Source organism: Limnohabitans sp. Rim8 (assembly GCF_945869175.1).
Classification (GTDB): domain Bacteria; phylum Pseudomonadota; class Gammaproteobacteria; order Burkholderiales; family Burkholderiaceae_C; genus Limnohabitans_A.
The window spans coordinates 1-56,521 of the sequence record NZ_CAMBNZ010000002.1; the positions used below are offsets into that span (position 1 = coordinate 1).

General features: G+C 59.3%; 54 protein-coding genes and 1 pseudogene (1 of these 55 cut by a window edge). 25 read left to right on the top strand and 30 right to left on the bottom strand.

Annotated features, from left to right (window positions below; genetic code table 11):
* From Q0O19_RS00400 to Q0O19_RS00450, 11 genes are all read left to right on the top strand, one after another.
* The coding region (locus tag Q0O19_RS00400) for a CoA transferase (RefSeq protein ID WP_295518801.1) at positions 1-583 on the top strand (583 nt) is incomplete at its 5' end.
* Between the two features lies 1 nt (position 584).
* Positions 585-1,466 carry a 3-hydroxyacyl-CoA dehydrogenase NAD-binding domain-containing protein gene (locus Q0O19_RS00405; RefSeq protein WP_295518804.1) on the top strand — a complete coding sequence of 294 codons (882 nt, stop codon included), beginning with the start codon at positions 585-587 and terminating at the stop codon, positions 1,464-1,466.
* A 27-nt stretch (positions 1,467-1,493) separates the two neighbouring features.
* The gene (locus tag Q0O19_RS00410) at positions 1,494-2,252 is read left to right on the top strand and encodes an SDR family oxidoreductase (RefSeq protein ID WP_295518807.1); all 759 of its coding nucleotides are present in this window, start codon (positions 1,494-1,496) and stop codon (positions 2,250-2,252) included.
* Between the two features lie 28 nt (positions 2,253-2,280).
* Positions 2,281-2,970 carry a GntR family transcriptional regulator gene (locus Q0O19_RS00415; protein ID WP_295518810.1) on the top strand — a complete coding sequence of 230 codons (690 nt, stop codon included), beginning with the start codon at positions 2,281-2,283 and terminating at the stop codon, positions 2,968-2,970.
* A gap of 28 nt (positions 2,971-2,998) precedes the next feature.
* Entirely contained in the window at positions 2,999-3,928 is a 930-nt protein-coding gene (locus tag Q0O19_RS00420) for an SMP-30/gluconolactonase/LRE family protein (RefSeq protein ID WP_295518813.1), read from the top strand.
* A gap of 5 nt (positions 3,929-3,933) precedes the next feature.
* Complete coding sequence (locus Q0O19_RS00425) at positions 3,934-5,076, top strand: thiolase family protein (RefSeq protein WP_295518816.1); 1,143 nt, start codon at positions 3,934-3,936, stop codon at positions 5,074-5,076.
* Entirely contained in the window at positions 5,073-5,483 is a 411-nt protein-coding gene (locus tag Q0O19_RS00430) for an OB-fold domain-containing protein (protein WP_295518819.1), read from the top strand. The genes Q0O19_RS00425 and Q0O19_RS00430 overlap by 4 nt, the downstream gene beginning before the upstream one ends.
* Positions 5,480-6,265 (top strand): enoyl-CoA hydratase/isomerase family protein, encoded by a 786-nt coding sequence (locus tag Q0O19_RS00435; protein WP_295518823.1) that lies wholly within the window; start codon positions 5,480-5,482, stop codon positions 6,263-6,265. The genes Q0O19_RS00430 and Q0O19_RS00435 overlap by 4 nt, the downstream gene beginning before the upstream one ends.
* The gene (locus Q0O19_RS00440; protein WP_295518827.1) at positions 6,262-7,116 is read left to right on the top strand and encodes an amidohydrolase family protein; all 855 of its coding nucleotides are present in this window, start codon (positions 6,262-6,264) and stop codon (positions 7,114-7,116) included. The genes Q0O19_RS00435 and Q0O19_RS00440 overlap by 4 nt, the downstream gene beginning before the upstream one ends.
* A 12-nt stretch (positions 7,117-7,128) precedes the next feature.
* A complete protein-coding gene (locus Q0O19_RS00445; RefSeq protein ID WP_295518830.1) occupies positions 7,129-8,001 on the top strand; it encodes an SMP-30/gluconolactonase/LRE family protein in 873 nt (290 codons plus the stop codon).
* A 116-nt stretch (positions 8,002-8,117) separates the two neighbouring features.
* The gene (locus tag Q0O19_RS00450) at positions 8,118-8,387 is read left to right on the top strand and encodes a BrnA antitoxin family protein (RefSeq protein WP_295518832.1); all 270 of its coding nucleotides are present in this window, start codon (positions 8,118-8,120) and stop codon (positions 8,385-8,387) included.
* A 114-nt stretch (positions 8,388-8,501) separates the two neighbouring features.
* Here Q0O19_RS00450 and Q0O19_RS00455 read toward each other — a convergent pair whose 3' ends face one another.
* The 16 genes and pseudogenes from Q0O19_RS00455 to Q0O19_RS00530 form a co-directional block, all read right to left on the bottom strand.
* Entirely contained in the window at positions 8,502-9,077 is a 576-nt protein-coding gene (locus Q0O19_RS00455) for a CoxG family protein (RefSeq protein ID WP_295518835.1), read from the bottom strand.
* A gap of 15 nt (positions 9,078-9,092) precedes the next feature.
* Positions 9,093-10,286 carry a VWA domain-containing protein gene (locus tag Q0O19_RS00460; protein ID WP_295518838.1) on the bottom strand — a complete coding sequence of 398 codons (1,194 nt, stop codon included), beginning with the start codon at positions 10,284-10,286 and terminating at the stop codon, positions 9,093-9,095.
* Positions 10,287-10,290: 4 nt separating this feature from the next.
* A complete protein-coding gene (locus Q0O19_RS00465) occupies positions 10,291-11,202 on the bottom strand; it encodes a MoxR family ATPase (RefSeq protein WP_295518840.1) in 912 nt (303 codons plus the stop codon).
* Positions 11,195-11,986, bottom strand: a complete 792-nt coding sequence (locus Q0O19_RS00470; protein ID WP_295518842.1) for a xanthine dehydrogenase family protein subunit M — start codon at positions 11,984-11,986, stop codon at positions 11,195-11,197. The genes Q0O19_RS00465 and Q0O19_RS00470 overlap by 8 nt, the downstream gene beginning before the upstream one ends.
* 11 nt (positions 11,987-11,997) lie before the next feature.
* Positions 11,998-14,379: a xanthine dehydrogenase family protein molybdopterin-binding subunit gene (locus Q0O19_RS00475; RefSeq protein WP_295518845.1), complete on the bottom strand. Its 2,382-nt coding sequence runs from the start codon at positions 14,377-14,379 to the stop codon at positions 11,998-12,000.
* 11 nt (positions 14,380-14,390) lie between these two features.
* A complete protein-coding gene (locus Q0O19_RS00480) occupies positions 14,391-14,858 on the bottom strand; it encodes a (2Fe-2S)-binding protein (RefSeq protein WP_295518850.1) in 468 nt (155 codons plus the stop codon).
* A gap of 112 nt (positions 14,859-14,970) precedes the next feature.
* Positions 14,971-15,768, bottom strand: coding sequence for an extracellular solute-binding protein (locus Q0O19_RS00485; protein ID WP_295518992.1), 798 nt, complete (start codon positions 15,766-15,768; stop codon positions 14,971-14,973).
* A gap of 14 nt (positions 15,769-15,782) precedes the next feature.
* Positions 15,783-16,505, bottom strand: coding sequence for an ATP-binding cassette domain-containing protein (locus Q0O19_RS00490; protein WP_295518852.1), 723 nt, complete (start codon positions 16,503-16,505; stop codon positions 15,783-15,785).
* Positions 16,502-17,245: pseudogene (locus tag Q0O19_RS00495) on the bottom strand (ABC transporter permease). The gene Q0O19_RS00490 and the pseudogene Q0O19_RS00495 overlap by 4 nt, the downstream one beginning before the upstream one ends.
* Positions 17,246-17,375: 130 nt before the next feature.
* The gene (locus Q0O19_RS00500; RefSeq protein WP_295518855.1) at positions 17,376-19,175 is read right to left on the bottom strand and encodes a TRAP transporter large permease subunit; all 1,800 of its coding nucleotides are present in this window, start codon (positions 19,173-19,175) and stop codon (positions 17,376-17,378) included.
* Entirely contained in the window at positions 19,175-19,774 is a 600-nt protein-coding gene (locus tag Q0O19_RS00505; RefSeq protein ID WP_295518858.1) for a TRAP transporter small permease subunit, read from the bottom strand. The genes Q0O19_RS00500 and Q0O19_RS00505 overlap by 1 nt, the downstream gene beginning before the upstream one ends.
* A 128-nt stretch (positions 19,775-19,902) precedes the next feature.
* Positions 19,903-21,027, bottom strand: coding sequence for a substrate-binding domain-containing protein (locus Q0O19_RS00510; RefSeq protein ID WP_295518861.1), 1,125 nt, complete (start codon positions 21,025-21,027; stop codon positions 19,903-19,905).
* 90 nt (positions 21,028-21,117) lie between these two features.
* Positions 21,118-22,197: a TRAP transporter substrate-binding protein gene (gene dctP / locus Q0O19_RS00515; protein ID WP_295518863.1), complete on the bottom strand. Its 1,080-nt coding sequence runs from the start codon at positions 22,195-22,197 to the stop codon at positions 21,118-21,120.
* Between the two features lie 153 nt (positions 22,198-22,350).
* Complete coding sequence (gene dxs, locus Q0O19_RS00520; protein WP_295518866.1) at positions 22,351-24,228, bottom strand: 1-deoxy-D-xylulose-5-phosphate synthase; 1,878 nt, start codon at positions 24,226-24,228, stop codon at positions 22,351-22,353.
* Positions 24,229-24,231: 3 nt separating this feature from the next.
* Positions 24,232-25,110, bottom strand: coding sequence for a polyprenyl synthetase family protein (locus Q0O19_RS00525; protein ID WP_295518995.1), 879 nt, complete (start codon positions 25,108-25,110; stop codon positions 24,232-24,234).
* Positions 25,111-25,133: 23 nt separating this feature from the next.
* Entirely contained in the window at positions 25,134-25,388 is a 255-nt protein-coding gene (locus Q0O19_RS00530) for an exodeoxyribonuclease VII small subunit (protein ID WP_295518868.1), read from the bottom strand.
* 256 nt (positions 25,389-25,644) lie between these two features.
* Between Q0O19_RS00530 and Q0O19_RS00535 the strand changes: the two genes are divergently transcribed.
* From Q0O19_RS00535 to Q0O19_RS00545, 3 genes are read left to right on the top strand one after another with little or no spacing between them, the layout of a single operon-like run.
* Positions 25,645-26,772, top strand: a complete 1,128-nt coding sequence (locus Q0O19_RS00535) for an aromatic ring-hydroxylating dioxygenase subunit alpha (protein ID WP_295518871.1) — start codon at positions 25,645-25,647, stop codon at positions 26,770-26,772.
* Between the two features lie 13 nt (positions 26,773-26,785).
* Positions 26,786-27,673 carry a DMT family transporter gene (locus tag Q0O19_RS00540; protein WP_295518873.1) on the top strand — a complete coding sequence of 296 codons (888 nt, stop codon included), beginning with the start codon at positions 26,786-26,788 and terminating at the stop codon, positions 27,671-27,673.
* 16 nt (positions 27,674-27,689) lie between these two features.
* Positions 27,690-28,547 (top strand): sulfurtransferase, encoded by an 858-nt coding sequence (locus Q0O19_RS00545; protein WP_295518875.1) that lies wholly within the window; start codon positions 27,690-27,692, stop codon positions 28,545-28,547.
* Positions 28,548-28,558: 11 nt separating this feature from the next.
* Here Q0O19_RS00545 and Q0O19_RS00550 read toward each other — a convergent pair whose 3' ends face one another.
* Together Q0O19_RS00550 and Q0O19_RS00555 are read right to left on the bottom strand one after the other, a co-directional pair.
* Positions 28,559-29,371 carry a ZIP family metal transporter gene (locus Q0O19_RS00550; protein ID WP_295518878.1) on the bottom strand — a complete coding sequence of 271 codons (813 nt, stop codon included), beginning with the start codon at positions 29,369-29,371 and terminating at the stop codon, positions 28,559-28,561.
* A gap of 96 nt (positions 29,372-29,467) precedes the next feature.
* Complete coding sequence (locus Q0O19_RS00555; RefSeq protein ID WP_295518881.1) at positions 29,468-30,364, bottom strand: dienelactone hydrolase family protein; 897 nt, start codon at positions 30,362-30,364, stop codon at positions 29,468-29,470.
* Between the two features lie 92 nt (positions 30,365-30,456).
* Between Q0O19_RS00555 and Q0O19_RS00560 the strand changes: the two genes are divergently transcribed.
* Genes Q0O19_RS00560 through Q0O19_RS00570 form a run of 3 tightly spaced genes read left to right on the top strand, consistent with a single transcriptional unit; the run spans position 30,457 to position 32,072 of the window.
* Positions 30,457-31,134: a glutathione S-transferase gene (locus tag Q0O19_RS00560; protein WP_295518884.1), complete on the top strand. Its 678-nt coding sequence runs from the start codon at positions 30,457-30,459 to the stop codon at positions 31,132-31,134.
* Positions 31,135-31,136: 2 nt separating this feature from the next.
* On the top strand, positions 31,137-31,580 hold the full coding sequence (locus Q0O19_RS00565) for a hypothetical protein (protein WP_295518887.1): 444 nt from the start codon (positions 31,137-31,139) through the stop codon (positions 31,578-31,580).
* Positions 31,581-31,622: 42 nt separating this feature from the next.
* Positions 31,623-32,072 (top strand): hypothetical protein, encoded by a 450-nt coding sequence (locus tag Q0O19_RS00570; RefSeq protein ID WP_295518890.1) that lies wholly within the window; start codon positions 31,623-31,625, stop codon positions 32,070-32,072.
* A 3-nt stretch (positions 32,073-32,075) separates the two neighbouring features.
* Here Q0O19_RS00570 and polA read toward each other — a convergent pair whose 3' ends face one another.
* A complete protein-coding gene (gene polA / locus Q0O19_RS00575; RefSeq protein ID WP_295518893.1) occupies positions 32,076-34,922 on the bottom strand; it encodes a DNA polymerase I in 2,847 nt (948 codons plus the stop codon).
* 379 nt (positions 34,923-35,301) lie between these two features.
* Between polA and Q0O19_RS00580 the strand changes: the two genes are divergently transcribed.
* On the top strand, positions 35,302-36,264 hold the full coding sequence (locus Q0O19_RS00580) for a homoserine kinase (RefSeq protein WP_295518997.1): 963 nt from the start codon (positions 35,302-35,304) through the stop codon (positions 36,262-36,264).
* Between the two features lie 4 nt (positions 36,265-36,268).
* Positions 36,269-37,069, top strand: coding sequence for a BPSS1780 family membrane protein (locus Q0O19_RS00585; protein ID WP_295518896.1), 801 nt, complete (start codon positions 36,269-36,271; stop codon positions 37,067-37,069).
* 5 nt (positions 37,070-37,074) lie between these two features.
* Here Q0O19_RS00585 and Q0O19_RS00590 read toward each other — a convergent pair whose 3' ends face one another.
* Positions 37,075-37,551, bottom strand: a complete 477-nt coding sequence (locus tag Q0O19_RS00590) for a peptidylprolyl isomerase (protein WP_295518898.1) — start codon at positions 37,549-37,551, stop codon at positions 37,075-37,077.
* Between the two features lie 26 nt (positions 37,552-37,577).
* Positions 37,578-39,989 carry a UvrD-helicase domain-containing protein gene (locus Q0O19_RS00595; RefSeq protein WP_295518900.1) on the bottom strand — a complete coding sequence of 804 codons (2,412 nt, stop codon included), beginning with the start codon at positions 39,987-39,989 and terminating at the stop codon, positions 37,578-37,580.
* 241 nt (positions 39,990-40,230) lie between these two features.
* Between Q0O19_RS00595 and Q0O19_RS00600 the strand changes: the two genes are divergently transcribed.
* Positions 40,231-41,487 carry an MFS transporter gene (locus Q0O19_RS00600; protein WP_295518903.1) on the top strand — a complete coding sequence of 419 codons (1,257 nt, stop codon included), beginning with the start codon at positions 40,231-40,233 and terminating at the stop codon, positions 41,485-41,487.
* Between the two features lie 192 nt (positions 41,488-41,679).
* Positions 41,680-42,657 carry a GMP reductase gene (locus Q0O19_RS00605; RefSeq protein WP_295518906.1) on the top strand — a complete coding sequence of 326 codons (978 nt, stop codon included), beginning with the start codon at positions 41,680-41,682 and terminating at the stop codon, positions 42,655-42,657.
* Positions 42,658-42,720: 63 nt separating this feature from the next.
* On the opposite strand, the gene Q0O19_RS00610 is transcribed toward Q0O19_RS00605, so the two are convergent.
* Entirely contained in the window at positions 42,721-43,455 is a 735-nt protein-coding gene (locus Q0O19_RS00610) for a sulfite exporter TauE/SafE family protein (protein WP_295518909.1), read from the bottom strand.
* 19 nt (positions 43,456-43,474) lie between these two features.
* The gene (locus Q0O19_RS00615) at positions 43,475-44,380 is read right to left on the bottom strand and encodes a LysR family transcriptional regulator (RefSeq protein WP_295518912.1); all 906 of its coding nucleotides are present in this window, start codon (positions 44,378-44,380) and stop codon (positions 43,475-43,477) included.
* Between the two features lie 119 nt (positions 44,381-44,499).
* Between Q0O19_RS00615 and Q0O19_RS00620 the strand changes: the two genes are divergently transcribed.
* Both Q0O19_RS00620 and Q0O19_RS00625 read left to right on the top strand, forming a co-directional pair.
* Entirely contained in the window at positions 44,500-45,474 is a 975-nt protein-coding gene (locus Q0O19_RS00620) for a tripartite tricarboxylate transporter substrate binding protein (RefSeq protein ID WP_295518915.1), read from the top strand.
* Positions 45,475-45,501: 27 nt separating this feature from the next.
* A complete protein-coding gene (locus tag Q0O19_RS00625; protein WP_295518918.1) occupies positions 45,502-46,707 on the top strand; it encodes a M20 aminoacylase family protein in 1,206 nt (401 codons plus the stop codon).
* Positions 46,708-46,784: 77 nt separating this feature from the next.
* Here Q0O19_RS00625 and Q0O19_RS00630 read toward each other — a convergent pair whose 3' ends face one another.
* The 6 genes from Q0O19_RS00630 to Q0O19_RS00655 form a co-directional block, all read right to left on the bottom strand.
* Positions 46,785-47,660: an alpha/beta hydrolase gene (locus tag Q0O19_RS00630; protein WP_295518920.1), complete on the bottom strand. Its 876-nt coding sequence runs from the start codon at positions 47,658-47,660 to the stop codon at positions 46,785-46,787.
* A gap of 13 nt (positions 47,661-47,673) precedes the next feature.
* Positions 47,674-49,845, bottom strand: a complete 2,172-nt coding sequence (locus Q0O19_RS00635) for a TonB-dependent receptor (protein ID WP_295518923.1) — start codon at positions 49,843-49,845, stop codon at positions 47,674-47,676.
* A gap of 166 nt (positions 49,846-50,011) precedes the next feature.
* The gene (locus Q0O19_RS00640; protein WP_295518926.1) at positions 50,012-51,463 is read right to left on the bottom strand and encodes a DEAD/DEAH box helicase; all 1,452 of its coding nucleotides are present in this window, start codon (positions 51,461-51,463) and stop codon (positions 50,012-50,014) included.
* Between the two features lie 54 nt (positions 51,464-51,517).
* Positions 51,518-52,087, bottom strand: a complete 570-nt coding sequence (gene dcd, locus Q0O19_RS00645; protein ID WP_090043381.1) for a dCTP deaminase — start codon at positions 52,085-52,087, stop codon at positions 51,518-51,520.
* A 67-nt stretch (positions 52,088-52,154) separates the two neighbouring features.
* Entirely contained in the window at positions 52,155-53,264 is a 1,110-nt protein-coding gene (locus tag Q0O19_RS00650; RefSeq protein ID WP_295518932.1) for a BMP family ABC transporter substrate-binding protein, read from the bottom strand.
* Between the two features lie 94 nt (positions 53,265-53,358).
* Positions 53,359-54,408: an adenosine deaminase gene (locus Q0O19_RS00655; protein WP_295518935.1), complete on the bottom strand. Its 1,050-nt coding sequence runs from the start codon at positions 54,406-54,408 to the stop codon at positions 53,359-53,361.
* Positions 54,409-54,593: 185 nt separating this feature from the next.
* Between Q0O19_RS00655 and Q0O19_RS00660 the strand changes: the two genes are divergently transcribed.
* Together Q0O19_RS00660 and Q0O19_RS00665 are read left to right on the top strand one after the other, a co-directional pair.
* The gene (locus Q0O19_RS00660) at positions 54,594-55,571 is read left to right on the top strand and encodes a tripartite tricarboxylate transporter substrate binding protein (protein ID WP_295518938.1); all 978 of its coding nucleotides are present in this window, start codon (positions 54,594-54,596) and stop codon (positions 55,569-55,571) included.
* A gap of 13 nt (positions 55,572-55,584) precedes the next feature.
* On the top strand, positions 55,585-56,115 hold the full coding sequence (locus Q0O19_RS00665; protein ID WP_366939013.1) for a carboxymuconolactone decarboxylase family protein: 531 nt from the start codon (positions 55,585-55,587) through the stop codon (positions 56,113-56,115).
* On the opposite strand, the gene Q0O19_RS00670 is transcribed toward Q0O19_RS00665, so the two are convergent.
* Positions 56,105-56,521: the final stretch of an NAD(P)-dependent oxidoreductase gene (locus Q0O19_RS00670; RefSeq protein WP_295518941.1), read on the bottom strand. The gene runs 537 nt beyond the window's last position; only the last 417 of its 954 coding nucleotides appear in the window; its start codon lies off the right edge, out of view; it ends in the stop codon at positions 56,105-56,107. The two genes, Q0O19_RS00665 and Q0O19_RS00670, sit on opposite strands and share 11 nt — an antisense overlap.

A 56,521-nucleotide genomic window follows, 5' to 3' on the forward strand; every position in this document is an offset into this window, starting at 1 on the left:
CATGTTGATGGTCGAGCCCATCGAGGCACAGGTTGAGTGGGGCTTTCCCATGCGGTGTGGCAGCCGAATCCCGCGCCTGGCACCCTGCAATGTCTACCGCTGCAAGGACGGCTACGTGGCCTTGAACGCGGCCCCACCGCGTATCTGGAAGCGATTGGCCGCGGTCATGGAAAACGCCGAACTGCGCGATCCCCAGCTATTCTCACTGGCCGCACGCCTGGAGAGGCAGGACTGGATCGACAGTGAGGTGGCTCAATGGGTATCGGGCAAGGAAGTCGACGAGTTGATCGAGCTGACCCGGCGCCATGGCGTTCCCTGCGCCAAGGTCATCGAGACGCTGGAAGAACTGATCGCCGATGAGTCGCTGGCCGCACGCCACATGCTGCACCCTGTCGAGCATCCCCGACTGGGCTTCGTGCCAGGCCTGAGTGCACCTGCCGTGCCGATCCTGACGGCGGGAATTGACGCACCAGCCTTAGCTCGCGCGCCCTATCTGGGCGAGCACACCCACGAAGTCCTGAGGCTCTTTGCCGACCTCAGCGACGAAGACCTGAACAATCTGGAAGCGGATGGGATCATCTGACATGGCACAACCCTCCATCCGCACGGTTCTGGTGGCAGGTGCTGGCTCTATCGGCATCGGAGTAGCGCGCTCCATGCGCAGTGAAGGCTACCGCACGCTCATCCTCAGCCGCAATCCCGCTCGCCTGCAAGGCCAGGTCGAGGGGGTGGAGCTGATCTCGCAACTGCCCGTGGAGGCCCCGGACCTAGTGGTGGAGTGCCTGCCCGAACTCATTGAGCTGAAGCACCGTTTTTACGCTGAGGTCGAGTCCGCATGGAGCGGCGCGCCCATCCTAGCAACCAACACTTCGAGCCTGTCGTTCGAGGAGCTTGCGCGGCCCCTTGTCCACCCTGCACGCTTCGTCGGAATGCATTACATGTACCCGGCCCACCAGCGCGAACTGTTCGTGGAAGTCATCCGCATCGCAGGCACGAGTGACGAGGTGGTCGAGTCGGTGCTCCAGTGCTTGGAGCGTTGCGGAAAAAAGGCGGTTGTTCTGAACCGGCCGGTGATCGGGGCCCTATTCAATCGCCTACAACACGCCTTGCTGCGCGAGGCCTACTACCTGATCGACCAGGGCGTCGCGACACCCGAACAGATTGACGACATGGCCCGTCAATTCATTGCCCCCCGCATGTGTATCACCGGGCTGTTGCAGCAAAAGGACATCAACGGCCTGGACACCCATACCTACGCGCAACGCAGCCTGCGTCCGATGCTTTGCAACGACCCGCAGCCCAGCCAAGTTTTAGAGCAGCACTTTGCGCGAGGCGAGTTCGGGCTGAAAACTGGCCGCGGGTTCTACGACTGGACCGGTGCCGACTCTGCGGCAATCAGGTTGGCGACCGAAAAGAATGTCGCACGCATCACCGCGTTGATCCGTCAAATCAAGGCCGGCGACTAAAGCCACCCACAAAGGAACGCATTCAATATGAAATTAGGAATCACCGGTAAAGTAGCGATCGTGACCGCTGCCAGTGGTGGTCTGGGCAGCGCGATCGCGCATGGCCTGGCCGCAGAGGGCGTGCGGGTTGTGGTTTTCTCGCGGTCGCAAGCGGCCCTTGAAGCACTTGCGTCTGACATCGAGAAGGAGCATGGTGTGCGCTCGCTCGCCGTGGTCGGCGATATGTGCGTGGCTGCGGACTTAAAGCGGCTGGTGGAGCTCACCCAAGCAGAGTTCGGCGGTGTCGACATCCTGGTTCTTAATACCGGGCGCCCTCCCTTGCCATCGCGCGATGCGATGGACGAAAATGACGACGCCCGCTGGGATCAGGCCTACCAGACCCAGCTCTGGGGCGCAGTGCAGGTGACTCGGGCCGTTGTTCCGCTCTTGGTAGCCAGGCGCTGGGGGCGAGTGGTGAACATCGGCTCTGCATCCGTCAAGCAGCCTATGCCCAAGCATGTGCTGTCCACGGTGTTTCGCGCCGGGGTCAGTGGTCTGATGAAACACCTCGCCAACGAGGTCGCGCAGCATGGTGTGACTGTCAACACGGTGTGTCCTGCATCCATCCAGACCAGCAGTTTGGCAAGCAGCTACAATTTAAACGAACGACTCAAATCTATTCCCGTGGGCCGCCTCGGACGGCCGGAAGAGCTTGCCGCACTCGTGGCCTTTCTCGCTTCCGACCTCGCCGGCTTCATCAACGGAACCAACTTGCAGATAGACGGCGGTATGGTCGGCGCGCTGTAACAAAAACAACCAACCATCTCTAAGACCCATGAACACCAAAACCAGGCCCGACGTCGATCAGATCATGCAAGCCATTGAGGACGATGTCGTCGCGGGGCGTCTTCTTCCCGGCATCCGCCTCGACGAGCGCGTGCTGTCGGAGCGTTTCGACGTGTCACGCACTCCGGTGCGCGAGGCGCTGCTGCGGCTGTCCCTGGTCGGCATCGTCGAGATGCGCAGGAACAAGGGTACGTTCGTCACTGAACCCACCTCGCAGCGACTGCTGGGCATGCTGGAGGTACTTGCGGAACTCAAGGTCTACGCAGCCTCACTAGCTGCGAGGCGCATGAGCGTGCCCGAGCGTCATGCCTTGGTGGCGTTGTCGGACCGCATGAAGGTTCTGGCCGATGCTAACGATTTGAAGAACTATTTTGCCCTGTCCAACGAGGTCCATGCGGCGATCTTCCAGGGCACGCAAAACACCTACCTGATTGAAACGGCGCGCAGCATCCAGAGCTGCATGTGCGCATACCGGCGGCAGCTGTCGGAGGCGATGCACCGGCCGCTGCTGACGTCCCTGGAGGAGAACCGCAACATCGTCGGTGCCATCTTCCGCGGCGACGCCGCCCAGGCTGCCCACTGGATGCGCGAGCAGACGGAATTGCGGCGCGAAGAGCTTTCCGACTTGATGCTCATGTTGACTCACAACGCGGCGCCACTCGAGCTCGAGCCTGCCTGAACGCAGGCGACCCCCAAGGATTCACGATATGTACAAGCTTGAAATACTCGCTACCGGACTGCGTTTTCCCGAGGGACCGATCGCCATGGCGGACGGCTCAGTTCTCTTGGTCGAGGTAGAGCCCGCCACGCTGACCCGCATCGACCGACGCGGCGAAAAATCCGTCATCGCCTACTTGGGCGGCGCCCCTAACGGCGCTGCAATCGGTCCGGATGGCGCCTGCTATATCTGCAATAGCGGCGGCTTCAAATGGCACGACGAGCCCGGCATGCTGCGGCCCATCGGTCAATCCGACCACTACACTGGCGGCAGCATCCAGCGCGTCGACCTGTCTACGGGCAGGGTCACCAACCTGTACGGTCGCGAGAACGGACCCGTGCTAAAGGGCCCCAACGACCTGGTGTTCGATGCGGCCGGCGGATTCTGGTTCTCCGACATGGGCAAGACGCGCGAGCGAAGCCTAGACCGGGCCAGTGTGTACTACGGCTTGCCGGATGGCTCGTCCCTGCAGGAAGTGATCTTTCCAATGATCGGCGCTAACGGCATAGGCCTTTCGCCCGATGGCAGCAAGCTTTACGTGGCCGAGACCATCACGGCGCGTGTCTGGGAGTTCGCGCTTGCCGGTCCCGGCCGAATCGACCCCAAGCCTTGGCCCTCTCCAAACGGCGGCAGGCTGCTCACCGGTTCTGCCAACTATCAGTTGTTCGATTCGCTGGCGGTCGAGGAAAGCGGCAACATCTGCGTGGCGACCATAATCCATGGCGGCATTACGGTGGTCGCCCCGATGGGCGGCATCATCGAGCACGTGCCGATGCCCGATCTGTACACAACAAACCTGTGCTTTGGGGGCCCGGATCTAAAGAAGGCCTTCGTCACGCTGTCGACCACCGGACAGTTGGTTGCCGTCGAGTGGCCTAGAGCAGGTCTACGCCTGAACTGGCAAGACCTGCCTGAGTAAGCGCGATGGCATCCGCAGTCTTGACTGTAGCTGTCGCCGGTGTCGGTACCACCGACTTCGGCGCACTGCACGCGCGCCGCGGTGAGTCGCGTTCTGCCTATGACCTAGGGATCACCGCGCTCGGGCAGGCCATCACAGATTCACGGCTGGAAAAGCAAGACATCGACGGCCTGATCTGCGTTCGCCTGCCGTCCTACCAGCAGTTCGCCGTACAGGCCGGGCTGGTTGACCTGCGCATGGCATTCAGCCTAGAGGGTACGGGACGCATGGCCGCGGTCGCGCTGCAGCACGCGGTTGATGCAATCCGCTGCGGTCGGGCGCGCACTGTGGCCATCGTCTACGGCAACAATGGGCAGTCAGCGGGGGATCGCTACGGTGGCGGCTTCGACGCAGCATCGCCGGCCGCCTACGACGCCGTCCACGGCCTGACCTCCGTGGGCGCGCAGGCGGCGCTCATGTACCGGCGCTATGTGCATGAACACAACGTACCACCTGATGCGCTGGCGGCCATTGCCATCAACGCGAGGCACAACGGCGCACTGAACCCGCAGGCCGTGCTGCGCACGCCGATCGACCGTGATGCCTACCTAGCTTCGCCCCTGATTGCCGAACCGTTGCGGCGCGCCGATTACTGCCTCATCGATGACGGTGGCGTTTGCATCATCGTGACCGAACTCGCTTTTGCACAAGCGCGCTCGCGGGCGCCTGTTCGCGTACTCGCCAGTGCAACGGCCACCGAGTTGACGCCACATTACGCCTCGCGGGATTTCTTTTACCGATCCTCGAGCCAGGTGGCGGCTCAGTTGCATGCCCAGAGTGGACTGGAACCAGCGGCGATAGACTGCGCCCAGGTCTATGACAACTTCACACCGATGGTGCTGTTCGCACTCGAGGGTTTCGGATTTGCCGATCAAGGCAGGGCAGCGCACTGGGTGCAGGGCGGGCGGATCGAAATCGGCGGCGAGCTTCCTCTCAATACCTGCGGCGGGCACCTCGCCGAAGGCTACATGCAGGGTTTCGCCCTGCAAGTCGAAGCCGTGCGCCAGGTGCGCGGCGAATGCGGCGAGCGCCAAGTAAGCGGCTGCCGCACTGCCCAGTATATGTGCGTCGCGCCAGTGCTTGGCGCCCAATTATTCTCACTCGCTTGACACGCCGCGCCCCACCTTCCACTCTGCCGGCGGTGACTTCCGCCGCCAAACAGCATTGGGATGACGCCCGCCGAGGCGTGCTCTCGATCCTGCGCTGCGAAGCTTGCGGCTACCGCTGGTTCCCGCCGACGGCAAACTGCCCTACCTGCCTTTCGCACAGGTTGGCGACGCAGCCGGTATCCGGCCGCGCCCGCTTGTGGTCCTGGACGGTGATTTGCAGGCAATACTTCAAGGATTTCCCACCCCCTTATGTGGTGGCCCTGGTCGAACTGGAGGAAGGACAGATGATCACAACCACCATCGTGCAGGCCCATCCCGAGACGCTTCGATGCGACCAGCCGCTCGTCGTCGTATTTGAAACCTTTGCGGACGGCACCGCCTTACCGCAGTTCCGGCCTGCGCAATGACTGTCACCACCGACACACGCGACGCAGTAGCCTGGATCACCATCCACCGGCCCGAGACGGGCAATGCCCTGCGCGGAGCAGACGTTCAGGCCCTATCGGCAGGCGTTAGCCAAGCCCTAGGCGATGCAGCGGTGCGTGTTCTGGTCATCACCGGCGAAGGCAACAAGTTCTTTTGCACGGGCGGTGACCTGTCTGAGCTGGTGCAAGGGCTCGCGGACATTGGCCTGCACATCCGGAAATGGCACGACCTGGTCGACATGATCGAGGCTGCCGAAAAGCCGGTGATCGCAGCCATGAACGGCCATGCGGTGGGGGGCGGCCTCGAGCTCGCGCTGGCCTGCCACCAACGCATCGCTAGCGCCCGCGGCCGGTTCGGCGTTCCAGAGTTGAATGCGGGCCTTTTCCCGTCCGCGGGCGGCGTTCGCCGGCTCACGCGCCTGCTTGGCGCCTCGACAGCGCTGGAGCTGATTTTGTCCACCGAGCTGTGGACCGCCCAGACGGCTCTGGCCAGAGGCCTGGTCACTCACATCTGCGAGCCCAGTGGACTTCTAGTGCAGGCAGGTGAGCTGGCGCGGCACCTCGCGACGTTCGAACCCAATGCGCTGCGTGCGGTGCTGGTGTGCGCCCGGGCAGCCGCCCTCAATATCGACAGCGTGGAGCTCGAAATCTCCTTGCTACGCGAGTGCTACCAGACCGACACTAACCGCGCTCGATTGCGCGATTTCCATCAGCAGCTGGGCCGGCCGGCCCAATCTTCCACAGACAAGGAATCGACCTCATGAACGACTACCCCGTCATCGACACTTGGTGCAACCTCTTCACACCGGCGTCCATGGAGAAGAACTACGCCGACAACCCAGAAATGGCCCATGTCGTAAAGCTTTGGTCCATGGGTGAGCGCACCCGCGGCTGGACGACCCAAGAGTTCTCCAGGATCCTCGATGCGTCCAACGTTTCGACCGTCATCATCCCGGTTTGGCAATCCTGGTCCCACAAGACGCAGCGCATGTTCTGGGACATGAAGGTCGAAGAGGTCGCGGAAGTCACGCGCGCCGATCCCAAGCGATTTAAGGGCATGTTCGGCATCAACCCCTACGCTCGCATGGACGGTGTTCGGGCGCTCGAATCTGCGGTACGAGACCATGGCTTTATTGCGGCCCAGTTGCATCACTACGGCTACAACCTGAACCCTGCCGACAAGGCCTTCTTTCCTTTCTACGCCAAGTGCGTCGAACTGGACATCCCGGTGATGATCCAAATGGGTCATTCTGCCGAGCTAATGCCCAGCGAGGTCGGACGGCCGATTCATCTCGACGAGGTCGCGCTGTACTTTCCCGAATTGAGGATCATCGGAGCCCACACCGGATGGCCCTGGGTCGAGGAGTTAATCGCGATGGCCTGGAAGCACGCCAACGTGTACATCGCCACTACCGCGCATCTGCCCAAATACTGGGACAAGAGTCTTGTCCATTTCCTTAATAGCCGCGGGAGGGGCAAGGTGATGTACGGAACGGACTTTCCGGTCGTGAATCATGAGCAAAGCCTCGCGCAGATCGAACAGCTCGGCCTGAAACCGGAAGCGCGCAAGGCCCTGCTTTATGACACAGCGAGAAAGGTCTTCAAACTCGATTGAGGGTGGCGCAGTATGCAAGTGCTTGAAGCCCGGTGCATCCTAAATGTGCGCAATGCGCTCGGTGAGGGTCCGTTGTGGCATCCCGTTGAACAGGCGCTCTACTGGCTGGACTGCATGTCGCGTGAACTTCTGCGCCACGTGCCCGGCCAAGAAGTCGTGCAGCGTTGGACGCTACGCGGCACCCCCGGCTCCTTTGCATTTTGTTCGGATGGAACGCTTCTGATCGTCTATCGCAATGGGCTCGCCTTCCTAGACCTCGCGACCGGCAGCGAAACGCCGATTGCGGCACGGGGACCGGACTTCGGCCTGGAACGCTTCAACGACGGCAAATGCGACTCACGCGGCCGGTTCTGGGTAGGCACCATGGACCGGGAACTGAAGGCGACAGTCGGATCCCTCTATCGAATCGGCTCGGACTTGCTGCCCTACTGCGCTGACCGGGGCGCCTTCACCCTGTCCAATGGCATCGCCTGGAGCCCTGACGAGTGCGTGCTCTATGCCTGTGATTCGCGGCCAGGCCGCATCTTCGCGTATGCATTCGAACCCGAGACCGGCACACTGGGAGAGCGTCGGGTGTTCATCGACTATGCGGGACGCAGCGGCCGTCCTGATGGCTGCACCATAGATGCGGAAGGCGGCTTGTGGGTGGCAGAGTACGATGGCGCTAGGGTCAGCCGATATGACTCCGATGGCCGTTGCCGGCAAGTGATCCCACTGCCCATTCCGCGACCCACTAGCGTAACGTTTGGCGGACCGGGCTTGGCAACTCTGTTCATCACCTCGATGAGGCACGGCGTCGATACTCAGGCCCATCCGGATGCGGGTGGCGTGTTTGCGGTAAAGCCCGGCGTCTGCGGGCTCCCGGCGTCGACATTTGTGCTCTGAGGACAGGCGGCCTTCTTGCCAATTCACCAAACCCATTTAATGGGTGTACAATAAATCACATGGATCTTGAGTTTGACGTGGCAAACTGCGCCGCATCATCAGCATGAGGAAAGCCAATGACCGAGAAAAAGCGCTCTACGTCCGCGCCCTGGATTGATCCTGATGACACGCCGCCTTTGACGGCCGAATTTTTCAAATCGGCTGAACTTTACGAAGGCAAGCAACTCACATCCCGAGGACGCCCCAAGGCCGCGATGACCAAAGAGCCCGTCAAGCTTCGTTTGGATGCAGATGTCCTGGCCGCCTTGCGTGCCAGTGGCGACGGCTGGCAGACGCGTATCAACGAGGCATTGCGCGCTTCCTTGAGATTGGCCGGGCAACTCTGAAGCGCCACAAGCCAAGCCGCCAAGACTTGCTTTCTTAAGGACAGCAAATTCGACCGTTGACCTTTACCCGTTGCAAATGGCTGGCCCCATCGATGTGCCCAGAGGAGAGCGCGCTCAACGAACCGCCATCGCGACCGCTGCCACCACAACCACCAAGCCCAAAGCCCAGGCCCACGACGGCAAACCCGCAGAGGCCTGCTGAGACGATGCGGTGGATTCGATGCGCACGGGCTCTTCCAATGGGGGGTAACGCTTTTCAAGCTCTGCTTCAAACCGCTTGAAGAAGTCTTCGGCCATGTTCTTGGCCACACCATCGACCAAGCGTTGTCCCAATTGCGCAATTTTTCCGCCCACAGAAGAGTGAACGGTGTAATGCAACTCACAACCCTTTTCCAATGGCTTGATTTCTACCGCAGCCTCGCCTTTGCCAAATCCAGCCACGCCGCCTTGGGCATCGAAATGGAGTTTGTAGCTTTGAGGGGCGACGATGTCTGTCAACTGAACACTGCCATTGAACAAGGCCGAGACGGGCCCCATCTTGATGCCGGCGGCCACCGTAAATTTCTGATCACCTGAAAGCTCAAATTTTTGACAGCCAGGGATGCAGGCCTTCAGGATTTCGGGGTCATTCAGAGCCACCCAAGCCTGTTGCTGGGTGACTTGAAGTGTGCGTTGGCCAGTCATGTCCATGGTGGGTGTCTCCTGTCAATATGAAATAGGTGCATGGCTTGAACGTTTCATGAGCTTGCTGATGGCTTGTGCAAGGTCTTCCAGCTTGCTGAGATTATGGACCGCGAGCATGCCATCGGCGTGCTGGTGCAAAACCTGCGCACCACTGGCCAACGGTGCGTAACCCTCAAAACGCAAGAGCGGATTGAGCCAAAACAGCTGCCTGCAATGCCTTTTGAGCCACTGCACTTCGGATTGCAAGTTGATCGGCACTCCGGTGTCCAGACCGTCGCTGATGAGCAGCACCACCGTTCTGCGCCCAACCAAGCAACGCTCATGGTTCTCGCGCAAAGTGGTTAAAGAAGCGCCCAAGCGGGTCCCACCAGCGAAGTCAGCAATCCGCTCGTTGGCCTCCTGGAGCATGCGGTCGGTGTCTTGGTGCTTGAAAGCTGGGCGCAGATCTGTGAGGTCGGTGCCAAAAGCAAAGACAGCGCGTGGGTGAGCCTTTGTTGCTTGGTGCAAAAAGGCCAAGAGCAATCGGGCGTAGCGCTCCATGGACCCGGAAATGTCCACCAATACCAGCAGGGGCAAGGCCTGTGGTTGCCGCGCACGTTGGGGCAACCAGAGCAACTCGCCTTCTGAGCGGCCCGCGAGCCGCATGGCTGCGGGCCAATGCGGGCGCTGACCGCGCAGACCCGCACGGGTGCGCCGGCCTGGCACCGGGGCCAAAGACAATGGAATGTCGCGAACCAAGCGTTCAATCAGTCGAAACTCACTGGCGTTCAGTGTCGCAAAGTCTGCATGCTGCAGCCGCTGGCGGTCACTGGCGGTCATGGCCGCATCGAGTTGAATTTCACTTTCTTGGCGTGGGCCGCCTTCGGTTTTCTTGGGGGCAGCCAAGGCCTCTTGTACCCTGGCTTTGCGAGAAGGTGGCTGGCCTTGGCGCACTTTGGGCAACATTTGAGCCAGCAGTTGTTGCGCCAGTTCAGGGTTTCTGAACAAGGCGGAAAACAACTGGTCAAAAACCTCGATGTCTTGTTGGCGGTTGATCAACACAGAACCCAAAGCCGCATGCAGGTCGTCTTTTCGCTCAAGACCCACAAGGCGAGCCGCTTCAATGGCCAGGGCCATGCGCTGGCTGTCGATGGGAACACCCGCCCTGCGCAAGGCACGGCCAAAACCAATGATGTTTTCGGGCAGCTTTCCGCTGCGCGCATCACCCAGTTTCATGCGCTCAAACCTGCTGAGGCGCAGGTCGCAGAAGTTCGTCGATCATCGGCATCAGCGCAGCCACATCTTCTCGTTGCTTGAACAAGATTCCGGCCGTGTCTTGGATCACTTCCGGATCCAGCGCGAGGGTGTCGAGCGCCACCAGCGCCTTGGCCCACTCTACGCTCTCTGCAATGCCTGGTGAACGTTGGAAGGCATTTGCAAATGGCAAAGAACGCAGGCGCGAGACAAATTCCGTAACCGCCTCGCTCAACAAGGGTCCGGCGTTGGGCGCCTGACTTTGCACAATCGCAAGCTCGCGTTCACGCTCGGGGTAATCCATCCACTGGTAAAGGCAGCGGCGTTTGACCGCATCGTTCAGGTCTCGCGTTCGGTTGCTGGTGAGGATGGTGATGGGTGCCACTTGGGCCTTGATCGTGCCCAACTCGGGAATGCTCACCTGGTATTCGCCCAGGTACTCCAGCAAGAAGGCTTCAAAAGGTTCATCCGCCCGATCAACTTCGTCGATCAAGAGCACGGCACCCGGAGCCGGTGCTTCCAAGGCTTGCAGCAAAGGCCGACGAATCAAATAGCGCGATTGGTAGACTTCCTGCTCGATCTCGGCCGCAGTCTGAGTGGCTTGCGCAGCACGCATGTGCAGCAGCTGCGCCGTGTGGTTCCACTCGTACAAGGCCTCGCGCTGCTCCATGCCGTCGTAACACTGCAAGCGCAGCATGGGCCGATGGAGCACCTTGGCCAAGGCTTTGGCCAATTCTGTCTTGCCGACGCCGGGTTCGCCCTCCAGCAACAGCGGCCTACCCAGCTTCATCGCCAGGAAAACCGATGTCACCAGTCGCCGCGGCGCATGGTAACCCACCCTCTCCAAGGCGTGGGTCAGTTCATCGATGCTGCGCAATTCGTGAATGGGTTCACCCATTGGCCTGTTGCACCGCCCGCTGAGTTTGCACCTTGATCAACTGGGCACGGAAAGCCGCTGAGGCATGCAAGTCACCATTGAGCTCATTGGCATCGATCGTCACGCCTTCCACAGCCTCGGCAGTGAAACTCTTGGACAAGGCCGCTTCCAGCCCTGCATGGCGAAAAACACCATTGCCAGCGCCGGTGATGGCCACGCGTACGCCTTGGTCTGTTTGCGCCACAAACACACCCACCAGTGCAAAGCGCGAAGCAGGTTGGCGGAACTTGGCATAAGCCGACTTTTGCGCCAAGGGGAAATGGATGGCCGTGATCAACTCACCTTCTTCCAAGGCTGTGGTGTACATGCCCTGGAAAAAATCATCGGCTGCGATTTTGCGTTTGTTGGTTTGCACGGTGGCACCGAGTGCCAAGACCGCGCTGGGGTAGCAAGCTGCAGGATCGTTGTTGGCCACCGATCCGCCCAGGGTGCCCATGGCACGAACCTGACGGTCACCAATTTGACCTGCCAATGAGGCCAATCCGGGAACCGAGGATTTCACTTCGGCGCTGTCGGCCACAAATTCATGGCGCGTCATCGCGCCAATGACGAGTGTGTTGCCTTCTTTTTTGATCCCGCTCAGTTCACTGAGACTGCCCAAGTCCACCAAACTGCCGGGCTGAGCCAAGCGCTGCTTGAGAGAAGCGATCAGGGTCTGGCCACCGGCCAACGCTTGGCCTCCGGCAGAGATTTTGGCCACGGCGTCCGCCAATGCGGCGGGGCGTTCGTATGCGAATGCGTACATGTTGTGATTCCTCAGGCTTTGGCTTGTTGAATGGCGGTCCACACCCGGTTCGGGCTGGCGGGCATGTCCAGGTCTTTCACACCCAGAGGTGCCAAGGCGTCGAGCACGGCGTTCATCACCGCAGGTGGCGAGCCAATGGCGCCGGCTTCGCCGCAACCTTTGGTGCCCAAGGGGTTGGTGGTGCAAGGGGTGCACACATGGCCGATGGTGAAGTTGGGGAAATCGTCGGCACGTGGCATGGTGTAGTCCATGAACGAACCCGTCACGAGTTGTCCCGTCTCGCGGTCGTACACGCAGTGTTCCATCAGCGCCTGTCCGATACCTTGAACCAAACCACCGTGCACTTGGCCTTCAACGATCATCGGGTTGATGATGGTGCCAAAGTCATCCACAGCGGTGAAACGGTCCAAACGAACGACACCTGTTTCAGGGTCAATCTCCACCTCGCAAATGTAGGTACCCGCAGGGAAAGTGAAGTTGGTCGGGTCGTAGAAGGCGGTCTCGTTCAAACCCGGCTCCAATTTGTCGAGCGGATAGTTGTGCGGCACATAGGCGGTCAGCGCAACTTGGCCAAACGTGACCATTTTGTCGGTGCCCTTGACCTTGAACTCACCACCGGCGAAGTCGATGTCGGCATCACTGGCTTCCATCAGGTGGGCTGCGATCTTCTTGGCTTTGGCTTCAATTTTGTCCAGTGCGCGCATGATGGCAGCACCGCCCACCGAGATGGACCGCGAGCCATAAGTGCCCATGCCGAAGGGGACCCGACCGGTGTCGCCGTGCACGATGTCCACCTGCTCCGGCGAGAGGCCCAAGCGTGCGGCCACCACCTGTGCAAACGTGGTTTCGTGGCCCTGGCCATGGCTGTGTGAACCGGTGAAAACGGTCACGCTGCCCGTGGGGTGGACGCGTACTTCGCCGCACTCGAACAGACCTGCTCGCGCACCCAAAGCACCCGCCACATTCGAAGGGGCCAGACCGCAAGCCTCGATGTAGCTGGAGTAACCCAGGCCACGCAACATGCCTTTGGCTTTGGATTGGGCTTTGCGTTGTTCCAAGCCCGCCACGTCGGCCAATTCATTGGCTTGTTTCAGGCACGCATGGAAGTCACCCGTGTCGTACTGCAAGGCCACCGGCGTCTGGTAAGGGAACTCGGTGATGAAATTGCGACGGCGAATTTCGTCTTGAGACAGGCCCATTTCCCAAGCGGCTCGAGACACGATGCGCTCCAGCAAATAAGTAGCCTCTGGGCGGCCTGCACCTCGGTAGGCATCGACGGGCGCTGTGTTGGTGAACCAGGAATCCACCTCCACATAGACCTGCGGCGTCTTGTACTGACCCGCCAACAGCGTGGCGTAAAGAATGGTCGGCACTGCGGTCGAGAAGGTCGAGAGGTAGGCCCCCAGATTGGCATCGGTGTGGACACGGAAGCCCAAAAACTTGCCATCTTTGTCCATGGCCAGCTCCGCATGGCTGACGTGGTCGCGGCCATGGGCGTCAGACAGGAAAGCCTCTGAGCGGTCGCAATTCCACTTGATGGGTCGGTTGAGCTTTTTAGAAGCCCAGGTCAGGCACACATCTTCCGCGTAGAGGTAAATCTTGGCCCCAAAGCCGCCACCCACATCGGGCGCAATCACACGCACTTTGTGTTCTGGCAGGCCCATCACAAACGCCGTCATCAGCAGTCGCTCGACGTGTGGGTTCTGGTTGGACACATAGAGGGTGTAGTCATCTCCCGCCCGGTTGTAGTGTCCGATGGCCGCACGCGGCTCCATCGGGTTGGGTGCCAGGCGGTTGTTGACCAGGTCAAGCTTGGTCACATGCGCTGCATTGGCAAATGTGGCATCGACGACCGCCTTGTCACCAATGGCCCACTTGTAGCACTGGTTGTTGGGGGCTATGTCGTGAATCACAGGCGCACCCGGGGCTTGCGCATCGCGCACATCCACCACGGCCGCCAAAGGCTCGTAATCCACCATCACCAGTTCAGCAGCATCGCGGGCTTGCTCGTAGGTTTCGGCCACGACCATGGCCACATGGTCGCCCACATAGCGCACTTTTTCGAAAGCCAAAATCGGATGAGGCGGCTCTTTCATGGGCTCGCCGTTGGTGCTGGTGATCAACCAGCCGCAAGGCAAACCGTTGATCTTGTCTGCGGCCACATCTTGGCCATCCAAAATACCGATCACGCCCGGCGCGGCCAAGGCTGCGGTTTTGTCGATGCTGCGGATCTTGGCGTGCGCATGGGGTGAACGGACAAAATAGCACTGGGCCATGTTGGCCAGCACGATGTCGTCGGTGTATTGGCCTGCGCCCGTCAGAAAACGGTAGTCTTCCTTGCGGCGGAGGGATTCCCCAATGTGGGGCAGGTTGGCGAAATCAGAAGCACCCATGTTCGATCTCCTTAAGACTTCATAGCCGCTGCACCCTGCAGAACGGACTTGACAATGTTTTGATAACCGGTGCAGCGGCAAATATTGCCCTCGAGTGCTTCACGCACCTCTTGTTCGCCTGCATCGGGCTGACGCTTGCAAAGGTCGAGCGCGCTCATGACCATGCCAGGGGTGCAGAAACCGCACTGCAGTCCGTGGCACTCTTTAAAGGCCGCTTGCATGGGGTGCATGGTGCCGTCGGTGGCCGCCAAGCCCTCGATGGTCTCCACATCGCTGCCAACAGCCTGTGCCAACAGCATGTTGCAGGACTTGACTGCTTTGCCATTCATGAGCACGGTGCAGGCGCCACATTGGGCCGTATCGCACCCGACGTGTGTTCCCGTGAGTTTGAGTTGCTCGCGCAACGCTTGAACCAGCAGCGTGTTCGGCGCTGCATCCACCACAACGGGTTTGCCGTTGACCTTGAGTTGAACCTGCATTCGTGTCTCCTGTTAAAGGGGTTTCATTGAATATTTCAACATGCGTAGGTGAGGGCTTCCATGGGTGAAAGCCCTAGGTTTTGGTCGAAAATCAAGCCAGCCTTGGGACGCATCACTTGCCCGCGTTCGGAAAAAACAGTTGCTCGCCGCCAATTTTGTAATCGGCAATCACGCCCTGCCCTGCGGCCGAGGTGATCCAGTCCACAAACTTCTGCGCATCGGCCTGTTTGACATGCGCATGCTTGGCGGGGTTGACCACCATCACTCCGTACTGGTTGAACAAGCGGTTGTCGCCCTCCACCAAGATGGCCAAATCGGCGCGGTTCTTGAAATTGAGCCAAGTGGCACGGTCGGCCAGCACATAAGCGCCAGAAGAGGCCGCGATGTTCAGGGCTGGGCCCATGCCACAGCCGCATTCTTTGTAGCCACTGCCCTTTTTCTCTGAGAGGTTGGCCGTTTTCCAAAAACGCAACTCGGCTGCATGCGTGCCGCTCTTGTCACCGCGCGAAACAAAGGACGCGTTACCGGCAGACAGTTTGGCCAAGGCCGCCACGATGTCTTTGCCCTTGGTGGCTGACGGATCGGCCTTGGGGCCAATCAGCACAAAGTCGTTGTACATGACCGGCAGACGCTTGAGGCCAAATCCATCGGCGACAAACTTTTCTTCGGCCACCTGGTCGTGCACGAACACCACATCGGCGTCACCGCGGCGCGCCATGTCCAGCGCCTGGCCTGTGCCCAGTGCCACCACTTTCACGTCCAGCCCGCTGGCTTTTTTGAAGGCAGGCAGCAAGTGGGCGAACAAGCCCGATTGTTCCGTCGATGTGGTGGACGACATCACGATCGATTGGGCTTGCGCCCAGACCGAGGTGCTGGCCAAAACGGCGCACACCAGGGCGCGACGGGTCATGGAAGTTTTGAAAGTCATGAAAGTTCTCCTTGAACAAAAGCATGGGCTGCAGGGCTGAGCTCAACCAGCAGAACGGGGTTGAAAAAATCAGAAACAGGCAGATCGGCCAAAACGCGGCCGAACTCCAAATAAATCACGCGGGTAGCCAGGCGCTTGACCTGCCCCAGGTTGTGGCTGGCCCAGACCAAGGTCATGGGTCGCTCTTGGCTGCAGGCCCATTCGGTCATCAGGGCTTCGACTTCGCGTTTGGCATGGGGGTCGAGACTGGCGGTGGGCTCGTCCAGCAGCAGCACATCGGGCTGACGTGCCCAAGCCCGGGCCAAGGCCAAGCGCTGCTGCTGCCCGCCCGACAACTGGCGGCCGTTTTGCTGGGCCACAGACTGCAAACCCACGCGCTGCAAGGCTTGCAGACCCAGCACTTTGGCAGCGGACCACTTCAGGCCCCGTTCACGGTCCAGCCACAAGCCCAGGGCGACGTTGTTCAAAGCGGACATGCGCAACAGATGCGGCCTTTGAAAAAGCATGGCCTGGCGAACGCCCGGCGCTTGCAGCACTAGCCCTTGCTCAACGGGCACCAAACCATGCAAGGTGCGAAGCGCCGTGCTTTTGCCCGAGCCATTGGCTCCCACCAATGCCACCCGTTCGCCCGACACGATGCGAAAACTCACGTCCGTCAGAGCCGATTGAGCACCCAGTTGCACATGCACGGCATCCAAGCCGATCTGGACGGCCGTCATGCGCGCACCGCATTCAAGCCCACACCCGTCACAGGCCGTGCATGCAGCCGCTCAGCCCACAGGCGAAGCCCGGCCACCAGCGCATTGAGCAGCAAGACCACCACCAGCAAGACCATGCCCAGCCCCAGCGCCAGCGGCAAATCGCCCTTGCTGGTTTCCAGCGCAATGGCCGTGGTCATAACGCGGGTGAAACCGTCGATGTTGCCACCCACGATCATCACCGCGCCGACCTCCGAGATGGCGCGGCCAAATGCCGTGACGCCAATGGTCAAGAGTGCCAATCGTTCGTCCCAGGCCAACAACAAACTGCGCAACCAAGGGCCCGCGCCGAGCGACGCCCACTGCTAGCCATGCTGGCGCTCCACGTCTTCTACCACTTGGCGGGTCAACGCCGTGACCACCGGCACCACCAAAATGAACTGGGCCAACACCATGGCCTGAAAACTGAACATCCAACCCAAAAAACCCAAGGGTCCGGTGCGCGAAAGCAGCAAATACACCACCAGGCCCACCACCACCGAGGGCAATGCCAGCAAAGTGTTGAGCCCCAGCAACACAGCCCCTCGGCCCCGAAAACGCGACACCGCGAGCCAGGACCCCATTGCCACGCCCACACCATAAGCCAGCAGGCAGGCCGTGGCACTGACTGCCAAAGACCGGGCGACGACCCGCCACAGGGTGGGATCCCAAGAAGTGACAAGATTCAGCGCGGTCAAGACGCTGTCGGTGAAGGTGTTCATAAGGCGCACTGCATGCTAAGTGACAAGCCCCTGGCCCAGCATGAGGGGTGTCCACTATGAAAAAATTTGCATAGGCCTGCGCCATGAAAAAAGCCCGGCGTACCGGGCTCTTCATGGGGGCGACAAAAATTTACTTCTTGCCAGCCTTCATCTCGGCTTCCAAGGCCTTGGCGGGGTCCTGTTCAGCCGACTCATCTGTCGCAGGTTTCATGTCGTCCATGTTCACCACATCGTCTTTGTCAGTTTCTTGACCTGCTTGGTCGGCCATTTGCTCAAACGCCGCATCGGCATCGATCTTGACACCCTCCTTGAGACCGCCTGTCACCAGGTTGGGGAAGACGATGATGGCCGCCACCATGATCAACTGCAAAACAATGAACGCGATCGAGCCTTTGTAGATTTCAGAGGTCTTCACCGAGGGAATATTTTCCCCCGTGATGCGGTCCTTGTAATCGTTTTTAGGCGCCACGCTGCGCAAATAGAACAGGGCAAAGCCAAACGGCGGCGTCAAGAACGAGGTCTGCAAGTTCATCGCCACGATCACCCCAAACCAGATCATGGCTTGGTCGGCGGTCATGCCGGGTACCAAACCGGGCAAGATTTTTTCGGCCACGGGGGCCAGGATCGGGATCACGATGAAGGCGATTTCAAAGAAATCGATGAAACAACCCAAGATGAAAATCAGGATGTTCACCACGATCAAGAAACCGATCGCGCCGCCGGGCATGTCCAAGAACAGGTGCTCCACCCAGATGTGGCCATCGGCCGCATTGAAGGTGAAGCTGAAGACGGTGGAGCCGATCAGAATGAACAGCACGAAAGACGCCAGCTTGGCCGTGTTTTCCAGTGCTTGGTTCATCAGCTTTTTATCCAGGCGCTTTCTGCTCACCGCCAAGATCAAAGCACCCAAAGCGCCCATCGCGCCGCCTTCTGTGGGGGTCGCGACACCCAAGAAGATGGTGCCCAACACCAAAAAAATCAGGATCAGGGGTGGCATCAGCACAAAGGTCACTTGCTCGGCCAAGCGCGACAGCAAACCCATGCTGGTGATCCGATTCACGATGGCCAAGGCCAAAGCCACGAGGGATGCGACGGTCAAGGACATGATGACCATTTCATCGCCGGGCGACTCTTGGGTGCGGTCGAGCCAAGCGGTCATGATGGCATCGTGGGACGAAGCCCATGCAAAACCAACCACCGTGCACACAACCAAAAGGAACATCAAGGACACATGACCCGATTTGCCATTGGCCTCGCGGTAGATCCGGGCTTCGGGCGGCAAGGCGGGGACCATGGCGGGCTTGAAAATCGCCACCACCACGATGAACAAGATGTACAGCCCCACCAGCAACAGACCGGGCACCAAAGCACCTGCGTACATGTCACCCACCGAACGGCCCAGTTGGTCGGCCAAGACGATCAACACCAACGAAGGGGGGATAGCTTGCGCCAAAGTGCCCGAAGCCGTGATGGTTCCGGTCGCAATGACACGGCTGTAGCCGTAGCGCAGCATGATGGGCAGAGAAATCAAGCCCATGGAAATCACGGCTGCTGCCACCACGCCGGTGGTGGCAGCCAGCAAGGCCCCCACCAAAATCACCGCGATGGCCACGCCACCACGCACTGGGCCAAACACCTGGCCCACCGTCTCCAGCAAGTCCTCGGCCATGCCGGATTTTTGCAAGATGATGCCCATGAAGGTGAAAAACGGAATGGCCAGCAAGGTATCGTTTTGCATGATGCCGAAAATACGCAGCGGCAAGGCCTGGAACAAGGAGGGCGGGAACAGCCCAGCCTCCATGCCAATGAAACCAAAACCTAAGCCACAAGCAGCCAGCGCGAAAGCCACCGGAAACCCGGTCAGCAGCAGCACAAACAAACCGGCAAACATGATGGGCACAAAGTTCTGTGCCAAAAAAGTCGCTTCCATCAACGTGCTCCCTGCGCTTGCTGCGCGATTTTTTCAAGTTCCAGCAGTTCTTTTTCTTCGTCTGACATGGTGTCTTCAGAGGACAGGGGGTCTTCGCCCGTACCGGTCAAGTAAGAAAGACGCTTGATCAACTCGGAAACACCTTGCAACATCAGCAAGCCAAAACCCAGGGGCACCAAGGCGTACACCGGCCAGCGGATCAGACCGCCCGCGTTAGAAGACATTTCACCGGAGTTGAAGGCCTGCACAAACAAAGGCCAGGACAGGTAAATGCACAAGAAACAAAACGGGAACAGGGCCAACAAGATGCCACCCACATCGATCCAATTGCGGGCACGCGCCGTCAACATGGTCGAAATAAAGTCAATGCGCACATGGGCGTTTTTGAGGAAGCCGTAGCCGGCACCCAACAAGAACACGGCGGCAAACAGGTACCACTGGATTTCCAGCAGGCCGTTGGAGCTGACATTGAAGGCTTTGCGGACAATGGCATTGCCAGCGCTGACAAGGGTCACAATCAAAATCAGCCAGGTGGTGAATTTACCCACCCCCTTGTTCAAACGGTCAATGCCGCTTGATAGTTGCAATAAAGATGACATCTGAACTCCAAAAAACTTGCGCGATTGTAAGTCTGTGTTGGCGGGTTCCGGGATCAAGCCCCAAAAACTAAAGTTGATATATTTGATGCTCGGCATGAATGCCGTTCAAACGGCCCAACCGGCACCGATCAAGCGGCCGCGCCGTGCCTTGAAGACCTGAATTGCCACCAAGGGAGCATGCTGCGCAAAGACTGCACCTGACCGGTCTGGGGTGTCGGACTGTACCCGCCCAGACCCTGCAGCCTGGCTTGCCAGGTCGCACTGGCCAACAAGCGACGCAGCTGCACGACGGGTGGGGTGTCGAGTGCCGAGGCCAAGCACACCAGCCAATAATGCTCTTGGTGCAGGGGCACAAAATCAAGGCCATGGGCATGGGCGGCGTGGGCGATGCCCAGACCCGCATCGGCCTGACCCGCCGCGATGCGCGCGGCCACAGCTGAATGGGAGTTTTCTTCTTGCCCATAGCCCTGTAGAGCCGAGGCCAGCAGGCCTCTTTCCTCCAAACACTGGTCCAGCAATAAACGGGTGCCGGTTCCACTGCTGCGGTTCACAAAGCGCAAACCCGCTTGGAACAGATCGACCCAGTCCTGCAAGCCCAGGGGGTTCCCTTTGGCGACCATCAGCCCCTGCGATCGCTTGGCAAAACCGATCAATTTGTGCTGACCCGTTTTGAGCAAGGGCTTGTAAGTGCGTGCAACCAAGGACTCGGCGTCGGGTTGCCAAGGCGCATGAAAGCCGGCCACATGGCATCGCCCCTCGTTCAAGGCGCGAATCGCGTCCACACTGCCACAAAACCTCAAGTCCAAGTGCAAAGCTGTGGCTGCGGCCTCTTCGCGCAGCAAGTCCATGGCCGCGTCATGGCTAGCAAAGACCGGCAGGGCCAAGTGGGCAGGGTCAAATGCCACCGCAAATGTTTTTTCAAGGTCGGCATGCAGTGCGCTAATTTGGGGCAGTAACCGAGCCTGCGCTTGACGCTCTGCCCAAAGCAACTTGTCGGCAAACCCGGTGAGCCTGGCTGCCTTGCCCTTTTCCCAAAGGATTAAGGGCTGGCCCAGCCGCTGCTCCCAGCGCTTGAGCTCACCCCAAACATGGCGGTAAGACAAGCCCAAAGACTTGGCGGCACCCCCGATCGAGCCGGCATCGCGCACCGCTTGCAACAAGTCCATCAGCGGGTTGCGCAGCGGACTTTGGCGGTTGCGCACAGGTTCAGCGCCTATGGGTGCCCATTGATAAGAAAACTCGATGTGTTGCATGGAGTCGAGTTTGCACGACGACTTGGTGAAAGGGACAAGTTCATGAAAAAAGGCCCCGAGGGGCCTCTTTGAATCGATCGCGCCAGACGCTTACAGCTTGGCCGATTGCATGTAGCGATCGAATGTGGCTTCCGTGAAACGGAACCACTGGTTCTGGTCCTTGCGGAAAGCAGCGTAGTCGTCGTAGATTTTTTTCCAGTTGGGGTTGGTCTCGCGCAGCTCTTCGTACAGGCCCATGGACTGCTTGAAAGCCTCATCCATCACCACCTTGGGGAAAGGCAAGAGCTTGACGCCACCGGCCACCAAACGCTTGAGCGCCGCAGGGTTGCGATTGTCGTATTTGGCTTGCATGTTGACGTGAGCGTAAGAAGCAGCCGCTTCCACGATGGCCTTGTTCTCTGCCGACAGGCTGTTGAAAGCCGCCTTGTTGATGAAGAAGTCCAGCTGTGCGCCGCCTTCCCAGAAACCTGGGTAGTAGTAGTTTTTGGCAACTTTTTGGAAGCCGAGCTTCTCGTCGTCGTAAGGACCGACCCACTCAACGGCGTCAATCGTGCCTTTTTCAAGGGCTTGGTAAATCTCGCCACCGGGGATGTTCTGGGGCACAGCGCCCATGCGGGTCATGACCTTGCCAGCGAAACCGCCGACGCGGAACTTCAGGCCCTTGATGTCGGCCATGGTCTTGATTTCCTTGCGGAACCAGCCACCCATTTGGGCGCCTGTGTTACCACCAGGGAAGTTCACGATGTTGTACTTGTCGTAGAACTCGCGGAACAGCTTCATGCCGTTGCCGTCATAGAACCACGAGGTCAACTGGCGGCTGTTCAGGCCAAACGGAATGGCTGTACCCAAGGCAAAGGTGTCGTCCTTGCCAAAAAAGTAGTAAGGGGCTGTGTGGGCGATTTCGACGGTGCCTTGCTGCACGCCGTCCACCACACCAAAAGCGGGCATCAACTCGCCAGCAGCGTGGGTAGTGACCACAAATTTGCCACCCGACATGGCATTGACTTGGGCCGCGAACACATCGGCGGAGCCGAAAATGGTGTCCAAGGCTTTGGGGAAGCTGGAAGCGAGACGCCAGCGAATGGCGGCCTGTGCGTGAACTGCTGGTGCAGCACCAGCAGCCAAAACGCCAGCAATACCGGCGTTTTTGATTACGGAACGACGATCCATAGAGGACTCCTGTTGATAGTGAAAGACACACCCGAGACTGTGGGGCATTGACTCTTGGGTCAATGTGTATTGTATGAAGTTGAAACACACCCACTCACAAGGGTTTACCCTTTTTGCGGATTCAAACGACAGATTTTGGGGCGGTACGGAAGGTCAAAAAGCGATGTGGGCGTGACCTTGGTCGTCAGTTGGCCAACGGCGGGTGATGGCATTCGTGATGCCCACAGCGTCCAGCCCCTGCAAAGCCAGCAATTTGGCCGGGTCGCCGTGCTCGATGAACACATCCGGCAAACCCAAGTGCAACACTGGGCGGATGATCTGCAGTTGCTGCAAGGCCTCTGCCACCGCGCTGCCTGCGCCGCCCATGATGCAGCCCTCCTCCACCGTGACCAAGCGCTCGTGGGTTTGGGCAATTTGGGCCAACAAGTCCACATCGAGCGGCTTGACCCAGCGCATGTTGACCACCGTGGCATTGAGTTTTTCTGCGGCTTCCAGGGCCGGGGCCAGCAAGGTGCCAAAGGCCAAAATGGCCAATTTTTCACCTTCACGGCGCACATCGCCTTTGCCAAATGGCAAGGGCTCCAAGTCCCTTCCCGGTAACGCGCCCACGCCCGCGCCGCGAGGGTAGCGCACCACCACCGGGTGGTTTTGCGCATAGGCGGTGCTGAGCAACTGGCGGCATTCGCGTTCATCGGCCGGACAAGCCAGGCTCATGTTGGGGATACAGCGCACGTAAGCGATGTCGTAAGCGCCCGCGTGGGTGGCCCCGTCGGCCCCCACCAAGCCTGCGCGGTCCAAGGCAAACACCACCGGCAGGTTTTGCAGCGCCACATCGTGGATCAGTTGGTCGTAGCCGCGTTGCAAAAAAGTGGAATAAATGGCCACCACGGGCTTGAGCCCTTCACAGGCCATGCCGGCGGCAAAGGTGACCGCGTGTTGCTCGGCAATGCCCACATCGTAATAACGCTTGGGGAAGCGTTGATGGAACGCCACCATGCCCGAGCCCTCGCGCATGGCCGGAGTGATGCCCACCAAACGCAGGTCTTTCTCGGCCATGTCGCACAACCACTGACCAAAGACTTGTGTGAAGGTGGTTTTGGCCGGGTTGGCCGCAGGCACCAGGCCCACAGTCGGGTCAAACTTACCCGGGCCGTGGTAGGCCACCGGATCGGCCTCCGCTTTGTCGTAGCCCTGGCCTTTTTTGGTAACCACATGCAAAAACTGCGGCCCCTCCAAATGCTTGATGTTCTCCAGCGTCGGAATCAGCGAATCCAGATCGTGCCCATCGATGGGGCCGATGTAATTGAACCCAAATTTTTCAAACAAGGTCGCAGGCACCACCATGCCTTTGGCGTGTTCTTCCAGGCGTTTGGCCAGCTCGAACAGGGGCGGGGCATTTTTCAGCACGTTCTTACCCACATTTTTGGCTGCCGAGTAAAAGCGCCCGCTCATCAGTTGCGCCAGATACCGGTTCAAAGCACCCACTGGTGGGCTGATGGACATGTCGTTGTCGTTCAGAATCACCAACAACTTGCATTCTTCAACACCCGCGTTGTTCAGGGCCTCAAAGGCCATGCCGGCTGTCATGGCGCCATCGCCAATCACGGCAATGGCGTGGCGCGACTCACCTTTTTGACGGGCCGCCACGGCCATGCCTAAAGCGGCCGAAATGCTGGTGGAAGAATGGGCTGTGCCAAAGGTGTCGTATTCGCTCTCGTCCCGGCGCGGAAAGCCCGACAAACCTTCGAACTGCCGTAGCGTGGGCATGCGCTCGCGTCGACCGGTCAAAATCTTGTGCGGGTAAGTCTGATGGCCCACGTCCCAGACGATGCGGTCCTCAGGGGTGTTGAACACATAGTGCAAAGCCACCGTCAACTCCACCGTGCCCAGATTGGAGCTCAGGTGACCGCCGGTTTTGGACACGTTGTCCAGCACACATTGACGCAACTCATCGGCCAAACCAGGCAAATCGGTACGGGCTAAGCGTCGCAGGTCAGCAGGTGAATCGATCTTTTCAAGTAGTGCGGTCATAAATCAGTTGTTTCTTTGTACCACCATCACAGCCAAGCCACGCAGGGCAGCCAAACGGTCATCGCTCAAGCCAGTGTCTTCCAAGGCCTGCATGGCATCCGCAGCCAAGGCATCAGCGTAGGCTTTGGCGGCCTCCAATCCCATCAGCGCCACATAGGTGGGCTTGTCAGCGGCCTCGTCTTTGCCAGCGGTCTTGCCCAGTGTGGCCGAATCGGCCGTCACATCCAGCACGTCGTCGACCACCTGGAAGGCCAAACCGAGCGATTCGCCAAAGCGGGCCAAAGCGTTTTGAACGCCTGCGGACACTTGGGGCACGCATGCCACACCCATCTGCACACTGCACAAGAGCAAAGCGCCTGTTTTGAGTCGGTGCATCTGGCGCAACTGCGCTTCATTCAAACGCAAACCCACGCTGGCCAAATCGATCGCCTGACCGCCCGCCATGCCTTGGTAACCCGAAGCCCGGGCCAACAAGGCCACGCAGGAAGCCTGTATGGCTGGGGCCACGCTGTCGTCTTGCGGGGTGAGCATTTCAAAAGCCAGGGTTTGCAAAGCGTCGCCGGCGAGCAAGGCCTGGGCTTGGCCAAATTGAACATGCACCGTGGGTTTTCCACGCCGCAGCACGTCGTTGTCCATGCACGGCATGTCGTCGTGCACCAGCGAGTAAGCATGGATCAACTCGATCGCACAGGCAGCATTCAAAGCAGCAACACCGTTGGGTTCATGCCCCACGGCCTGCGCGCTGGCCAACACGAGCAGAGGCCGCAAACGCTTGCCACCATCCAGCACCGCGTAGCGCATGGCCTCGCCCAAGCCAGCCGCCGAATGGGCCTGGATTCCATCAGACAAAGCAGCCTCAACTCGGTCCAGATGCCACTGCATCCAAGCTTTCAGGTCAAAAGCACTCACGCTCCGCTCCACGGTTTGAGTTGACCGCCATCCAGCACCTGGATCTGGTCTTCCACGGCTTTGAGCTTGTCTCGGCAAAAGGCCAGCAAGGTCGCGCCACGCTGGTAGCCGCTGAGCAGCTGGTCCAAGGGCATTTGGCCCGACTCCAGTTGGCCCACCAACAATTCCAGCTCAGACAAAGCCGCCTCATAGTTGACAGGCAAAAACGCATCGGTCGCGTCAGCGTGGTCAGTTTTGGCAGCCTTGGACATGAGATTTTCCGCAAAAACACCAATTTTAGGCTTTATGCCTTGACTCGGCTGACCCAGCCACCATGAGGCCTTTGCGAATCATAAGGGACGGTTTTTTACCCGCTGCTTCGCCTCGAGGCGCCGGTTCGCAGGGCCTGCGGGTTAGAATCGCGCCTCATCGGCAGTCTTTCCCCTGTCATTTTTTTGTGTTGTTTTCTTCGAATTCCGCACTATTTTCCTGCCCCTTCATAGGGGGAGTCTCTAGGTCAGGTCACCCATGTCTGATTTAAGTCTTCAACTGCAGCAGGCCGCAAGCCAACTACCAGTTTCCACTTATTTCGATGAAGCGCTTTTTCAGCGCGAATTGAACACGCTCTTCCGGCAAGGACCACGCTATGTGGGCCATCAGTTGGCTGTGCCCAACCCGGGCGATTATTTTGCCTTGCCCCACGAAGCCGAAGGACGTGCCCTGGTGCGCAACGCCCAAGGTGGGGTCGAGCTCATCTCCAACGTTTGCAGGCACCGCCAAGCGGTCATGCTCAATGGCCGAGGCAACCTGAACACGCAGCAAAAAGGCAGCGCGGGTGGCAACATCGTTTGCCCCCTGCACCGCTGGACCTATTCGCCCGATGGTGCGCTGCTGGGCGCCCCGCATTTCGCGCAAGACCCCTGCCTGAACTTGAACAACTACAAGCTCCAGGAGTGGAACGGCCTGCTTTTTGAAGACAACGGCCGCGACATTGCAGGCGATCTGGCGGACATGGGCCCCCGATCAGAGCTGGATTTCACGGGTTACGCCCTGGACCGGGTGGAACTGCACGAGTGCAACTACAACTGGAAAACCTTCATCGAGGTGTACCTCGAGGACTACCACGTCGGCCCTTTCCACCCCGGTCTGGGGCAATTTGTGACCTGCGATGACCTGAGCTGGGAGTTCAAAGAGCACTACTCGGTGCAAACCGTGGGGGTGTCGGGGGGCTTTGACAAGCCCGGCTCAGACACTTACAAAAAGTGGCATGAAGTGCTGCTCAAATACCGCAAGGGCCAGTTGCCTGAACGCGGCGCGATCTGGTTGACGTATTACCCGCACATCATGGTCGAGTGGTACCCCCATGTTCTGACCGTGTCCACATTGCACCCGATCAGCCCGAACAAAACCCTGAACAGGGTCGAGTTCTATTACCCCGAAGAAATCGTGGCCTTCGAGCGCGAATTTGTCGAAGCCCAACAGGCTGCCTACATGGAGACCTGCACCGAAGACGACGAAATTGCCGAACGCATGGATGCAGGCCGCAAAGCGCTGCTGGCTCGCGGCGACAACGAAGTCGGCCCTTACCAAAGCCCGATGGAAGATGGCATGCAGCACTTTCATGAGTGGTACCGCCGCCAATTGAGCGCCACCTGAACCGAAGGCAACCATGCAAGCCTCCTGGATGATCCTGGCATCCTTGTTTTTCTCCATGATGGGGGTTTGCATCAAATACGCATCGGTCCACTTCCACACTTCTGAGCTGGTTTTTTTCCGGGGTCTGATCGGCGTGGTGTTCATGGCCAGCCTCTGCCGGTTAAAAGGTGTGACTTTGCGAACGCATATTCCCATGATGCATGTCTGGCGCTCGGTGGTGGGCGTCACTTCGCTGGCCGCCTGGTTTTATGCCATTGCCCACCTGCCTCTGGCCACCGCCATAACGCTCAATTACATGAGCGGCATCTGGGTGGCGGTTTTTCTGGTGGGTGGCACCCTGGTCATGGGCAAACTGCAAGACGCGACCCGACAAGGGCCCATCGTGCTGACGGTGATCGCAGGTTTTGGCGGTGTCATTTTGTTGCTGCGCCCCACCATCGAACAAGACCAATTGTTTGCCGGCATCGTCGGCCTGCTGTCGGGCCTGATCGCGGCTTTGGCTTACATGCAGGTGGCTGCTTTGGGACGTCTGAACGAGCCCGAAGCACGCACTGTCTTTTATTTTTCTGTCGGCACCGCCGTGGTGGGCGCCGCGTTGATGATGGTCAAGGGCATGAGTCCTTGGGTTTGGCCCAGCGTGCTGTGGTTGCTGCCCATTGGCGTGCTGGCCGCGCTGGGCCAGTTGTGCATGACCAACGCCTACAGCCGGGGCTCAACCTTGGTCGTGGCGAACCTGCAGTATTCGGGCATCGTCTTTGGTGCATTGTTCAGCCTGATCCTGTTTGGCGACCAGATCCCACTTATGGGCTGGTTGGGCATGGCCCTCATCATGGCCAGCGGCATCGCCTCGACCGTGCTGCGCAACCGTACACTGCCCAGTGCCCCTGCTGAAGAACACTGAACCTTGGAGACACGCCATGTACCCCCTGCTGATCGATGCCCCCCAATTGAAAACCTTGCAACACCTGGGCACCCCCTGCGCTGTGTTTGACTGCAGTTTTGATCTGATGAAACCTGAGTTGGCGGGCGGGTTGTTTACAGCCGAGCGCATCGCTGGCGCACTTCCTGCCGACTTGGACAAAAACCTGAGCACACACGAGGCGGGCCTGGCTGTGAATGGTGGTCGCCACCCTTTGCCGCAGCGCGAAGCCGTGGCCCGGTGGCTGGGCAGTCTGGGTGTGCACAACGGCATGCAGATCGTGGTGTATGACCGAAACAAAAGCCAGTACTGCGGTCGTTTGTGGTGGATGCTCAAATGGTTGGGGCACGAGGCCGTGGCCGTGCTCGACGGCGGCTTGCAAGCCTGGAAAGACGCAGGTGGAAGCACCGACTCGGGCCCCTTCACGCGCCCTGAGCCTGCGCAATTCGAACTGAAAGCACCGCTGCGCCAGCTGGTGCTCACCAAAATGGTTGCAGCCCACTTGGGTCAGCCCGCACAAACCGTGGTCGATGCCCGCGCCGGAGCCCGTTACCGGGGCGAAGTGGAACCGCTGGACCCCGTGGCGGGGCACATTCCTGGCGCTTTGAACCGGCCATTCACCGACAATTTCACCGAAGACGGTCGATTCAAAAGCCCGCAACAGCTCAAAGCGGAATGGACCGAAGTGCTCGCGGGCCGCCCGGCCAGCAGTGTGGTGCACCACTGCGGCAGTGGCGTGACCGCCGTGCCCAATGTGTTGGCAATGGAGTTGGCCGGTTTCGGCCCCACCGCTTTGTATGCCGGCAGCTGGAGTGAATGGTGCCGTACCCCCGGCTTGCCATGCGCCAAGGGTTAAAGCCCCTCAACTCAGTGGCTGTGACCTGCCAAGGCGCTGATCACGACCACCATGCCCATGCCAGCACCCAGCCAAAAAATTTGGGATGCGGTTTCTCGGGCAGACAAACGTTTTTGCAGCTGCGGTATCAAGTCTGCCAAAGCCACATAGACAAAACTGCTGCTGGCCACAACCAGGAAAAATGGCAACAAGTCTTGTAAAGCATCGACCAGCACATAGCCCACCGCCCCACCTAAAGCGGTGATGGCCCCGGCCATCGACACCTTGACGATCGCCGCACGGCGACTGCTGCTGCCTTGGCGTAAAACAGCCAGATCGCCCATGTGGTGAGGCACTTCGTGCGCCAAGACCGCCAGCGAAGCAATCACCCCCAAACGCATGTCGGCCATGAAGGCCGAGGCGATCAGGATGCCATCGCCAAAACAATGCACACTGTCGCCTGCCAAAATCGCCCATTGCCCACGGGACGGCTCACTGGGGTCAACGCCATGGGTGGCGTGCTCGTGGCCATGGTGATTATGGTGATCATGGGGGCCATGGTCGTGTCCGTGTTCATGGCCGTGGTGCCAAAGTTCTGCCTTGTCGAGCAAGAAAAAGAACACCAGACCCATCAAAAGTGTCAAAAACAACTGTTGTGCACCGACTTCACTTTCAAAGGCCTCGGGCAACAAATGCAAAAACGATGTGGCCATCAAGGCCCCTGCGGCCAAGCTCAGCATGTGCTGTGTGTATCGGCTCAAGATGCCAAAACTCAGCCAGGCCGCCAACCAAACGCTGCCAATGCCCGCCACCAAGGTGCCCACCAAAATCGCCAAAAAAGTCATCATGTTTCCCGGAGTGCCCTGCACCCCAAAACAAACCGCCCCGAAGGGCGGTTTTAAGTTCTTACGTCCCAAAGGACGGTCAATGCATCCCCATCATCAGGCCACGCCGTTACGCTGCAACCAGGCCAGCAAGCGCTGCCAGCCATCGTCTGCCGCCGCTTTGCGGTAACTGGGACGGTAATCGGCATGGAAAGCATGAGGGGCCTCAGGATAAACCACAAACTCGCTGGCTTTGGCCGCTGCTGACCCTTGGGCCAATTCAGCCTTCATCTTATCAACCGTGTCAAGGGGGATGCCAGTGTCCGCCGCGCCGTACAAACCCAGCACCGGAGCCTTCAGGCTGCCCACCAAAGCCAGCGGGTGCGCGGGCGTCTGCGCCGTGGTGTTGCCGACCAGGCGCCCATACCAGGCCACGCCCGCTTTGATCTTGGGCTGATGCGCCGCATACAGCCAAGTGATGCGCCCACCCCAGCAAAAACCGGTGATGGCCAGTTTGTCGGTGTTGCCACCCTGGGCTGCGGCCCAAGCCACCGTGGCATCCAGATCGCCCATGACCTGCGCATCGGGCACTTTGGCGATGATTTCGGCTTGCAGCTTGGCGAGTTCGCCGTATTCGTTGGGGTCGCCCTGGCGCACAAAGAGCTCTGGCGCAATGGCCAAATACCCGGCATGGGCCAAACGGCGCGTGACGTCGGCAATGTACTCGTGCACCCCAAAAATCTCGGAGATCACCAGCACCACCGGCAAACCGGTCTTGCCCGCAGGGGCGCTGCGGTAAGCGGGCATCTTGAAGCCATTCACATCGATGGTCACTTCACCAGAAACCAGGCCCTCCGCACGGGTTTTGATCGCTGTTTGCGCCATAAGGGGCATGGCCGCAGCGGCATAACCCACACCCAAAGCCGCTTTCAAAGCCGTACGTCGGGTGGCCACAGCGTCTCCCGGGTGTCCGCCCAGCAGGGCTTGCGTGTCTTCGATCCAATCGTTGTTCATGTCAGCGCTCCAACATCATTGCGTTCAAAAAAGAAATCATCTTGGCACAAGGGCCTATTTATGGCCAGACCCAGCCCCCTTAAACTGCCCCCATGCCCAACACAGCAAGCCCTGTTTTGTATTCCTTTCGCCGCTGCCCTTATGCCATGCGGGCCCGTTTGGCCTTGCAAGTGAGCCAAGTGGCCTACGAACACCGGGAAATCGTGCTGAAAAACAAGCCCGCGCACATGTTGGCCTTGTCCCCCAAAGGCACCGTGCCGGTGCTTTGGCTTTCTGATGCCAGTGGCGCCAGGGTACTGGATCAAAGTCTGGACATCATGCTTTGGGCACTGGCCCAACATGACCCCTTGGGTTGGCTGCCGACGTCTCCAGAGGAAATGAGTTCTGCTTTGGCATGGGTTGCCTTGAACGACGGGCGCTTCAAACAGCAGCTGGACCGCTACAAATACCCCCTTCGGTTTGGCCTGAACTCAGGCACTCAGGACCGGGACTTGGGCAGTGATTTTCTTTGGCAAATCAACACGCATCTGCAGAAAAATGACTTTCTGACCGGCGCCCGATGGGGCCTGACCGATGCCGCGCTGGCACCTTTTGTCAGACAGTTTGCACATGTCGACCCTGTGTGGTTCGCCTCGCAAGCGTGGTCTGCATTGCGTGTTTGGCTAGAGAACTTCGAAAACTCTCCCGGCTTTCTGAAGGCCATGCAAAAAATTGACCTGTGGCGAGCCGATAAATTTCATGGCGAAGCCTTTCAACCTGGAGACACCTGAATATGAAAAAACTGCTGATCCTTTGCGCTTTTGTGACCTTGTCTTGGCCCTGCATGGCACGAGACTCCACCGCTGATGTTTCGCCTCCCGAATGGTTCAGCCTAGCTCGCCAAGCCATTGAGATGAAGAACTACGATTTGGCAATCCAGGTCCTCTCGCAAGCCCCTGAAAAACAATCAGCCGATTGGCATAACCTGATGGGCTACAGCTTGCGTCTGAAAACACCCCCACAGTTGATGATGGCCGAACGGCATTACCAAGCCGCGCTGGAAAAAAATCCGATGCACTTGGGCGCTCTGGAGTATTACGGCGAACTGCTTTTGTTGAAAAAGGATTTGTACGGCGCACAAACCCTGTTAAAGCGGCTTGAAAAGGCTTGCACTTCAGGGTGCGAGGAGCTGAACGATCTGCAAAAAAGCATTGCAGAGTTCAAAACCAAGAATTGATCTTTTTAAACCTGAACCCAGCTCTGAAGGAGAAACCTCTCAATGAAAAAACAATTGGCTCTTGTCATTCTCTGCGCTGCCTCATGGGCCAGCATGGCCGCCGACACACCATCCGCTCCCGGTTCGGCTTCATCCTCTTGGCTTGCCCAAGCTCGGCAAGCCGTTGAGGGGAAAAATTACGATTTAGCCATCCAAGTGCTGAATCAATCCAATGACAAAGCCTCTGCCGACTGGCATAACCTGATGGGTTACAGCTTGCGCAAAAAGACACCGCCTGATTTGCCCGCTGCCGAAAAAAATTACCAGATGGCTTTGGAAAAAGACCCCAAGCACCGTGGCGCCTTGGAGTATTACGGTGAGTTGTTGCTGTTAAAAAATGATTTACCAGGCGCCGAAATCCTGCTGCAGCGCCTGGAAAAAGCCTGCTTTTTTGGCTGCGAAGAACTCCGTGACCTGAGAAAAAGTGTGGCGGACTTCAAAGCCAAAAAATGAGCTTCAGTGGGCCTGCTCCCAATTGGGGCCAAAGCCCACTTCGGCCAACAGCGGCACCTTCAAATTGGCCACACCGGCCATGATGCGCGGCACCTCGGTGCGCACCCACTCGACTTCTGACTCAGGCACTTCGAAGACCAGTTCATCGTGTACCTGCATGATGACCTTGGTGGTCTTGCCTTGCGCGTCCAGTGCTTTTTGCACCGCAACCATGCTCAGCTTGATCAGGTCGGCCGCTGTGCCCTGCATGGGCGCGTTGATGGCGGCCCGCTCGGCCCCGGCGCGGCGGGGGCCGTTGGGGCTGTTGATTTCGGGCAAGACCAAGCGCCTGCCAAATACGGTCTGCACATAGCCCAAGGCTTTGGCCTGCTCGCGGGTCGCATCCATGTAGTGTTTGACGCCCGCAAAACGTTCGAAGTAGCGGGTGATGTAGTTCTTGGCGGCGGTGTTGTCAATGGCAAGCGCCTTGGCCAAACCGAAGGCGCTCATGCCGTAAATCAAGCCAAAATTGATGGTTTTGGCGTATCGGCGCTGTTCGCTGCTCACCGTGTCGGGCGTTGCGCCAAACACCTCGGCCGCGGTGGCTTTGTGCACATCCAGGCCTTCATGGAAGGCCTTGAGCAAGGCCGCATCGTCGCTCAGGTGTGCCATGATGCGCAGCTCGATCTGGCTGTAGTCGGCGCTCGCAATCACGCAGCCTGCAGGGGCCACAAAGGCCTCGCGCACCTTGCGCCCCTCGGCGGTGCGCACCGGGATGTTTTGCAGGTTGGGCTCGTTGCTCGACAAGCGGCCGGTGACGGCCACGGCCTGCGCGTAATGCGTGTGCACACGCCCCGTGCGCGGCAAGGCCAACTGGGCCAGCTTGTCGGTGTAGGTGCCCTTCAACTTACTCAAACTGCGGTGCTCCAGAATGCGGGCGGGCAACGGGTAGTCTTCGGCCAGTTTTTCCAGCACCTCTTCGTCGGTGCTGCGCGCACCGGTGGCGGTTTTTTTGACGACGGGCAAGCCCAGTTTGTCAAAAAAGATCTCGCCCAACTGTTTGGGGCTGGCCAGGTTGAAAGGCTGGCCAGCGATCTCGTAGGCCTCGGTTTCAAGCTGCACGATGCGCTCGCCCAGTGCCTGGCTTTGCGCGGCCAGTGTGGGGGCGTCGATCAACACACCGTTGCGCTCGATGTGGTACAGCGCCTCGCTGGTCGCGATTTCCAATTCGTACACGTACTTCAGCCCTGCATGCGCTTCGATCTGCGGCCACAGCGCCAGGTGCACGTCCAGGCACTGGTCCGAGTCTTCGCAAGAATAATGCGCCGCCTTGTCCACATCCACCTGCGCAAACGGGATCTGTTGCGCACCTTTGCCGCACAGGTCTTCATACGTCACACCCCGGCGACCCACATGCCGCTCGGCCAAGCTGGAGAGGCCATGCGGCTTGTGCACTTCGAGCACATAGCTTTCCAGCATGGTGTCGTGGGCATAGCCCTGCACCTCGATGCCGTGGTTGGCGAACACATGGCGGTCGTATTTGATGTTTTGACCCAATTTCAAGCGCGCGGGGTTTTCCAGCCAGGGCTTGAGCTTGGCCAGCACTTCCGTCAGCGGTAACTGCTCGGGTGCACCCGGGCCCTTGTGGGCCAGCGGAATGTAAGCCGCCTCACCGGGCGTGACGCTGAGCGAAATGCCCACGATTTCGGCACGCATGGCGTCCAGCGAAGTCGTTTCGGTATCGATGGCCGTGAGCGGCGCTTGCTCGATGCGGGCCAGCCACTGGTCAAATATCGCCCAGTCGAGCACCGTGTCGTATTTCAAGTCGCCTTGCACGGCGCTGGCGGCGCTGTTCAACTCGGGCAAGGCCTCTGGCGCTTCTTCTTGGGCCGAGCCAAACAAGTCGCCCATGCCCGTGTCTTTGGGCTTGGCGGTTTTGGCTTTAGGCGAAGGCGCGGGCACAGCACCACCCAGCGATTGCACCAAACCCTTGAAGCCGTAGGTCTGGTAAAAGTTCAACAACTTTTCTTTGTCTGGTTCGTGCAGGTGCAAACTGGCCAGCGACGGCAAACCCGGCACCCAGGCACTCAAATCGCAATCGGTTTTCATGGTGACAAGCGCCCGGCCCTTGGGCAACCAATCCACCGCTTGACGCAAGTTCTCGCCTGCCACACCCTTGATCTCTTGGGCATTCTCCATGAGCTTGTCGAGCGAGCCGTATTCCAGCAGCCACTTGGCGGCCGTCTTGGGCCCCACCTTGGCCACACCTGGCACGTTGTCCACCGTGTCGCCCACCAGCGTCTGGTAGTCGATCATGAGGGAGGGCGGCACGCCAAACTCTTCGGTCACTCCCGCCACATCGCGCACCTTGCCGTTCATGGTGTCGATGATGGTGATGTGCGCATTCACCAGCTGACTCAAGTCCTTGTCGCCGCTGGACACCGTGACTTGGATGCCCTGCTGGGCGGCCACATGGGCCAACGTGGCGATCACGTCGTCGGCCTCCACGCCCGGCACATCCAGCACCGTCCAGCCCATCAGGCGCACCAGTTCGTGGATGGGCTCGATCTGGGTGCGCAAATCGTCGGGCATGGGGCTGCGGTTGGCCTTGTACGCTGGGTACATCTCATCGCGAAAAGTGGGGCCCTTGGCGTCGAACACGCACACGGCATAAACGGCTGGCACATCCTTGCGCAGCCGCTCCATCATGTTGATCATGCCGCGAATGGCCCCGGTAGCGGGGCTGTTGGGGTCGCCCGGCACAGCCCGCAGGTCCGGCATGGCATGGAAGGCGCGGTACAGGTAACTGGAGCCGTCGACCAGCAAGAGGCTGGCTTGGGGGGATGCAGATTCAGGGGTGTTTTCGCTCATCCCCCAATTGTGTACCGGGATCAAGGCAAGACCGTCAATCCACCTCATGATTGGGTGGCCGGGCCTGCGCCTGGGCGATATGGCCAAGCGAAGCGCTGCGACCACTGACGACCCTCCAGACAGTGTGTGGGGCCTGCGTTGAGGCGATGTGGCAAAGCGAAGCGCCTCTGAGCCTCGGCGGAGCCACCACACACCATCGCCCCGACAAATGCAAACCCGTTAAGGACTGACGGCACAGGGCCTCAGAGGCGCTTCGCTTTGCCACATCGGCCCCGCGCCGTCAGCCCTTAACGGGTCATTGGGAGCTTTTCGCCCTCTACAATCGTTACTTTCCCACCTCAGCCAGCAACCTCCTGGCGCTTTGACGGTTTTCTCCCCCATGGCGGTATTCACCGAAGTCACCGAAACCCAGGCCAACGACCTGATGCAAGCCCTGAACCTGGGGAACTTGACTGCTTTGCGCGGCATTGAAGGCGGCATCGAAAACACCAACTACTTCGCCACGACCGAGCAAGGTGAGTACGTGCTCACCCTGTTCGAGCGCCTGACTCAAGAACAACTGCCGTTTTACCTGTACCTGATGAAACACTTGGCCAGCCAAGGCATCCCGGTGCCCAACCCGGCGGCCAACCGCGATGGCGACATCTTGCACACCGTGAGTGGCAAACCGGCCGCCGTGGTGAACAAACTCGCTGGCAAAAGCCAATTGCAACCCCAAGCCGCGCATTGTGCTGGCGTGGGCGACATGCTGGCCCGCATGCACCTGGCCGGAGCCGACTACAACCGCAGCCAGCCCAATTTACGCGGCCTCAATTGGTGGAACGACACCGTGCCCTTGGTGCTGCCCTATTTGGATGGCGATCAAGCCGCGTTGCTGCGCAGCGAACTGGCGTTCCAAAACCACATCGCGGTCGGTGCCGCGTATGCCGCTTTGCCGCGTGGGCCGGTTCATGCCGACCTGTTCCGGGACAACGTGATGTTCGACGGTGAGCAACTCACCGGCTTTTTTGACTTCTATTTCGCTGGTGTGGACACCTGGCTGTTTGATTTGGCCGTCTGCCTGAACGACTGGTGCATCGATTTGCCCACTGGCGTGCATGACAGCGGCCGCACCCAAGCCATGCTGAGCGCCTACAACCAAGTTCGCCCACTGACTGCCTGCGAGCGTGACCTGCTGCCTGCCCTTTTGCGGGCAGGGGCTTTGCGTTTTTGGATTTCACGCCTGTGGGACTACCATCTGCCCCGTGAGGCGTCCATGCTCAAACCCCACGACCCAACTCACTTTGAACGCGTATTGCGCGGCCGGGTCCGGCACCCGCTCTGTGCCTCTGCCCTGATCTGACACCATGAACCTGCAAATCGTTCCCACCCGCGCTGGCCTCAAATGGGCTCGCCAAGGCATTCGCACCTTTTGGCGGCAGCCTTTGGCCATGTCTGGCCTGTTCTTTTTGTTCATGGCCACCGTGTCGGTGGTGTCCATGGTGCCTTTCATTGGGGGGGCCTTGGCCTTGGTGGTTTTACCGGCCCTCACACTGGGCATGATGGCGGCGACCCAGGTGGCCTCCGACGGCAAGTTCCCAATGCCCAGCGTGCTGTTTGTGGCCTTCAAATCGGGACCACACCGCCAAACCATGTTCATTCTGGGCGGTTTGTATGCCGTGATTTTTTTGGTGGTGATGGGTTTATCCACACTGGCCGATGGTGGCACCTTTGCCAAGGTTTACTTTGGCGGTGCCCCCATGACGCCTGAAGTGGTCAGTACCGACGCGTTTCAGACCGCCTTGTGGGTGTCCATGTTGTTTTATTTACCGCTGTCCATGATGTTCTGGCATGCACCGGCCTTGGTGCATTGGTACGGCATGCCTGCCGTCAAAAGCCTGTTTTTCAGCTTTGTGGCGTGTTGGCGCAACCTCAAAGCCTTCACCGTTTATGTGTTCGCCTGGGGTGTGGTTTTCATGACGGCCGGGGTTTTGGCCATGCTCATCGCCACCTTGCTGGGCAATCCGGGCCTGATGATGGCCACCTTCATGCCTATGGCACTGATGGTGGCGGCCATGTTCTTCACGTCCATGCTGTTTTCGGTACGCGATTGTTTCGCAACCGATGTCTTCGACGAACCACCCACCAACGCAGGGCAGCCCGACTGATGCGTTCAGTGGTGGTGGCCATGCGCACCATGCGCGTGGCGGTGCGTGATCTCTTCGGCTGAAGCAGCCCGCACTTCCTGCACCGTCAAGCTGAGTGTCAGGTGCTGACCGGCCCAAGGGTGGTTGGCATCCAAAATCACCTTGTCGCCCTTGATCTTGACCACGTTGAACACCTGCTCATGGCCCTCGGCCGAGCGGCCCCGCAGTTGGCCCCCCACTTTCACACCCGGCGGAAACTCGCTTTTGGGAATGGTTTGCACCAGGCTCTCGTCGCGCTCGCCAAAGGCGTCGGCCGGGGCCAGCTTCAAGGTGGTGGTGAAACCCACTTCCTGGCCTTCGAGTGCGGCTTCGATTTTGGGGAAGGTGTTGTCATAACCGCCGTGCAGGTAGGACGTGGGCTCTTTCGTCTTGTCGAGCAACTGGCCTTGGGCGTTCACCACTTTGTGGTGCATGGTGACAACGGTGTCTTGGCTGATTTTCATGGGAAGCTTTCAAACAGTGAACAGGGTTAAACCAGGGTGAGTTTGGCCACGCTCAGCGCCAGCCATTTCAAGCCGTGGCGAGGGAAGTTGACTTGGGCACGGGCATCGCCCCCCACACCTTCGACCGCCAACACCTTGCCTTCACCAAACTTGGTGTGGAACACATTTTTGCCGGCCGCGATGCCGTGTTCGGGCACGGCTTTCTGAACGGGCACGGGCGGGCTTTTGTAGGTCTCGGTGCTCAGGCTGCTTTGTCCCCAGGCCGGGCGGGTGTGGCGGTTGAAGGCTGGCGTTTGTGGCCAGCCGCCTGCGCTCCCACCTGCCCCACCCGCCTGTCCGCCAGCGCTGCCCAAATTGGAGAAACCGCCGTTCTTGGGCGTCACCCACTTCAGGCAGTTTTCAGGCAACTCGTCGAGAAAGCGGCTTTTCAGGTTGTAGCGGGTTTGGCCATGCAGCATGCGGGTTTGCGAATGGCTCAGATACAGGCGTTTGCGGGCACGGGTGATGGCCACATACATCAGTCGGCGCTCTTCTTCGAGACCGTCAAAGTCGTTCATGGCGTTTTCGTGCGGAAACAGGCCTTCTTCCAAGCCCGTGATGAAGACAGCCTCAAATTCAAGTCCTTTGCTGGCGTGCACCGTCATGAGTTGCACCGCGTCTTCTCCGGCTTGGGCTTGGTTGTCACCTGCCTCCAATGAGGCGTGACTCAAAAAGGCGGCCAAGGGGCTCATGATGACACCGTCTTCGCTGAATTCGTCGAGGGTGCCCAAGCTTGTATCGGTTGAACCGCTGACCCCTTGGCTGGCCGGGCTTTGGGTCAAGCCTTGCGGCAACGCCACAGCGCTTCGGCCAAAGCCTTCTTGCGTGACAAAACTTTCGGCGGCGTTGACCAGTTCTTGCAAGTTCTCCACACGGTCCGCGCCTTCTTTTTCAGCGCGGTAGTGGTTGACCAAACCGGTTTTGTCGAGCACCAGATCAATGATCTCGCGCAGCGTCAAGCCTTCGGTCTGCTCACGCAGCACATCGACCATGGCCACAAACGCGGCCAAATTGGCCCCGGCCTTGCCGGTGGTGGCACTCACGGCATCGTGCAAGGAACAGCCTGCAGCGCGTGCCGCGTCTTGCAACTGCTCGATGCTGCGGGCCCCAATGCCGCGGGGTGGAAAGTTGACCACCCGCAAAAAGCTGGTGTCGTCGTTCGGGTTCTCCATCAGGCGCAGATAGGCCAACGCATGCTTGACCTCGGCGCGTTCAAAAAAGCGCAAACCGCCGTACACCCGGTACGGAAATCCGGCATTGAACAGCGCGGTTTCCAGCACCCGGCTTTGCGCGTTGCTGCGGTAAAGCAGCGCCACTTCCTTGCGCGAAAAACCATCTTGTTTGACCAACTGCCCCAACTCCTCCACCAACCACTGCGCCTCGGCAAAGTCAGAGGGCGATTCGACCACCCGCACCGGCTCGCCCGCACCTTGGTCTGTGCGCAGGGTTTTGCCCAAACGGGTTCTGTTGTGGCTGATCAGGTGGTTGGCCGAATCGAGGATGTTGCTGAAACTGCGGTAGTTTTGCTCCAGCTTGATCTGGTGGCGCACCTGAAACTCGCGCACAAAATCGGCCATATTGCCCACACGGGCCCCCCGGAAGGCATAAATGCTCTGGTCGTCATCGCCCACAGCCAATACCGCACAGGTGCCACCCTCACCCGGTAAGCCTGCCAATTGCTTGAGCCAGGCATATTGCAATTTGTTGGTGTCCTGGAATTCGTCCACCAAGATGTGGCGAAAGCGGCGGCGGTAATGCTCGCGCAAATGTGCGTTGTCGCGCAGCAACTCATAAGAACGCAGCATCAACTCACCAAAATCCACCACGCCTTCGCGCAGGCATTGCTCTTCATAAAGCTGGTACAGCTCCACCTTGCGGCGGGTTTCGTCGTCGCGCACCGGCACATCGCCCGGCCGCTGTCCGTCTTCCCTGCAGCCCGAAATGAAATACTGCACCTGCTTGGGCGGAAAGCGGTCCTCGTCCACATTGAACTGCTTGCACAGCCGCTTGACAGCCGAAAGTTGGTCTTGCGTGTCCAGAATCTGAAAAGTCTGCGGCAAACCGGCCAGTTGGTAATGCGCTCGCAAAAACCGGTTGCACAGGCCGTGAAAAGTGCCGATCCACATGGCGTTCACGTTCACCGGCAGCATGGACTGCAGGCGCAACTTCATCTCCTTGGCCGCCTTGTTGGTGAAGGTCACCGCCAAAATGCCGCTGGGTGATACCTGCGAGGTTTGTAAGAGCCAGGCGATTCGGGTGGTCAACACCCGGGTTTTGCCAGAACCCGCCCCGGCCAAAATCAAAGCGTGCTCAGCAGGCAAGGCCACCGCCCGGTGCTGCTGATCGTTGAGCTGGGCCAGCAAAAGGGAAGATGTGTTCGGCGAAGTGTCTGAAAGCATAAGGTGAGATTGTAGGAAGTTCGCTCTTCGGATGGCCCCGGAACTGGGTCAGGTGTGACGGGGCAGCATCCAGGCCGGTTTTCGTCGACTTCGGGACAGCTGAAAAACACGCACCGTGACACGATGCTGTTGGTTTTTCACACTCTGACAGAACGATCCCCATGAGCCCTGACAGTTGCCACCGGACACAACGCCACAAGCCTGGGCGAAGCAGGATCACGGGGTTCGAAAGGTCTGAAAAGTGAGCTCTTTTTATGGCTGGCGCATGGTGGGCGCCGCTTGCGGCATCCAGTTTTTGTTGGCCGCTTTTCTCACGCAAACTCTGGGTCTGTACATCGCCGTGTTGTCAGACGAGATGGGCTGGAGCAAAACCACCTTGTCAGGCGCTGCGGCGCTGCAATCGGTCGAAGCGGCCATCATCGGTCCCGTGTTGGGCTGGGTCATGGACCGGGTGGGCCCACAAAAAATGATCCGATGGGGCATGGTGTTGTTTGCAGCCGGCTTGTTGCTGTTGAGCCAAGTGGACAGCGTTGGCAGCTTTTATGCCAGTGCCATCCTGATGGCCATCGGTGCCAGCTTGGGGGGCTACTTTCCCCTGTCGGTCGCGCTGGTTCAATGGTTTGAGAAGTTCCGCGCGCGCGCCTTGTCCATCATGAGCCTGGGTCTGGCCATGGGTGGACTGGTGGTGCCGCTGATGGCTGGGTCCATCCAAGCCTGGGGTTGGCGGGCCACGGCCGCAGGCTCGGGTGTGCTGGTTTTACTGGCCGGCTTGCCGATGGCCAACATCATCCGCCGCCGCCCCGAGGACCATGGTGAACACGTCGATGGCATTGACCCGGCCAAAGCGGCGGCTGCCGATCTGGTCCAAGGCCGTCCAGCGCCCCCTGTCCAAATTGAATTCACCGTGGCACAAGCACTGCGCACACGGGCTTTTTGGATGCTGGCCATCGGCCACGGTCTGGCCTTGCTGGTGGTCTCTGCTGTGAACGTGCATGCCATCACCCACATGAAAGAAGGCCTGGGCTATTCGTTCACCACCGCCAGTTGGGTGATTCTGATCATGACCTTTGGCCAGCTGGCCGGGGTGCTGATGGGGGCCAGCATGGGCGACTGGTTCGACAAAAAAAAGGTGGCCGCCTTGTGCATGCTGGCCCACGGTATCGGCATGCTGTGCCTGACCTTTGCCAACCACATGGCCATGTTGGTGGCATTTGGGGTGTTTCACGGCATCGCCTGGGGCCTGCGTGGCCCCTTCATGCAGGCCATCCGGGCCGATTATTTTGGGCGCAACGCGATCGGCCTGATCCTGGGCCTCTCCGCTGCCATCATCGCGCTGGGGCAAATTGCCGGACCCATGATCGCCGGGATTTTGGCCGACCTGACCGGCGATTACCAACTGGGCTTCAGCCTGCTGGCCTTGCTGGCCGCCCTGGGTTCGCTGGCCTTCATGTTGGCCACCAAACCGATATTGCCCCAAGCCGCGGAGACACCGGCTTGAAATCGAATCACGCTCGCCTGTTTGTGAGCTGATGGAACACGGGTAGAATCAGCCACCGGGCCCAAGATTCTTGCGCCCGGTTTTTTTTGGCCCTGAACCTGCAACGGGTTCGCCCCAAGGCGTCAAAAAACCGGCCAGGCCAAGCGCTCATTCGTTCCTTTCAACGATTCCTTTTTGGAGCTTGGTTTTCTCATGGAAATTTTTGACTACGACAACATCCTGCTTTTGCCACGCAAGTGCCGCGTGGAAAGCCGCTCCGAGTGTGACACCAGTGTCGCCTTGGGCAGTCGCACTTTCCGCCTGCCGGTCGTGCCTGCCAACATGAAGACGGTGGTGGACGAAAGCATCTGCCTGTGGATGGCGCAAAACAACTACTTTTACGTGATGCACCGCTTTGACCTGGACAACGTCCAGTTCGTGCGCGACATGTACACCAGGGGGGTTTACGCCTCCATCTCGCTGGGCGTCAAGGCCCCTGACCGTGCGACCGTCGACGAGTTGGCCGCGGCGAATCTGGTGCCTGAATTCATCACGATCGATATCGCCCACGGCCATGCCGACAGCGTGCGCGACATGATTGGTTACATCAAGGCCAAACTGCCCAACAGCTTCGTGATCGCGGGCAATGTGGCCACGCCCGAGGCCGTGATCGACCTGGAAAACTGGGGCGCTGACGCCACCAAAGTGGGCGTGGGCCCCGGCAAGGTGTGCATCACCAAGCTCAAGACCGGTTTTGGCACCGGCGGCTGGCAGTTGTCTGCGCTGAAATGGTGTGCACGCGTGGCCACCAAACCCATCATTGCCGATGGCGGTATCCGCAGCCACGGCGACATCGCCAAGAGCATCCGTTTTGGCGCGAGCATGGTCATGATCGGCTCGCTGTTTGCGGGCCACGAAGAGTCGCCCGGCAAAACAGTGGAGGTCGATGGCGAGCTGTTTAAGGAATACTACGGCTCGGCATCCGACTTCAACAAGGGCGAATACAAACACGTCGAAGGCAAGCGCATTCTGGAGCCGATCAAGGGCAAGCTGGCCAACACGCTGATCGAGATGGAGCAGGACGTGCAAAGCTCGATCAGCTATTCGGGCGGCACCAAGCTGATGGACATCCGCAAAGTGAACTATGTGACCCTGGGCGGCGACAACGCAGGTGAACACCTGCTGATGTGACCCTGTCTGGGTTGCAGAAAGAGGACACTGCAGACGCCCTTTGGGGGTCTCAGCCCCATGGTCTCAGCGCAATGCCCCATAGGCCAGCATCAGGCCGCTGACCACCAACAAGGCGCAAATGATCTGCCTTAGCCTGGCCACGGGAACACGGTGGGCCAGGCGGTGCCCCAGCCAAACGCCGGCCAAGGCCACGCCCATCAAGACCATCCAGCGCTGCCACAGCACCTCACTGGCCAATCGCCCATCCCAGGCCATGCCAACCAACACGGTGCTGGCGGCGACCGAAATCACCATGGGCGTGCTGGCCCGCATTTGCTGAACATCGGCCAAACGGCGGCTGAGCCAAGCCACCACGAGCGGGCCTGCGGTGCCAAACAGCATTTCGACCAAGCCAATGGCGGTCCCCACCGGCCAGGCCCAGTAGGGTGCAGGCGGTGCCCATTTGGCCAAAGACTTGGGGCGCAAGGCATTGAATCCCACGCTCGCCACATACAAACCGAGCAACAACAAGGGCCAGCTGGCCTGCAAATAGCGCATCAACCACAAGCCCAACAAGGTACCCACCACCATGGCGGGCAGCAGGCGTCGCAACTCGCGCCACTGCACCTGACGCCAGTTCAGACCGCTGTGAAAGGCCGAAGCGGGCACATCCATGAGCAGCGTCAGCGCGACCACCTCGGGCAAGGGCCATTGCCAGGCCAGAAGCGGCACGATGACCAGCGCGGAGCCAAAGCCGGTCAACCCCAGCACGGTGTAACCCAGCAAAACCACCCCCATGGGGCCCAGCCACTCTTGCATCCTAATTCCTTTGAGACCGTCAATCGATCAAATGCTTTTGGACAAAGTCGCGAAACACCGACATGACGGGCAACTCGGTTCTGCCCGCCAGTGTGATGAGGGCCAGCCGCGCTTGGCCTTGCCAGGGTGTGCTCATGCCCAACTCCACCAAACGACCTTGGACCAAGCCCTCCCGCGCGGCCCCCACGATGCCCAGGTAAATCGCATCGGTTTGTCTCACCACATCGAGCAAACTGGCGATGTCCTCGCACTGCAAAGTGGTCATTTGTGCCGGGTTCGCCTGCGGTCCATAGTGGTCCACCAACAAACGGGCCACCTCTTGTGACAGTTGGATGGAGGCGATGGGGAAAGACAGCACCGCTTCAAAGGGCACACCTCCAGGGTGAAGGCTGAGCAAAGGGTGCCCTTGGCGGCACACAAAGCCTGCACGCATCTCCACCACATGCGTGATTTTCAAGTCCGGCGCGGCCTCTACCCGCCGCATGTCCACCACCAGAGCATCAAGTTGCCTTTCGCGCAACTGGGTCAATTGCAGCTCGGTGGACCCGCGTGAGACCGTCACCTGCACCGTGGGATGGTGTCTGGCCATGTAGACCAGCCAAGGCGTCATCAGCATCGCGCCGGGGCCAGAGCCCAAGCCCACCCGCAATGTGCCCAAACCCCCTTGCTGGAGCAAGGCGGCCCCTTGTTGGAGTTCATGGGCCTCATGCACGATGCGCCGCGCCCGCTCCATCACCGCGCGGCCCAAGGGTGTGAGTTCGTTTTTTTTGCCGACCCGGTCCACCAGCATTCCGCCCAAGTCGTCCTCCAGCGCCTGGATGCTTCGACTCAGGGCCGACTGGGTGATGTGCAGCTTCTCTGCCGCACGGCTGAAGGAGCCGGTTTCGGCCAGTGCCAGCCAATGCTCAAGGTGCCGGAGGTTCATGCATTCATTTTACGAATGAATATCAGGAAAATAAGTCATTGGACACATTGATTTAGCGTTTTTACGATGTCCTCATGGTCAGTTGAACCATGCAGAACCTTGAAACGAACGGTGACATCATGAACATCAAACACCTTCTCGCCAGCCTGGTCGTGGTCACCAACGCCTTTGGCCCTGCCCTAGCGCAAACCTATCCCGCGAAAACGATCAACCTGATCGTGCCCTACCCAGCTGGCGGTCCCTCTGACTTTTTCGCTCGCAAGGTGCAGCCCGAAGCGGCCGCCAAACTGGGGCAAACGATGGTCATTGAAAACATCGGTGGGGCTGGCGGCGCGATCGGCATGGCCAAACTCGTCAACGCACCTGCCGACGGCTACACCCTGAGCTTGGGCAGCCCCATGGAACTGGTGCTGGCGCCCATGGCCATCCAGGGCGTCAAGTACAAATCCGAAGATTTCAAACTGGTCGCGCAATTTGCCACCACCAACACGATCCTGGCCGTGCGCAACTCGCTCAACGTCAAGACGGTCGATGAACTGCTGGCTCTGGCACGCAAAAACAACGACAAACCGCTGAGCTACGGCAGCGTGGGCCCTGGTTCGCTGTACCACCTGATTGGCGAAAAGTTCTCTCAAATCACCAAAGTGGAGATGCTGCACGTGCCCTACAAGGGCATTGCTCCCCTGCTGTCTGACTTGATGGGGGGCCAAATCGACATGGCTTTCTTGCCCATGGCCGGCTCGATCCCACAAACCCTCATCGACGGCAAGGTTCAGGGCTTGGCCGTGACCTCGAAAACCCCACATGCGCTGTTCAAACAGTTCCCGGCCATGGCAGCCATGAAAGGGCTGGAAGCCATGGAATTCGATATCTGGGCTGGGGTCCAAGTCCACAAGAACACGCCGGACACCGTGGTGAACACCTTGAACAAGGCTTTTTATGCTTCGGCCGACGCCCCAGAAACCCGCAAGGCGCTGGAAGCCAGTGGCAATGTGGTCTTGCCCTCGCGCAACCCTGCCGAACTGGCCCGGATCTACACTGGGGAAATCGAGCGCTACCGCGCGATTGCCAAATCGATTAACCTGCAGGCTTAATGACTCACTTTGAAACGAGGTCCTGCCATGAACGCCCCCAGCGAAGCTTTTTTGCACGAGAAACTGCATGCCCTGCAAGCCCATGCAGATGAATTCATCGCGGTTCGCCGTGACATCCACAAGCACCCGGAGATGGGCTACAAGGAGTACCGCACCAGTGACCTGGTGGCCGAGCAACTGAGCGCCTGGGGTTACCAAGTCACGCGCGGTTTGGGCGGCACCGGTTTGGTCGGTCAGCTCAAAAGAGGCTCGGGCCCCAAAAGCATCGGCATCCGCGCCGACATGGACGCCTTGCCGATTGACGAGGCCACCGGCCTGCCTTATGCCAGCTGCAATGTGGGCATCATGCACGCCTGCGGCCACGATGGGCACACCGCCATGCTGCTGGCGGCGGCCAAGCACATCGCGCAAAAAGGCGCGTTCTCGGGCACCGTGAACCTGATTTTTCAGCCCGCCGAAGAAGGCTTGGGCGGGGCCAAGAAAATGATGGAAGACGGCCTGTTCAAGCAGTTTCCGTGCGACGCCATCTTTGCCATGCACAACATGCCCACCCACCCGCAAGGCCACTTGGTCTTGCGCGATGGCTCGGCCATGGCCTCGTCCGACAACGTGACCATCACCTTGCATGGCAAGGGCGGGCACGGTGCCATGCCGCATGTGTCTGTGGACCCAGTGGTAGCAGGCTCGGCCATCGTCATTGGCCTGCAAAGCATCGTGGCCCGCAACGTTGACCCACAACAAATGGCCATCATCACGGTGGGCGCGTTCAATGCGGGCGTGGCCAACAATGTGATTCCACAGACCGCCACGCTCAAACTCAGCGTGCGATCACTGGACCGCGATGTGCGCATCCTGCTTGAAAAACGCATCACCGAACTGGTCCATGCGCAAGCCCAAAGCTATGGCGTCACAGCCGACATCGACTACCAACGCGGCTACCCGGTGCTGGTCAATCACCTGGCCGAAACCGATTTCGCCCGCGATGTGGCTGAGGAGTTGGTGGGTGCCGACAAAGTGATGCGCCAAGGCCGCGCTCTGAACGGCAGCGAAGACTTCGCCTTCATGCTCGAAGAGGTACCAGGCAGCTATTTGCTGATCGGCAACGGCGATGGTTCGGGCGACGGTCACGGGGCATGCATGGTGCACAACCCGGGCTACGACTTCAACGACAAGAATGTGGCTGTGGGCTCGGCCTATTGGTCGCTTCTGGTGGAAAGGTTCTTGCCCGCTTGATCCCTCAGCAGCGGTCCATCAACGCCACAAAAAGGGCAAGCCCAATGGCTTGCCCTTTTTGATTCGATGCCCCAGGCTCAGACAGGCTTTTGGTCAATCAAGGTCTGCGCCAAGATGTTCAGGCGTGTGCCCACTCGCGTGAGGTCCGTCACCACGCTGAAGTGGTTCAGGCCAGGCAACTCTTCACAAACAGGAACGGTCTTGGGGCCCCACGCTTGATGAATCAAGCGGTTGTGTCGCAAAAATTCCGGGCTCTCATCACCCCCCACCAAGGTGAACAAAACACCCTTTCGCGGCCGCTGCCATTTGGCCGGACTGGCCATGCGCACATGGGCCGGGGTCAGGCGCAAATCGCCCCGGACAAAAGGCGTTTTACGCACAGGTGCCAGATCAAACAGCCCCGAGATGGACATGGCTTTGCGCACCAAGCCCGCAGGCAGATCGCGCCCCACAGCTTTCCAGTCACAGCCCAGCAGCATGGCCGCCAAGTGCCCTCCTGCAGAATGGCCGATCACCGTGATGTTCTGCCGGTCACCGCCATGCTCGGCGATGTGGCGCCAGACCCAGGCTGAGGCCTTGGCCATTTGCCGCGCGATATCCGGGACCGTCACAGGCTGGACCTCGGTGCCAGGGCACAAGGCGTAATTGACCACCACCACACAAGCGCCCATCTCGCGCAACGCCGGGGCCACAAAAGAATGGTCGGATTTGTCCAGGCTGCGCCAGTAGCCCCCGTGGATGAAGATGACCACGGGCGCATCCGCCCGAGCGGCAGGAAAGATGTCGAGGGTTTCACCCAAACCCTCGCCGTAAGGCAGGTCCAACACAGGCTTGAGGGTCTCACGCGCTAGCACGGAAGCATTCTTCCAGTGCGCAAAGTGGTCTGCAAAATCGGGCACCAGAGCCCGGTTGTTGTACATGCGGTCGTGCCATGCGGCGTCTTGGATGGGCATGTGCGTCTCCTGTTTAAATTTTCATCTCGAGGCGAAGCTGGATGTTTTGCCAATTGCGGTCGGTGGTGCGGGCCGTCTCTTGCTGGACGCCCGTATTGAACGTGGTGGCGGTTTCGTAATCTCGGGGCACAAGGTTGCTGATGGTCAGACGCAAGGCGGTCGCGGCCGAGAACCGCCATTGGCCATACACGTCCACCACGCGCTTGACGCCTTGGTAGGACCACTGCTCTTGGCTGCGTCGCGTGTCGTAGTCAGGGTTCCAGTTGACGTTGCCCCCCAGCGTCAGTGGCATGCCCCTCAAGCGGTAGTCACCCCCGAAGTTGGCAGTCATACTGGGCTGTTGGTCCAAACGGTTATCAGGTCCAGGCACCTCTTTCACCTTGGACCGGAAGAAACTGACGTTGCTGCGGATGTCCACTGGCCAAGCCGAGGACCAAGCTTGGTTCAAACGGAATTTGGCTTCCAGCTCCACACCTTGGGTGATGGCATCACCCACGTTTTGGGGACTGGACAACCAGCGCTGCTGGTTGGACCAGGACACCGTCTGCAACTGGGTCTGGTAACGGATCAGGTCTTGAATATTGCGACGGAACACATTGGCGCTGAGCACACCTCCGCCTTGCAGATAGCGCTCAAATCCCAATTCAATGCCGGTGGCCAACTCGGGCCGCAGGTCGGGGTTGCCCACACGGTCGGGCTGGGTGGGCACGTTGCTGGGAAAGACATCCGGATGGTAATCGCGCGAGTAACGCAACGGCGCCACCATGTTGTACAGCGTCGGGGTCTTGTAACTGCGCGTCAGACTCATGCGCACTTGGTCGCGCTTGGCAGGATCAGGCTTCCACATCGCATGAAGCAATGGGGTCCACACCTGGCTTTGGTTGCTTTTAGCGGTGTCACTCACCTGCCCCTCAGTCAGGATGCTCTCGTACCGAACACCCGCATAGGCAGACCAATTCGGGTTGATCTTGAATTCGTCTTGGGTGTAAGCCGCCCATCGGGCTGTGCGAGCCTTCAAGTTGCCACTCTCGTCACCCGCACCCGCACTCGCTTCCTCGACACGCCGCACCCCTTCGTGCTCCAGCCCGGTCACCCACTGGTGACCACTGTCCAGAACACGGGTCCACTTGGCATTCAGACTGGCACTGCGGTCGGTGAAGCGTTGCTCATCCAATGCGTTGGACAAGAGTCCCGTGCTGGCAACAGCGGTCTGGGTGATCTGCTGGTCGTACTTGGCCTGACCCAGTCCAAAGCGGACCTCCAATCGGTCATCGGCCGACAAACGCTGGCCCCATTGACCATTCAGGCGTGCGGCGGCGTATCGGCTCTCGTTGTCGGTCAAAGCGGTGTCGGTTATGGCTGCTGAGGAAAGCCGTCGTGCATCGATACGGCCTTGGGCGGCGTACTCGGAGTAAATCAAAAAAGGCGTCAAGGTCAGAGTTTTGCCCTGCTCGCCTTTCCATTGCAAGCGGGCGTTGGCGTGTACACCTTGCCGACGGCCCGCAAACTCGGCCATGCGGACTTGGTCATCGCGGTAATCCGAATCGATCTCGATCAAGCTTTGGTCGGCACGCTGGTTGTCCATGGCCGACAGCGTGAACGTGCCGCTCACGGGTGCCGTGCTCAGGTTGTGCACCCAGTTCAGCATATTCGAGTCTTGACCGTACTCTTGGCTGCGGGTGATTTTCAAATCGTCCGGGGTGGCTTTGCGGCCTTCGCGCAGCACGATGTTGATGGTGCCCGCGATCGCCCGGGCGCCGGTTTCGGCAGTGGGTGCGCGCAAAATTTCAATGCGTTCCACCTGCTCGGGCGTCAGCGAGTCGACGGAAAAACCCGGCGGCATGCGCTCCCCGTCCAGCAAAATTTGGGTATAGCCCCCACCCAAACCTCGCATGCGGATGGCTCCGCCTCGGCCAGGCGCGCCTTGTACCGTCACGCCCGGTAAACGCTTGAGCACATCGCCCAGTGTGGCATCGCCTTGTTTTTCGATCTCCTCACGGCCGATCACAATTTTGGAGGCCGTGGACTCTTGCCGCGCTTCGGTGTCATTGTTACGGGTGCTGCGGATGTCGATTTGTCCGAGATCGGTTGTCGACGGTGTTTGTGCCATGGCAAAGCCAGAGGTGCACAGCAAAAAGGCCGCAGAGGAGACAAAGCCAAGCGACAAAGCCGGTTCTTGGCCCATCAAAGACTGTTGGGAAAAAGAATGTGGGAGATGAGGAAAAGTATCGCGCATGGGGCGATTTTGACATCCTCACATGACATGCGTTTGAAGCCCCGCCAAAGACCGGGACCTGTGCCCCATCAAGCCCACCAGCATTCGTCCGGTGGGCAAACACCCCTGCATGCGATCACTCGCCGGACTTGAACAAGGCCGCTACCTTGCGTTTGGGTTTGATGTTGGCCGAAATCGACGATCGAACCGTTTTGGGACCGCTGGGCTCCCAGCTGGGGGGCGCGTCGGTGGCCGCTGCCTCGTAAGGCTTTTGGAAGAAGGGATCGCGATTGATAGGCGCAGGGCGAAAGCCGCCGCGTCGCTCGTGAGGCACATCTAGCGCATCACGGGGGTCGTGCTCACGGCGACGGCCCTCAAAAGCGCGAGCACGCGGGCGGTCTTCGGCCCGATCACCCCACTTCTCAGGAGGCGGGCCTGCAGGCCGAGTGTCCAGCTGCAAGGTTTCCACTTCCAGCTTTTTCTTGATCAGCTTTTCGATATCGCCCACCAAACGCGTGTCCGAAGGGCTGACCAAGGTCACGGCCAGACCGGAAGCGCCGGCACGTCCCGTGCGGCCAATCCGGTGCACATAATCTTCGGCGTTGAAAGGCACGTCAAAGTTGAACACCGCCGGCACGTCCTTGATGTCCAAGCCGCGCGCAGCCACATCGGTGCAGACCAGCAAATCGACTTCGCCTTGTTTGAAGGCTTCAAGCGCTTTCAAGCGTTCGTCCTGGCTCTTGTCGCCGTGCAAGGCCGCCGTGCGCAAACCCTCGCGTTCGAGTGAGCGGGCCAGACGGCCGCAGCCGAGTTTGCTGTTCACAAAGATGAACGCCTGCTTGATGCCCCGATCGTCCAGCACCTTGCGGATCACGCGACGCTTGTCGTCGTCTTGTGCGGCGTAAAACCGCTGCTCCACGGTCGAAGCCGTTTCGTTCGGACGCGCCACCTCGATGGTGATGGGGTTTTGCAAATAACTGCCTGCCAAGCGCTTGATCTCGGGCGAGAACGTCGCCGAAAACAACAGCGTGGTGCGTTGTTTGGGCAAAAAGCTCAGGATGCGCTGCAAATCGGGCAAAAAGCCGATGTCCAGCATGCGGTCGGCTTCGTCGAGCACCACGTACTCGACCTGGTTCAAGACCGCGTTTTTGGCTTCGATGTGGTCCAGCAAACGGCCAGGTGTGGCCACCAGCACCTCGACACCTTTTTTCAGCTCCAAAGTCTGGGGCTTCATGTCCATGCCACCAAATACCACGGCGCTGCGCAGTTGGGTGTACTTGGCGTACATCTTGATTTGTTGGGCAACTTGGTCGGCCAACTCACGCGTGGGCAGCAGCACCAAGGCACGCACCGGATGGCGTGCGGGTGAAGTGGAAGGGTTTTCGTGTTTGAGCAGGCGCTGCAGCAAGGGCAGCGAAAACGCCGCCGTTTTCCCTGTGCCGGTCTGGGCTGCGCCCATCACGTCCTGGCCCGTCAACACCACCGGAATGGCTTGGGCCTGAATAGGGGTCATAGATTCGTAGCCCATTTCGGCCACGGCTCGTGCCAGCGTGGGCGCCAGCGATAAATTGGAAAAAGAGTCGGTCATTAACCCGCTATTGTCGCATTTTGGGGTGACAGGCCAAAAACCGGGTTTGGGACCTCAGGTTTTGGGCAATGTCACACCCACTTGGCCTTGGTACTTGCCGCCCCGGTCCTTGTAGCTGGTTTCACAGACTTCATCGCTCTCGAGGAACAGCACCTGGGCGCAGCCCTCACCGGCGTAAATTTTGGCGGGCAAGGGGGTGGTGTTGCTGAACTCCAGCGTCACGTAGCCTTCCCACTCAGGCTCAAAAGGCGTGACGTTGACGATGATGCCGCAACGGGCGTAGGTGCTTTTGCCCAGGCAAATGGTCAGCACATTGCGCGGAATGCGGAAATACTCCACGGTGCGGGCCAGTGCGAAACTGTTGGGCGGGATGATGCAGACATCGCCTTCGATGTCCACAAAACTGCGCTCGTCGAAGTTTTTCGGGTCAACCACCGTGCTGTAGATGTTGGTGAACACCTTGAACTCGGGCGCACAGCGGATGTCGTAGCCATAACTGCTGGTGCCGTAGCTCACGATCTTTTGGCCAGCGGCGTTTTGCCGGACTTGGCCAGGCTCGAACGGCTCGATCATGCCGTGCTGCTCAGCCATGCGGCGGATCCATTTGTCGCTCTTGATGCTCATGCTGTGCCTTTGTGTCAATCGCGCTATTTTAGGGTCTTGCCCGGACACTTTGGCCCAAGCGGACATCTCAACGGCTGATGCGGCCGACCACGCCCTGCACCAGGTAGTTCATGCCCAAAATCTGGGCATCGCTCAAGGCTTGGCCAGCAGGCGCAACCCCTTTGCCCTCGTTGTCGGTGATGGGCCCGACAAATGGCAAGAGCTTGCCCGTGCCTATGGCTTTTTGCTGGGTCAAGATCTCGTCCTGAACCGCTTTGGGCACTTTGGGGCCAAAGTCGCCCACGCGGATCATGCCGTCCTTGACGCCACCCCAGACCGTTCCCGATGTCCAACTCCCATTCATGGCGGCCTTCACGCGGGCCGAGTAGTAGTTACCCCACTGGTGCGTGACCGCGATGATCTGTGCATCCGGTCCGATTTTGCGCATGTCGGAGTGGTAGGCCACGGCCATCTTGCCGCGTTCTTGCGCGGCGGCCATCACCGCTGTGGAGCCGGTGTGAAAGGCGATCACGTCCACGTCTTGGTTGAACAAGGCCATGGCCGCTTCACGCTCTTTGGGTGGGTCAAACCAGGCGTTCAGCCAGACCACCTTCACAGTGGCTTTCGGGTTGACCGAGCGCATGCCCAATGTGAAAGCGTTGATGCCTTGCAGTACCTCGGGAATCGGAAAGCCCGCCACATAACCGGCAACGTGGGTCTGTGTCATGCGTCCGGCCGCGATGCCGGCCAGATAGCGGCCTTCGTAATACCGGGCGTTTGAAGCCGCCACGTTGGCAGCCGTTTTGAAGCCCGTGACCGATTCAAACTTCACATTCGGGAAGTCTTTGGCCACCTTGAGTGTGGGCTCCATGTAGCCAAAGCTGGGGGTGAAAATGATCTGATGGCCCTGCTGCGCCAAATCACGGATCACGCGTTCGGCATCAGCACCCTCCGCCACATCGGCCACCCAGGTGGTTTTTACTTGATCACCCAAAGCCTTCTCAACGGCCTTGCGGCCATCATCATGCTGTTTGGTCCAACCCGCCTCGGTGATGGGCGAGACATAGACAAAACCGGCCTTGATCGGCTCGTTCGCTTTTTTTGAAGTCGGGGTTGAAATTGGCGCAGACGTTTGAGCCTGGGCGATCGGAAGAAAAAAGCAGGCGGCCACGAGCGTGGCTGCGAGGTTTTTATACATGGTAGTCCTCTACATGGCCCCGGAAATTGAACACAACAAAGCCCGCCGGGGCGGCGGGCTTAGGGAATAGATTTTATCAAGGGTGCCGCGGTTCTTAATCCTGCTCTGAAAAACTTTGAAAGCACCGTTTGAGCTCATGCATCCATCGGTGCTTGTCCGCCTCGGGGGCAAAGCTCGCCTCGATGCTGTTGGCCGCGAATTTGTAAGCTTGCTGCGCGCTCAAATGCAGCGCGGCAAAAGTCTGCAGGTAGTTCTCGTTGAGGTAGCCGCCAAAGTAGGCGGGGTCATCTGAGTTGATCGTCACGCACAGGCCTGCATCCAGCATCTGGCCCAGGTTGTGGTCGGCCAGATTCTTGAACACACACAGCTTGAGGTTGGACAGCGGGCAAACGGTCAGTGGCATGCGGCCATCGGCCAGGCGCTTCATCAGCGCAACGTCGTGGATGGCCTGCACACCGTGGTCGATGCGTTCCACCTGCAAGGTGTCAAGCGCACTCCAAATGTAAGCGGGCGGGCCTTCCTCCCCCGCGTGGGCCACCAAATGCAGCCCCAGCGCACGCGCTTGGGCAAACACCCGGGCAAACTTTTCGGGCGGATGCCCCACCTCGCTCGAGTCCAAGCCCACACCGATGAAGCGATCGCGCCAAGGCATGGCTTCTTCCAGCGTGGCCAGCGCTTCGTCCTCGGACAGGTGCCTCAAAAAACACAAAATCAAATCGGCACTGATGCCCAGCTTGGCCTGCGCATCGCGGCAGGCGCGATGCAGGCCTTCGATGACCGACGCCATGGCGACGCCCCGGGCCGTGTGGGTTTGCGGGTCAAAAAACAGCTCCGCCCGCACCACATGGTCGGCAGCGGCTTTTTCAAAATAGGCCCAGGCCATGTCGTAAAAATCCTGCTCGTGCAGCAGCACGCTGGCCCCGGCGTAATACAGATCCAGAAAGCTTTGCAGGTTGGTGAACGCGTAGGCGTTGCGCAAGGCCGCCACATCGGCATAAGGCAAGGTCACCCCATTGCGCTTGGCCAAAGCGAAGATCAGCTCGGGCTCCAGGGAGCCTTCGATGTGGATGTGCAACTCGGCCTTGGGCATGGCCTGGAGCAAATCAGGCAAGCGACTGGAAGGGACGGCGTGGACTTTGAACATGGTCAATCCTGTGTGATGCATCCCGAATTGGGGTGCCTGGGCGTTGCGAACGATGGAACATCGTACTGTGAAGGTAAACCCTGATTTTCCAATCATTCGGCCCTGCTTTGTCGCCAAGAGTACAGGTCTGATCCGGCTTTGTGCAAGGATAAGCCATCGCATTGTTATACCGCATTGGAGTGAACATGATTTCCATCACCAAAGCCCTGCTGGGGCTGATGGGCAGCCTGGCCCTAACCTTGTCTCAACCTGTCATGGCGCAAGCCTTCCCCAACAAGCCCATCCGGATCATCGTGCCCTTTCCCCCCGGGGGTGGCAATGATGTCATTGCACGCGTGGTTGCGCAAAAACTCAACGACCGACTGGGTCAGCAAGTCGTCGTGGACAACCGCGCAGGGGCCAACGGCATTGTGGGTCTGCAAGCGCTGATGCAAGCGGCGCCAGACGGTTACACCTTGGCCGTTGCAGCAGCAGGGCCCATGGCCGTGAACCCCAGCCTTTACGACAAACTGCCCTACGACCCGCTGAAGGATTTTTCACCCATCACCAACATGGTCAACTTTCCACTGTTGCTGGTCACGCACCCGTCCGTTCCAGCCAAAACAACGCTGGAGTTGATCAATCTGGCCAAATCCAAACCCAAACAGTTGTTTTTTGCATCCCCCGGAAGCGGCAATTCAGGCCACTTGGCGGGCGAGTTGTTCAACGCCATGGCCAACGTGCAAACAGTGCATGTGCCCTACAAAGGACAAGGCCCGGCCTTGACCGATTTGCTGGCAGGACAAGTCCAGATGCTTTACAGCAGCATCCCGTCCGTGATCAACCAGGTGAAGACTGGTCAGCTCAAAGCGATTGCAGTGGGCAGCGCCAAACGTGTGCCGTCTCTGGCCGACATCCCCACGATTTCAGAAAGCGGCTTGCCCGGCTATGAGGCCTATTCGTGGGTCGGTATCGTGGCCCCCGCCAAAACGCCCAAAGACATTGTGGCGCGGTTGAATCGTGAAATTGTGGACATTCTCAAACTGCCCGATGTGGCCGAAAAATTGAACCAGCAAGGCGCCTTGCCTGTGGGGGACACACCTGAGCAATTTGCCACCTACATCAAAGACGAGATGGTCAAATGGGGCGCCGTCGTGCGCTCGGCCAACATCAAAGCAGATTGAAAGAAAAACCAAGATGAAAGCTATTACGACCAAGAAGTCCGGCCCTCCAGCCCGATCCGAGGGCTACCAAGCAGGCTTGGCCATGCGCAAAAAGGTGCTGGGGGATGACTATGTCGAGCGCTCATTTGCCAACGCCGATGACCTGAACATGCCTTTTCAGGAACTGGCCACCGAGTTCGCTTGGGGCAAAGTGTGGACTCGACCTGGATTGACCCTGAAAGAGCGCAGTTTGGCCACTTTGTCCATGTGCATCGCCTTGAACCGACCTGCAGAAATCAAGATTCACCTGCGGGGTGCTGTGCGCAACGGCGTGTCGCGGGAAGAGTTGAGGGAACTGATTTTGCACTCCTTCCTGTACTGCGGCGGTCCCGCGGCTTTGGACGCCTACAAGGCTGTTCGCGATGAGTTGCCTCTGATCGAAGCAGCGGAAAAAGAGGCCCAGAAACTGGCTCGCCCGGCCAAGGTCAAAGTTGTCAAACGTCCTGTGAATACCCCCGTTAAAGCCAAAGCCAAATCATCAGCCAAAGCCAAGGTCAAGGCTTGAGCTGTTTCTTGCCACGGCCCTTGGCGGGCGCAATACCTGCCATGGCCGACAGGACCTCGGCAGTCGACGCCGTGTCTTCCATCGACAGCCCCAAGGCCATGGCGCTGGTGTAAATCGCTGCGCAAGTTGAAAACAGTGGCGTCGGACAATCCACCGACTTGGCCATGTCGCCAATCACCTGCATGTCCTTTTGCCAAACCTCGACCTTCATGGTCGCCGGGCTGTACTGGCGCGTCAGCATCATGGGCATGCGCAACCGCATGACACCGGTGCCCAACACGGGGCTGTTGCCAAAGAGGTCAAGAACGTCCTGGGGGTTGAGCCCCATTTTTCGCGCCAAAGTCACCGACTCTGCATAAGCCACGTTGTAAATGGCCACGAGATGGTTGGCGGCAAACTTCATTTT

Excerpts from the sequence above, each read along its gene's own strand:
- Q0O19_RS00405 (WP_295518804.1), top strand. The coding sequence starts at position 585 with ATGGCACAACCCTCCATCCGCACGGTTCTGGTGGCAGGTGCTGGCTCT.
- Q0O19_RS00410 (WP_295518807.1), top strand. The coding sequence starts at position 1,494 with ATGAAATTAGGAATCACCGGTAAAGTAGCGATCGTGACCGCTGCCAGT.
- Q0O19_RS00415 (WP_295518810.1), top strand. The coding sequence starts at position 2,281 with ATGAACACCAAAACCAGGCCCGACGTCGATCAGATCATGCAAGCCATT.
- Q0O19_RS00420 (WP_295518813.1), top strand. The coding sequence starts at position 2,999 with ATGTACAAGCTTGAAATACTCGCTACCGGACTGCGTTTTCCCGAGGGA.
- Q0O19_RS00425 (WP_295518816.1), top strand. The coding sequence starts at position 3,934 with ATGGCATCCGCAGTCTTGACTGTAGCTGTCGCCGGTGTCGGTACCACC.
- Q0O19_RS00435 (WP_295518823.1), top strand. The coding sequence starts at position 5,480 with ATGACTGTCACCACCGACACACGCGACGCAGTAGCCTGGATCACCATC.
- Q0O19_RS00440 (WP_295518827.1), top strand. The coding sequence starts at position 6,262 with ATGAACGACTACCCCGTCATCGACACTTGGTGCAACCTCTTCACACCG.
- Q0O19_RS00445 (WP_295518830.1), top strand. The coding sequence starts at position 7,129 with ATGCAAGTGCTTGAAGCCCGGTGCATCCTAAATGTGCGCAATGCGCTC.
- Q0O19_RS00450 (WP_295518832.1), top strand. The coding sequence starts at position 8,118 with ATGACCGAGAAAAAGCGCTCTACGTCCGCGCCCTGGATTGATCCTGAT.
- Q0O19_RS00455 (WP_295518835.1), bottom strand. The coding sequence starts at position 9,077 with ATGGACATGACTGGCCAACGCACACTTCAAGTCACCCAGCAACAGGCT.
- Q0O19_RS00460 (WP_295518838.1), bottom strand. The coding sequence starts at position 10,286 with ATGAAACTGGGTGATGCGCGCAGCGGAAAGCTGCCCGAAAACATCATT.
- Q0O19_RS00465 (WP_295518840.1), bottom strand. The coding sequence starts at position 11,202 with ATGGGTGAACCCATTCACGAATTGCGCAGCATCGATGAACTGACCCAC.
- Q0O19_RS00470 (WP_295518842.1), bottom strand. The coding sequence starts at position 11,986 with ATGTACGCATTCGCATACGAACGCCCCGCCGCATTGGCGGACGCCGTG.
- Q0O19_RS00475 (WP_295518845.1), bottom strand. The coding sequence starts at position 14,379 with ATGGGTGCTTCTGATTTCGCCAACCTGCCCCACATTGGGGAATCCCTC.
- Q0O19_RS00480 (WP_295518850.1), bottom strand. The coding sequence starts at position 14,858 with ATGCAGGTTCAACTCAAGGTCAACGGCAAACCCGTTGTGGTGGATGCA.
- Q0O19_RS00485 (WP_295518992.1), bottom strand. The coding sequence starts at position 15,768 with ATGACCCGTCGCGCCCTGGTGTGCGCCGTTTTGGCCAGCACCTCGGTC.
- Q0O19_RS00490 (WP_295518852.1), bottom strand. The coding sequence starts at position 16,505 with ATGACGGCCGTCCAGATCGGCTTGGATGCCGTGCATGTGCAACTGGGT.
- Q0O19_RS00500 (WP_295518855.1), bottom strand. The coding sequence starts at position 19,175 with ATGGAAGCGACTTTTTTGGCACAGAACTTTGTGCCCATCATGTTTGCC.
- Q0O19_RS00505 (WP_295518858.1), bottom strand. The coding sequence starts at position 19,774 with ATGTCATCTTTATTGCAACTATCAAGCGGCATTGACCGTTTGAACAAG.
- Q0O19_RS00510 (WP_295518861.1), bottom strand. The coding sequence starts at position 21,027 with ATGCAACACATCGAGTTTTCTTATCAATGGGCACCCATAGGCGCTGAA.
- dctP (WP_295518863.1), bottom strand. The coding sequence starts at position 22,197 with ATGGATCGTCGTTCCGTAATCAAAAACGCCGGTATTGCTGGCGTTTTG.
- dxs (WP_295518866.1), bottom strand. The coding sequence starts at position 24,228 with ATGACCGCACTACTTGAAAAGATCGATTCACCTGCTGACCTGCGACGC.
- Q0O19_RS00525 (WP_295518995.1), bottom strand. The coding sequence starts at position 25,110 with ATGCAGTGGCATCTGGACCGAGTTGAGGCTGCTTTGTCTGATGGAATC.
- Q0O19_RS00530 (WP_295518868.1), bottom strand. The coding sequence starts at position 25,388 with ATGTCCAAGGCTGCCAAAACTGACCACGCTGACGCGACCGATGCGTTT.
- Q0O19_RS00535 (WP_295518871.1), top strand. The coding sequence starts at position 25,645 with ATGTCTGATTTAAGTCTTCAACTGCAGCAGGCCGCAAGCCAACTACCA.
- Q0O19_RS00540 (WP_295518873.1), top strand. The coding sequence starts at position 26,786 with ATGCAAGCCTCCTGGATGATCCTGGCATCCTTGTTTTTCTCCATGATG.
- Q0O19_RS00545 (WP_295518875.1), top strand. The coding sequence starts at position 27,690 with ATGTACCCCCTGCTGATCGATGCCCCCCAATTGAAAACCTTGCAACAC.
- Q0O19_RS00550 (WP_295518878.1), bottom strand. The coding sequence starts at position 29,371 with ATGACTTTTTTGGCGATTTTGGTGGGCACCTTGGTGGCGGGCATTGGC.
- Q0O19_RS00555 (WP_295518881.1), bottom strand. The coding sequence starts at position 30,364 with ATGAACAACGATTGGATCGAAGACACGCAAGCCCTGCTGGGCGGACAC.
- Q0O19_RS00560 (WP_295518884.1), top strand. The coding sequence starts at position 30,457 with ATGCCCAACACAGCAAGCCCTGTTTTGTATTCCTTTCGCCGCTGCCCT.
- Q0O19_RS00565 (WP_295518887.1), top strand. The coding sequence starts at position 31,137 with ATGAAAAAACTGCTGATCCTTTGCGCTTTTGTGACCTTGTCTTGGCCC.
- Q0O19_RS00570 (WP_295518890.1), top strand. The coding sequence starts at position 31,623 with ATGAAAAAACAATTGGCTCTTGTCATTCTCTGCGCTGCCTCATGGGCC.
- polA (WP_295518893.1), bottom strand. The coding sequence starts at position 34,922 with ATGAGCGAAAACACCCCTGAATCTGCATCCCCCCAAGCCAGCCTCTTG.
- Q0O19_RS00580 (WP_295518997.1), top strand. The coding sequence starts at position 35,302 with ATGGCGGTATTCACCGAAGTCACCGAAACCCAGGCCAACGACCTGATG.
- Q0O19_RS00585 (WP_295518896.1), top strand. The coding sequence starts at position 36,269 with ATGAACCTGCAAATCGTTCCCACCCGCGCTGGCCTCAAATGGGCTCGC.
- Q0O19_RS00590 (WP_295518898.1), bottom strand. The coding sequence starts at position 37,551 with ATGAAAATCAGCCAAGACACCGTTGTCACCATGCACCACAAAGTGGTG.
- Q0O19_RS00595 (WP_295518900.1), bottom strand. The coding sequence starts at position 39,989 with ATGCTTTCAGACACTTCGCCGAACACATCTTCCCTTTTGCTGGCCCAG.
- Q0O19_RS00605 (WP_295518906.1), top strand. The coding sequence starts at position 41,680 with ATGGAAATTTTTGACTACGACAACATCCTGCTTTTGCCACGCAAGTGC.
- Q0O19_RS00610 (WP_295518909.1), bottom strand. The coding sequence starts at position 43,455 with ATGCAAGAGTGGCTGGGCCCCATGGGGGTGGTTTTGCTGGGTTACACC.
- Q0O19_RS00615 (WP_295518912.1), bottom strand. The coding sequence starts at position 44,380 with ATGAACCTCCGGCACCTTGAGCATTGGCTGGCACTGGCCGAAACCGGC.
- Q0O19_RS00620 (WP_295518915.1), top strand. The coding sequence starts at position 44,500 with ATGAACATCAAACACCTTCTCGCCAGCCTGGTCGTGGTCACCAACGCC.
- Q0O19_RS00625 (WP_295518918.1), top strand. The coding sequence starts at position 45,502 with ATGAACGCCCCCAGCGAAGCTTTTTTGCACGAGAAACTGCATGCCCTG.
- Q0O19_RS00630 (WP_295518920.1), bottom strand. The coding sequence starts at position 47,660 with ATGCCCATCCAAGACGCCGCATGGCACGACCGCATGTACAACAACCGG.
- Q0O19_RS00635 (WP_295518923.1), bottom strand. The coding sequence starts at position 49,845 with ATGGGCCAAGAACCGGCTTTGTCGCTTGGCTTTGTCTCCTCTGCGGCC.
- Q0O19_RS00640 (WP_295518926.1), bottom strand. The coding sequence starts at position 51,463 with ATGACCGACTCTTTTTCCAATTTATCGCTGGCGCCCACGCTGGCACGA.
- dcd (WP_090043381.1), bottom strand. The coding sequence starts at position 52,087 with ATGAGCATCAAGAGCGACAAATGGATCCGCCGCATGGCTGAGCAGCAC.
- Q0O19_RS00650 (WP_295518932.1), bottom strand. The coding sequence starts at position 53,264 with ATGTATAAAAACCTCGCAGCCACGCTCGTGGCCGCCTGCTTTTTTCTT.
- Q0O19_RS00655 (WP_295518935.1), bottom strand. The coding sequence starts at position 54,408 with ATGTTCAAAGTCCACGCCGTCCCTTCCAGTCGCTTGCCTGATTTGCTC.
- Q0O19_RS00660 (WP_295518938.1), top strand. The coding sequence starts at position 54,594 with ATGATTTCCATCACCAAAGCCCTGCTGGGGCTGATGGGCAGCCTGGCC.
- Q0O19_RS00665 (WP_366939013.1), top strand. The coding sequence starts at position 55,585 with ATGAAAGCTATTACGACCAAGAAGTCCGGCCCTCCAGCCCGATCCGAG.